The following is a 57,671-nucleotide window of genomic DNA, read 5'->3' as shown; positions in this document are numbered from 1 at the left end:
TTTTCATAATAAAAATGTTAAATAATAAGTCTAAAAATACAAATTTAATGCCATTTGGAAATCATTACATTCAATCTTTAAAACAGAAACATTCGATATTGGTAAATTTTTAAAAAATTAGTTAAAAACATAAAGTAAGTTCGGTTTTAAAAAAACAAAAGAAAACGTTTTCGTAATAATTGCTATATAATTTTAAAAATAATTGAATTGCGTTTTTAATAAAATAAGTGTCAAAAATTGTCAAATATCAATTAAAAACACATTTAATTACTGATATGAGAAAAATGGCTCTCCTGTTTTCAGGATACAATCCTTGCTTCTATCTTAGTAGATTAAATATGGTCTAAAAACCCCTAAACAATTTGATGATGCTGAAAAAACAAGGTCTATACTTACCAGAATTTGAACACGATAATTGTGGCGCAGGATTCATATGTAGTCTAACAGGGAAACGTTCAAATGATATCATTCATAAAGCACTTGAAATTTTAGTAAAATTAGAACATCGTGGTGCAGTAAGCGCAGATGGAGTTACAGGTGATGGCGCTGGGATTTTAATAGACATTCCGCATACATTCTTCAAAAAATTTTGTGATTTCAAATTGCCAAATGCAGGCGAATATGCGGTAAGTAATGTATTTCTTCCGCAAAAAATAAATCAACGCGAATACTGTATTGAAATTTTTGAAAACGAAATAAAAAAACAAGGGTTACAATTAATTGGTTGGCGAAATGTACCTGTAAATAGTGACGTTTTAGGTAAAATTGCCAAAGAAACAGAACCATTCGTAAAACAACTATTTATTGGGAAATCTGACAAAAAACAATCGAATCAGGAATTCAACCTGAAACTATTTGCAGCTCGAAAAATTACAGAACATACCATATATAATTCCAAATTATCAGAGCAAAAGTTCTTTTATGTACCAAGCTTATCAACGAAAATTATCATCTTCAAAGGTTTGCTAAAGCCAGAACATATCAATGAATACTATCTAGATTTATTTGATGCCGATTTAGATACACGCTTGGCATTAGTACACCAACGATTTTCTACCAATACATTTCCAACATGGGATTTAGCACAACCTTTCAGATATATCTGTCATAACGGAGAAATAAATACACTTCGTGGAAATGTCTCACGAATGTTTTCTCGGGAAGAAATCATGGAAAGTCCTCTATTTGGAAACGATATCAAAAAAATAATTCCAACAATTTTAAAAGGAAAATCAGATTCTGCAACCTTAGATATGGTCGTCGAATTATTACTCATGTCAGGTCGCTCATTACCAGAAGCAATGATGATGTTAGTGCCAGAAGCGTGGGAGAAAAACCCAAACATGTCAGCGGCTAAAAAAGCGTTTTATGAATACAATTCTTGTGTCATGGAACCGTGGGACGGACCTGCTTCAATTCCGTTTACAGATGGTAATTATATCGGAGCCGTATTAGACAGAAACGGATTGCGTCCATCGCGATATACGGTAACAAAACACGGAAACGTAATCATGTCTTCAGAAACAGGTGTCGTAGATATAAAACCTGAAAACGTAGCCTTTCACGGTCGGTTAGAACCTGGAAAAATGTTTTTAGTAAACATGAATGAAGGTCGCATTGTAAACGATGAAGAAATCAAGGAAACCATTGCTGCAAAACATCCATACAGAAAATGGTTGAACGAAAACTTGGTGCATTTACGTGATATTTCAGCCAAAAAAGGACCGATCAAATACAACGAAATTGAACTCAAAAAACGGGAAGTTGTTTTTGGGTATACACAAGAAGATCTAAACACTATTATTCGCCCAATGGCACAATTGGCAAAAGAACCTATTGGTTCTATGGGAAGCGATACGCCAATTGCCATTCTTTCGGAACGACCACAACTTATCTACAACTACTTCAAACAACTATTTGCGCAGGTTACAAATCCGCCATTAGATGGAGTTCGAGAAGAATTAATCACAGATATAAGTTTGACGCTTGGAAGCGATATCAATCTATTCGATATCAATGCCGAACACTGTAAAAAGCTAAAAATTCAAAATCCTGTCATCTCAAAACACGATTTAGACAAAATTAGAAACTACGACAGCAATCCTAATTTCAAAGTAGAATCTATTTCCATGTTATACGAAGTAAATCGCGGACTGAACGAACTAGAAATTGCTCTAGAAAACCTCATGCACAAAGCGTCAAAAGCAATAGACAATGGCGCAAATATCATCATTCTATCAGATAGATATGTAGATGAAAAACATGCGCCAATTCCAGCATTATTAGCATGTTCGTACCTAAATCATGCATTGCACAAACTCAAAAAACGTTCAAAAGTAAGTTTGATTATTGAATCTGCCGAACCACGTGAAGTACATCACTTTGCTTTGCTATTTGGTTTCGGCGCAAGTGCTGTAAATCCGTATATCGTAAATGAAATTGTAGAAAAGCAAGTGCTTGATGGCGATATTACAGAATTAGAATACTTGGCGGCAATCAAAAACTACAACAAAGCGGTTGGAAAAGGAATTCTAAAAGTGATGAACAAAATTGGAATCTCAACGCTAAATTCCTATCGAGGATCGCAACTATTTGAATGTATCGGAATCAATTCGACGACAGTCAAAAAATACTTCCCAAACACACCAACACGTATTCAAGGAATTGGCTTGCGCGAAATAGAACAAGAAATCGTAAAACGTCATAAAAAAGCATTTCAAGTCAATGAAGTCAATGCCGACATTGAAGTTGGTGGCGAATACCGATGGCGACGCGGGCAAGAAAAACATGTATTCAATCCGTTAACGGTAGCCAAATTGCAAGAATCGGTACGTACCAATAAAGCGTCTACTTTTAAGGAATATTCAAAATTGGTAAACGACCAATCGAAAAGCTTGATGACTATTCGTGGTTTATTCGAATTTGACCAATACGATCCAATTCCCATTGAAGAAGTTGAACCGTGGACAGCAATTGTAAAACGCTTCAAAACAGGTGCCATGTCGTACGGATCTATCAGCAAAGAAGCACATGAAAACTTAGCAATTGCTATGAACCGAATTGGTGGAAAATCAAATTCTGGCGAAGGTGGCGAAGATCAAGAACGTTTCTACAAAAGCTCACAAGGCGATTGGAAAAATTCTGCCATCAAGCAAGTAGCTTCAGGACGTTTTGGTGTCACGTCAAACTATCTCACAAGTGCCAATGAAATTCAAATCAAAATAGCTCAAGGTGCGAAACCAGGAGAAGGCGGACAATTGCCAGGCGCAAAAGTAAATCCGCAAATTGCAAAAACTCGAAATTCTACACCGTATGTCGGACTCATTTCGCCGCCGCCACATCACGATATCTATTCTATTGAAGACTTATCGCAATTAATTTATGATGTAAAATCTGCAAACCGAGAAGCACGTATCAATGTAAAATTGGTCTCAGAAGTCGGTGTCGGAACAGTCGCAGCTGGAGTTGCCAAAGCAAAAGCCGATGTCATACTTATCTCTGGCTTTGACGGCGGAACAGGAGCTTCCCCACTAACATCACTAAAACATGCAGGATTACCTTGGGAATTAGGAATTGCAGAAGCACAACAAACCTTAGTCATGAACGATTTGCGCAATCGAGTGATCTTGGAATGTGACGGACAACTAAAAACAGGGCGCGATGTTGCCATTGCATGTTTGTTGGGCGCGGAAGAATTTGGCTTTGCAACATCGCCATTAGTAGCTTCCGGTTGTATCATGATGCGCGTGTGTCACTTAAATACCTGTCCTGTCGGAATTGCCACGCAGAATCCAGAACTACGAAAAAAATTCAAAGGAAAACCAGAACATGTGGTCAATTACATGTATTTCGTGGCGCAAGAACTACGAGAAATCATGGCGAAACTCGGATTCAAAACGGTCAATGAAATGGTAGGACAAGTGCAAAAACTCAACAGAAACAAAGCCATTGAACATTACAAAACATCTGGAATCGATTTAACACCAATTCTACACAAAGTAGAAGTTGCCAATGATGTAAAACTATACAATACAGAAACACAAAATCATAACTTAGAAACACACCTAGATTTCAAAATCATCAAGCAAGCACATCAAGCATTATTCAGAAGACAAAAAACGGATTTGAAGCTGAATATCACAAATATTGACAGAGCTGTTGGTGCGATTATAAGCAATGAAATCTCAAAAATATATGGCGCAGAAGGCTTGCCAGAAGATACGATCAATATCGATTTCAAAGGTTCGGCTGGACAAAGTTTTGGCGCGTTTGTCACCAAAGGAATTCGGATGACAGTTCACGGAAATACAAACGATTATTTGGGCAAAGGATTATCAGGTGGAAAACTCATTATCAAAGTTCCTGAAGTAGCAACTATTATTCCAGAAGATAATATCATTACTGGAAACGTAACGTTGTACGGCGCAACCTCAGGAGAAGTATACATCAATGGGAAAGCAGGAGAACGTTTCTGCGTGCGAAACTCAGGAGCAAAAGCCGTTGTAGAAGGAATTGGAGATCACGGATGCGAATATATGACAGGTGGAATTGCCGTAATTCTTGGAAAAGTAGGACGCAATTTTGGCGCTGGAATGAGCGGCGGAATTGCCTATGTATTAGATATGGATGAAACATTTATACAAAACTGTAATTCGGAAACTTTAAATCTTGATCCTATTACTTTAAAAGAAGATGAAACACAACTAAAACAACTTATCAAAAATCATCATGTAACGACTTCAAGTCCGTTAGCAAAACGCATCCTTGAAAACTGGGAAAACTATCTACCAAAATTCATAAAAGTATTGCCAGAAGAATACAGAAAAGCATTAGTACGATTAGCACAAGAAGAACTTCAAACAGCTTAACTCATGGGAAAAACAACAGGATTTTTAGAATACAAACGTCAGGATGAAGCATATAAAGTTCCAGCAGAACGTATCAAAAACTATAAAGAATTTACAACACCATTAAAAGAAACTGAACTTAAAAACCAAGGTGCACGTTGTATGGATTGTGGCATTCCGTTTTGTCACAGTGGTTGTCCACTCGGAAATCTCATTCCAGACTTTAATGACAAAGTTTACAAGGGGAAATGGAAAGAAGCAGCAGAAATATTGCATGCAACCAATAACTTCCCAGAATTTACAGGTCGTTTATGTCCTGCGCCATGCGAAGAAGCCTGTGTGTTAGGTATTAACTCAGATCCAGTAAGTATTGAAAATATTGAAAAAAACATTGTAGAAACCGCTTTCACAGAAGGCTGGATTATTGCAAAACCACCAAAAGTACGCACTGAAAAAACGGTGGCAATTATCGGTTCAGGTCCAGCAGGTTTGGCAGCAGCACAGCAACTCAATCGTACAGGTCATTCAGTCACTGTTTTTGAACGTGATGAAAAAGTTGGCGGACTATTGCGCTACGGAATTCCAGATTTCAAAATGGAAAAACACATCATTGACAGACGTGTACAAGTTTTACAAGAAGAAGGAATTACGTTTAAAACAAACGCGCATGTTGGTGTAAACGTTCAAGCAACTCAACTCAAAGAAGACTTTGATGCCATTTTACTTTGCGGCGGCGCAACGATCAAAAAAACCATTCCCATTGATGGAATTGACGCAAAAGGCGTTTACCAAGCAATGGATTTCCTAAAACAAAACAATCAATATGTAGACGGTTTGCGAAACTTTGAAGATATCATTTCTGCAAAGGGCAAAAAAGTAATTGTCATTGGTGGTGGCGATACAGGTTCAGATTGTATCGGAACGAGCAATCGTCACGGTGCAATTTCGGTTACAAATTTTGAAATCTTAAACAAACCAACAATTGGTCGTCCTGCGCATCAACCGTGGCCATATTGGCCCATGAAACTCAAAGAAACATCATCACATCAAGAAGGTGTCGAACGTTTTTTTAGCATTTCCACTAAGAAATTTATCAGTGATGCTAACGGAAATCTCACAGGTCTAAAAACCGTTGAGGTCGAATGGATTTTCAAAGACGGCGAACGTCCACAACTCAACGAAATTCCAAACACTGAACAACATTGGGAGTGCGATTTAGTATTGCTCGCTTTAGGTTTTGCAGGCGCAGAAAAAACATTGGCAGAAGCTTTTGAACTCGACATGGATTTTAGAAGTAATATCAAAGCGACTACAAAAAACTATGCCACCAACCAGTCAGGAATATTCACGGCTGGCGACATGCGCAGAGGACAATCGCTCATCGTTTGGGCAATCTCAGAAGGTCGCCAAGCGGCACATCATGTAGACGCTTTTCTAATGGGGAAATCGAATTTGCCATTGAAAGATGATAGTGATTTGCCGAGAGTATGATTATTAAATAATATAGAAAAGACATATAAATCTTACTTTTTTCTTTGATTTCATAAGAGATTGTTTTAGTTTTCAATTTGACTAAATTCATGTGAAAAATGAATTTGGAAATTTTTATTATGAATACGTTGTGCAACATTAAAATAAACTATGGGATTTGATAAAACTGTAGCAGAGAACGCTCTAATATCTTGTGGTAGGCATTGTTGTCTATGTCATAAATTTTGTGGGACTAAAATGGAACTCCATCATATAAACCAGAAAAAGCATGGTGGAGATGATTCTTTCGATAATTGTTTACCATTGTGTTTTGATTGTCATTCAGATGTTATGACTTATAATCCTGATCATCCAAAAGGAAAAAAATATACTTTTTCGGAGTTAAAACGACATAGGGCAAATTGGTATGATAAAGTTAAATTTAGTGAAGGAACAAAGGTTACTAAATCTAATTATTTAAATCTAGATATGAAAACATTTGAAAGGTTAAATGAACTTTTAGATAGCAAAAGTCTGATGTGGTTTATAAAAAATAATGGTTTCATTTCTGGACCATTTCCTGATAAAATATATACTGATGTTTACAAATTTATACTTGAATGTGATTTGCCTGAATTTGAGTTTATTGATGCAGATTTGGAAGGAATCAAATCAGAACTTTATGATGATTTTAAATTATTAGATAATTTAATCTCAAAGTACACATTTACTGCAGGCCCAAATAGACAATCTATTCCTAGAGAATGGGAAATGAAATTTCCAGAAAAGCTAGAGAATGCTATTTTAGACTTTCAAAGAATAACACCTATCATTTCAAAGAATTATGAATCTCTAATAAAATTAGCAAGACGAAAATTATATTCTGACTAAAAAACGCTAACAAAACAACATTTAGTGGTATTTGTAATGATAAGCGATTATATATAATCTTCCTCAGGTTTGTAATTTTTTGCTAAACGAAGTATGCGTTAATTATTAATAAATTCGAAAATGGTAATAACAAATGAACAAACGAAAGATACTAGGCAATATCTACATTGACTCTTATCCGTGGTTGAGTTAATCAACTAAATTCCCTGCAAACACAGAAAAAACCAACAACATTTTTCAACAATACATTAGGAATCTAAAAAAACTTTTACAATATTTGGTATAACAAATGAACAAACAAATTATAAATATCATTTCTATTAATGTCATTGTGATTCGCTCACAACGATAAGGAATGTGTATAAAAATTTAACTATAAATTGTAAAGCTTTCCTATAAACGGAAAGCTTTTTTTATTTCAACAAACAACAAACAACAAACAACAAACAACAAACAACAAACAACAAACAACAAACAACAAACAACAAACAACGAAAAATAAACAAAAAAATGAACAAAACCATAATCAGCATTATCGTCATTATCATTATAAACTCCACCTGAGTTGATACGATTTGCTGTATAAAAATAGAAAGCCTGTATCAATTGCGATACAGGCTTTTTTAGTGAAACTCAATTTTGAGAAGCCCAAAAGGCGCACTCAAAGTTGCAAGTTGAACTAATCCCGTTGAAGAACGGGATCTCGTTTTGAGAATATTTAAGGTTGGAGAAAAAACTATAAGTTAAATTATTCCCACTGAAGAGCGGAATCCCATAAAAAACCAAAAATCAATCGAAAAGATGAAAAATAACGAACAAATAACAAAAAACACAGTAAAAAAAGCAAGTTGAACATTGTATTTGATAAAATGTAAATAGTTAAAAATCAGTTTAATAAACAAATAAATTAACAATTGGTTTTAGGGAGAATATCAAAACAGAACACACAAAAAAGGACAATAAAATTAAATTCGAATCATAATAACAATAAACATGTATTATACAAAAGACAGTATCATCTACCACAACGGTACATTTATGCATCCAGAAAAGGCCTCTGGAAACCTATACAGTCAGGCATTACACTACGGAAATGGTGTTTTTGAAGGAATCAGAGCGTACAAAACTAAATTTGGTGCAAAAATCTTCAAAGCAACCGAACATTACGAACGCCTAAAATATGGCGCTGAAGTTATGGGAATTCCGTTCAATCACACAATTGAAGAATTAGTTGACATTACCTATAAATTACTAGAAAAAAATAAGCTGCAAGACGCATACATTCGTCCAATACTGACAACCGGAGCAAACATGAGTCTTCTAACTTCGGACGAATCAACACTTACCATCCAATGTTGGGAATGGGGAAAATACATGGGCGACAAACTTCTCAAAGTAAAAACGTCTCGCTTTGAGCGTCCAAATCCAAAATCGTGTTTTGTAGAAGCAAAAATTACAGGACACTATACAAACTCAATTCTATCAACAAACGAAGCTAAAAATGCGGGATACGATGAAGCCTTACTCTTAGATATGAACGGAAACGTAGCCGAATGTTCAGGTGCCAATATATTCATGGAAAAAGATGGAAAACTCTACACGCCAAAACGCGGACACATCATGGCAGGAATTACACGTTCCACCATCATTGAAATTTGCAAAGAAGTAGGTTTATCAGTAGAAGAAAAACAATTCACACTAAACGAATTAAAACAAGCAGATAGCGCATTTTTCACAGGAACTGCCGCAGAAGTAGTTGGATTGGCGTCTTTAGACGAATATACATTTCCACTTTCGTGGGAATCGTCTCTGGGTTACCAACTTATGAAACTATACAAACAAGAAGTGCTTTGCGAACGCGCTAAAAAACTATCAAAAGCAGGATGAACAACTTGAACAAATACAGTAAAACAGTCACGCAAGATCCTACGCAACCAGCGGCGCAAGCTATGTTGCATGCAATTGGTTTGACGAAAGAAGACTTTTTCAAACCCATTATCGGAATTGCAAGTACAGGTTACGAAGGAAATCCGTGTAACATGCACTTAAACGATTTGGCAAAACTGGCAAAACAAGGAACTAAAAATGAAGATATTGTCGGACTCATCTTTAATACGATTGGTGTAAGTGACGGAATCTCCATGGGAACACCAGGAATGCGTTATTCGTTGCCTTCGCGAGACATCATTGCCGATTCCATGGAAACGGTTGTGCAAGCCATGAGTTACGACGGATTAATCACAGTTGTTGGTTGTGACAAAAATATGCCTGGTGCATTAATGGCAATGATTCGTCTAAATCGTCCAAGTATTTTAGTTTATGGCGGAACAATCGATTCTGGCTGTCACAATGGAAAAAAATTGGATGTTGTTTCTGCGTTTGAAGCTTGGGGAAGCAAAGTGGCTGGAACTATGGACGAAACAGAATATCAAAACATTGTTGAAAAAGCATGTCCTGGTGCTGGCGCTTGCGGCGGAATGTACACCGCAAATACTATGGCTTCTGCAATAGAAGCGTTAGGAATGACCTTGCCTTTCAATTCGTCAAATCCAGCGTTGAGCGATGCCAAAAAACAAGAATCTGTTGCAGCGGGAGAAGCGATGCGAGTACTCCTAGAAAAAGATATCAAACCATCGGATATCATCACGCGAAAATCACTTGAAAATGCAGTTCGATTGGTCACAATTCTTGGAGGATCAACCAATGCAGTATTGCATTTCTTAGCAATTGCGAGAGCTGCACAAATTGATTTCACACTCAAAGACTTTCAAGAAATAAGTGATACAACGCCTTTTCTAGCAGACTTAAAACCTAGTGGAAAATACTTAATGGAAGATGTTCATGCGGTTGGTGGAATTCCTGCCGTATTAAAATATCTCCTTAAAAAAGGATTACTACACGGCGATTGTATGACGGTTACAGGAAAAACGATTGCTGAAAACTTATTAGATGTTGATGATTTAACGGAAGGTCAAGATGTGATCAAACCCATTGAAAATCCAATCAAAATATCTGGTCATTTACGCATGTTGTACGGAAACTTAGCAAGTGATGGAAGTGTGGCAAAAATAACAGGAAAAGAAGGATTAAAATTCTCTGGAAAAGCCAAAGTTTTTGAAGGAGAATACGAAGCAAATGACGGAATCCGTGATGGAAAAGTAGAAAAAGGCGATGTCGTTGTCATTCGCTACGAAGGACCAAAAGGTGGACCAGGAATGCCAGAAATGCTAAAACCAACAGCGGCAATTATGGGCGCAGGTTTAGGAGAAGATGTCGCACTCATTACAGACGGACGCTTTTCAGGAGGAACACATGGTTTTGTGGTCGGACACATTACACCCGAAGCACAAGAAGGTGGAACACTCGCATTAGTAAAAGATGGAGACATAATTACAATTGACGCAGAAACGAACTCAATACAACTTGAAGTCTCTGATTCAGTACTTCAAGAACGAAGAAAACAATGGAAAGCACCAGAACTCAAATTTGAACGCGGTGTACTATACAAATATGCAAAAACAGTTTCATCGGCATCCAAAGGTTGCGTAACTGATGAATTCTAATTAGAATTCATCATTCCCACGAAAGTGGGAATCTCATAAAAAACGATTTGTCATTCCTGCGTAGGCAGGAATCTCATCAGAGGAATCTCAAAGAACCACGTTTGTAACATCAAGCGCAGTCGAGATATAAATAGGAAGCTCTAAAGTTTCAAAATGGATTCCGCATCAAGTGCGGAATGACAATAAAAAAACAAACACTATGGAAACAAACACCATACAAAGAACAAAACAAACACTTCAAAAAACAGAACGCATCTCAGGAAGCGAAGCTATCGTACGATGTCTATTAGCAGAAGGTGTAAAAACATTATACGGTTATCCTGGCGGCGCAATCATGCCTGTATATGACGAATTATACAAATATCAAGACAAAATTCATCATGTACTCACACGCCACGAACAAGGTGCAACACATGCGGCACAAGGATACGCAAGAATTTCAGGAGAAGTCGGTGTCGCAATGGCAACTTCAGGTCCTGGCGCAACAAACCTAATCACAGGAATTGCCGATGCACAAATCGATTCTACACCAATGGTGTGTATCACAGGGCAAGTCGCTTCACATTTGTTAGGAAGTGATGCATTTCAAGAAACGGATATTGTCGGAATTTCAACGCCAGTGACCAAATGGAACCATCAAATTACGAAAGCTTCTGAAATTCCAGAAGTCATGGCAAAAGCATTTTACATTGCCAAAAGTGGTCGTCCAGGGCCAGTTTTAATAGACATTACAAAAGATGCGCAATTTGAAGAATTTGACTTTTCATATGAAAAATGTACACATGTTCGGAGTTACAAAGCAATTCCTGATACGGATAAAAATGCTCTTAGCGCTGCTGCAGAATTAATAAATAACGCAAAAAAACCATTCGTAGTTTGGGGACAAGGCGTGATTTTGAGTGAAGCCGAACAAGAATTTAAAGCCTTTATAGAAAAAGCAGGAATTCCGTCTGCATGGACCATTTTAGGAGTTTCTGCAATTCCAACCGAACACCCGCTAAATGTCGGAATGGTAGGAATGCACGGAAACTATGCACCAAATGTACTCACAAACGAATGTGATGTATTAATCGCTATCGGAATGCGTTTTGACGATCGTGTAACGGGAAATCTTGCAACATATGCCAAACAAGCAAAAGTGATTCATTTTGAAATAGATCCTGCGGAAGTTGATAAAAATGTAAAAACAGATGTTGCTGTTCTTGGCGATGCAAAAGCAAGTTTAAAAGCAATTCTATCTTTAATTGATAAAAAATCACATACAGAATGGCATCAAAAATTCAAGGATTTATATGCTATTGAATATGAAAAAGTCATCAAAAACGATTTACATCCAACGAAAGAAGGATTGACAATGGGCGAAGTGATGAACGAAATCAACATCCAAAGCAAAGGCGAAGCAGCCATTGTTTCAGATGTTGGTCAACATCAAATGATTGCTTGTCGTTACGCCAATTTTAACCAAACAAAAAGCAACATTACTTCTGGCGGTTTAGGAACAATGGGATTTGGATTGCCAGCCGCAATTGGCGCAAAAATGGCAAAACCTGAACGCGAAGTAGTTTGTGTGTGTGGCGATGGTGGTTATCAAATGACGATTCAAGAATTAGGAACCATCTTTCAGCAAAAAGCAGCCGTAAAAATTGTGGTATTAAATAACGATTTCTTAGGAATGGTACGTCAGTGGCAACAATTATTTTTTGACAAACGTTACGCATCAACCGAAATGACAAACCCAGATTTTGTCGCCATTGCAAAAGGATATCATTTAAATGCACGACGTGTAACCAAACGAGAAGAATTAGCGGAAGCAGTTGCCGAAATGATGCAAAGCAAACAGGCGTATTTCCTAGAAGTTTGTGTAGAAAAAGAAGACAACGTATTTCCAATGATTCCAACAGGAGCATCGGTTTCAGACATACGATTGAGTTAGTAAAGATGAAAAGAACTTAGAAAATAGAATAAAGAACAAAGATGATTTTTTTAACTGAAATAAGTCTATTCTCTTTTTTCTATGCTCTGTAATCCTTTAAAAAATATGGAACAAGAAAGCAAACAATTTACGGTTTCGGTATACACTGAAAATAATATCGGATTGTTGAATAGAATTTCAGCAATATTCCAACGAAGACATATCAATATTGAAAGTATCAATTCGTCTGTTTCAGAAATTGAAAACGTTTCAAAATGGACAATTGTGGTCAATCTTTCGGAAGAACGAATGAAAAAAATCATCGGTCAGATTGAAAAACAAGTTGAAGTCATCAAAGCGTATTATCATACAGAAGAAGAAATCATTTATCAAGAATCAAGCATCTTTAAAATGAAATCTGATTTATTGTTTGATGAACGCCAAATTCAAAATATCATCAAAGACAGCAATGCGCGAATCGTCACGGTAAACAAACAATTTTTTGTCATAGAAAAATCAGGTCGCAAAGAAGAAATCGAACTATTATACAGAGAACTCAGCGTTTTCGGAATCATGCAATTTACACGTTCAGGACGCATTGCAGTTTCCAAAGAAGAAATGAAAATTTCAAATATGCTCAAAGCAATCAATCATTAATAAAAAGACTCAAGATCATAGAGTCAAGAATATAGATAAATCAAAGTCAAACATATAAAATAGTCATAGTGAGCGAAAATCTTGATTCTTTTAATCTTGGCTCCAGACTCTAAAAATAAAAATCATGTCAAACTATTTCAATACACTATCATTACGAGAACAACTCGCACAACTAGGAAAATGTAGATTTATGGACGCTTCCGAATTTGAAAACGGCGTCAATGCATTGAAAGACAAAAAAATAGTCATCGTTGGTTGTGGCGCACAAGGATTGAATCAAGGATTAAACATGCGCGATTCAGGCTTAGATATTTCATACGCATTACGTCAAGCAGCTATTGATGAAGAACGCAATTCATATCAAAATGCAACTTCACACGGTTTCAAAGTTGGAACCTATAAACAGTTGATTCCAACGGCAGATCTAGTCTTAAATCTTACACCAGACAAGCAACATACAAATGTGGTAAAAGCGGTGATGCCGTTACTAAAAAAAGGAGCAACCTTAAGTTATTCGCACGGTTTCAATATTGTAGAAGAAGGCACGCAAATTCGTGAAGATATCACGGTCATTATGGTTGCGCCAAAATGTCCAGGAACGGAAGTGCGTGAAGAATACAAACGTGGTTTTGGAGTGCCAACACTTATTGCGGTACATCCAGAAAATGATCCAGAAAACAAAGGTTGGGCACAAGCAAAAGCGTATGCAGTTGCAACAGGTGGACACAGAGCTGGTGTGTTAGCATCGTCGTTTATAGCTGAAGTAAAAAGTGATTTAATGGGCGAACAAACTATACTTTGTGGTGTGTTGCAAACAGGTTCAATTTTAGCTTTTGACAAAATGGTCGCTGATGGAATTGATGCTGATTATGCTGCAAAATTGATTCAACTAGGTTGGGAAACCATTACGGAAGCGTTGAAACATGGCGGAATTACCAATATGATGGATCGTTTATCAAATCCTGCAAAACTAAAAGCTTTTGAACTTTCAGAAGAATTAAAAACCATCATGAAACCATTATTTGAAAAACATATGGACGATATCATTTCGGGACATTTTTCAAAAACCATGATGGAAGATTGGGCAAATGATGATAAAAACTTACTCAAATGGCGTGCTGCAACAGGAGAAACTGCTTTTGAAAAAACGGCGTTGACAACGGATCATATTTCGGAACAAGAATACTTTGATCACGGAACCTTATTAGTCGCTTTTGTAAAATCGGGCGTAGAATTAGCATTTGAAACCATGGTAAGTGCCGGAATTATTGAAGATTCTGCTTATTACGAATCGTTGCACGAATTGCCATTAATTGCCAATACGATTGCGCGTAAAAAACTATTTGAAATGAATCGCGTAATTTCAGATACGGCAGAATACGGTTGTTACTTATTTGATCATGCGTGCAAACCGTTACTTGAAGATTTTATGAAAGACGTTTCTACGGAAGTAATTGGAAAACCATTTTCAAGTTCAAATGCAGTTGACAATTTAGATTTAATTACCGTAAATGATGCCATTCGAAATCACCCAATTGAAGCTGTTGGAAAACGACTCAGAGCAGCAATGACGGCGATGAAAACGATTAAAACAACTGTAAAAACGGAAAACCCTGTTGCGGTGTAGATTGTACGATTGTCATTTCGCACTTGATGCAGAATCTATTTTGGAACACTATAGATTCCTGCCTGCGCAGGAATGACAAAGCATACATCTAAATGACAATTAGAATAATGATGTCATATCGAGCGCAGTCGAGATATCTTTAAAATTTAAGATATACAATCGTCAGTTCGAGTGGTTTTTGGAGAAAAATTATATCAAGAACAATTAAAAATAATTATAAAACATACTTTGCAAACCACCACAAAAACATACGCTCCAACGTTGGCAGCCATTCAAAACGCTGCTAAAACACTCAAAGGTATTGCTTCGGTAACGCCTTTGAGTTACAACGATTACTATTCAAAACAATATGATTGTAATCTCTATTTAAAACGGGAAGATTTACAACAAGTGCGTTCGTATAAAATACGTGGTGCATATAATAAAATGGCTTCGTTGACTTCTGCACAAGTTGAAAACGAGATTGTATGTGCAAGTGCTGGAAATCATGCGCAAGGTGTAGCGTTGTCGTGTAAATTATTACAAATAAAAGGCACGATATTTATGCCAACACCAACGCCAAATCAGAAGATTGAACAAGTTAAAATGTTTGGCGAAAACTACGTTGAGGTGGTATTGATTGGCGATACATTTGACGATTCGTATCATGCGGCACTGGAACAATCAGAACGGTTGAACAAAACGTTTATTCACCCATTTAATGACGAAAAAGTGATTGAAGGACAAGCAACTATTGGTTTAGAAATACTAAATCAGCTTGAAACTCCAATTGATTATGTATTTGTTCCTGTTGGCGGTGGCGGATTATCTGCAGGATTGTCTTCAGTGTTCAAAATGTTATCTCCAAACACAAAAATAATTGGTGTAGAACCAAAAGGTGCACCTTCGATGTCTACATCAATTGAAAAAGATAGAAATACAACGTTAAAAAGTATTGAAAACTTTGTGGACGGCGCTGCTGTAAAACGTGTTGGCGATTTGAATTTTGCCATCTGTAAAGAAAATTTACACCAAATGAGTACGGTTGACGAAGGCAATGTGTGTCAAATAATTTTAGATTTATACAATCGGCAAGCAATTGTGGTTGAGCCTGCTGGAGCATTAAGTATAAGTGCATTATCGCAATATACTGATGAAATTAAAGGTAAAAATGTAGTATGTGTCATCAGTGGAAGCAACAATGATATTACCCGAACTGCCGAAATAAAAGAACGCGCATTATTATATGCCAATTTAAAACATTACTTCATTATCAAATTTCCACAACGTGCAGGTGCTTTGCGCGAATTTGTAGTGGAAATTTTAGGACCAACCGACGACATTACACATTTTGAATATACCAAAAAAACCAATCGTGAAAACGGTGCCGCAGTTGTAGGATTGCAATTGAAACATGCGGATGATTTAGATGCCTTGATCACAAAAATGAAATTGCGTAACTTTTATGGCGACTATTTAAATGACAAACCCGATTTATTTCAATTCTTAGTTTAAAAAAAACGTTATGAACATTCCCGAACAGTATCAAATTAAAGAAACCATTACTCAAAATACATATTTAGTAGACGGTAAATTAAAAGAATGGACAGGTGCAACATCCGAAGTATATTCTTTCATTTCTTCTACTGAAACCTATCAACCAACATTACTCGGAACCATTCCAACGTTAGGAGAAAATGAAGCGCTAGAAGCGTTAAATTCTGCCGTTAATGCCTATAACAAAGGACAAGGTTTGTGGCCAACGATGAAAGTTGTAGACCGAATTGCATGCATGGAAAAGTTTGTGGAACAAATGAAAACCAAACGCGATGCAATTGTAAAGCTTTTAATGTGGGAAATAGGGAAAAACTTAGCCGATTCTGAAAAAGAATTTGATAGAACTGTTGAATACATTTACGACACCATCGAAGATTACACACAAATGGATCGTGATAGTGCTAAGTTTGAAAAACATGGTGGCGTAAATGCGCATATTCGTCGTGGACCATTAGGCGTTGTATTATGTCTCGGACCTTATAATTATCCGCTAAACGAAACTTTTGCCTTGTTGATTCCTGCCATTATTATGGGAAATACTACCATTTTCAAGCCTGCAAAATTTGGAGTTTTATTACTTTCTCCATTATTGGAAGCGTTTCAAAATAGCTTTCCAAAAGGCGTTGTCAATATTATCTACGGACGTGGAAGAACCGTTGCGTCGCCCATTATGAAAGATGGTCGTGTAGATGTTTTGGCTTTAATAGGAAACAGTAAATCTGCCAATGCTTTGCAAAGTGTGCATCCAAAAAGTAACCGTTTGCGAATGGTATTAGGTTTGGAAGCGAAAAATCCGGCAATTGTACTGAAAGATGCCGATTTAGATTTAGCTATTAGCGAATGTATTGCAGGAACCACTTCGTTCAATGGGCAACGTTGTACGGCGTTGAAAGTATTATATGTGCATGAAGCAATTGTGGACGAATTTAACAAGCGTTTTTCTGAAAAAGTAGATGCGTTGCAATTTGGAAATCCTTGGGAAGCTGGCGCAAAATTAACACCATTGCCTGAACCTGATAAACCTGCATACATACAAGAATTGATTGATGATGCTACCGAAAAAGGTGCAAAAATCATTAATAAAAAAGGCGGAGAAACAACCGAAAACTATATTTTTCCAGCAGTTTTATATCCTGTTACAAAAGATATGCGTGTGTACGAAGAAGAGCAATTTGGACCTGTCATTCCAGTCATTTCTTTTTCAGATATTGAAGAACCTTTGGATGATATGGCAGCTTCCAACTACGGTCAGCAAGTAAGTTTGTTTGGAAAAGATGTAAATACCTTAGCGCCGTTGATTGATACATTGGTCAACTTGGTATGTCGTGTAAACTTAAACAGTTCGTGTCAGCGTGGACCAGATGTATATCCGTTTACGGGAAGAAAAGATTCTGCGGTAGCCACATTAAGTGTGCATGATGCGTTGCGTTCGTTTTCAATCAGAACCTTTGTGGCTTCAAAAGACAACGAGTATAACAATGCAATTTTAACGGAATTATTACAAACTAGAGCTTCCAATTTTGTAAGTACGGATTATATTCTGTAGACAGAGCGTAATTCAATATGAAATCAACCGTAAATGTCTAAAAATCTAATAATCCAACAATCCAATACTCCAATACTCCAAGCAAGTCCAAATTACTTTTTAAAAGGAGAATGTTCTTTAAAAGATTTTATCTTGATATTTTTAATGAAAGGTCGCATTGCAGCGTTCAAAAGTGGTTTTTTGTGACGAATGTAGCAGGTCAAATCTTGTGGTTTCGCGCCAAGCGTACTTTTAATTTCAGAAGCTGTTCTTCCCAAATTGATCCGTTTTGCACCATGCTCAATTCCGATTCGTACATAATCATTTAAAATGCGCGGATAAATACCGTATTGTTTATTCAGTGAATAATCTAACCCAATAAAATGTGCATCAAAGTTTTCCTGATTTACCATAGCTGACAAGAAACCTACTAATTTGTCGTCTAAGAAATATCCTTTTACAATAAATTGATCGCCGTAGCTTTCTTTTAAATGTGTGTATGTATTTAAATTTAATACTTGCGCATTGAAATTTGCGTTTGCAATCGTGTTTTCATACAAGGCTTGCAATTCACTTTTGTAATGCTCAACTTCTTGTGCTGTAAATCGTTTTACGACTAACTTTTCACTTTTACTATCCGCTTTGTTCGCTTTGACTCTATATTTCGATTTTAAAGCATTTTTATAATCATCAAAAGATTTCCATTCAGGTTGCAGCGTAATAATCATATTGGGCTCCACGTTCATGGGTATATACTTATAATCTTGTAATTGATCGGTAAGTTGTAAGGACGATTTTTTAAAGTCTTTCACAAAAACAGCTTGTAACTTTTTCGTTTCTTTCATCAACTTTTTCAAAGCTTTTGCCAATGCGTGAAACATCTCATTCAAATCTTCGCCTTCTTTGATAAACGTTCCGTATTCGCCACTCAAAAATACATTTCCACAAAACATAATTCGCGGCGTACTATTGCAAAACAAACTATTAATTCGTTTTTTAAACGTATCAGAAATCTTAATATTTTGTGTAATGGTTTCTATTGGAATCGTTACCAATTGTGTAATGGCAAAGGCAGTCGCTTCTTGTTTTTCGTTGACAATCACAATATATCTGCATACAATATCATCATTTGCAATTTCGTAAGCATGCAAAAATTCAGGTGTATAATAGGTGTTTTTTGTACAATGTAATTGTTGCCAATATTCTTTTGGAATATCGTTTACGGCATTAAAAAAAAGTGCTTTTGTAGTACTCATGTAGTCACTTTGGCTTTGTTCATTGAAACGAGATAGACTCCTGCAAAAATCAACGAAGCCGCTACAATTTTAATGAAATTTAGGGAATCGCTCCCCATAATTACAGCAAAAATTCCTGCAATTACAGGTTGAATGTACAAAAATGTACTCACTGTAGACGCTTTTAACTGTCGCAATGCTAACGGATTTAGTAAGTAGGTCGCAAAAGTAGCCCCTATAATTACAAATACTACTTCAAAAATAATATACGGTGAAAATAGAGTCCAATCGACAGCTTCTAATTCTGAAAATCCAAACGGCAATACCAAGAAACTTCCAAACAAAAATAACCACTTGATAAAGGTAAACGGATGATATTTTACACTTAATTTTTTAATGATAATGATGTAAATACTATACGAAACGGCATTGATGAATACGAGAAAATTTCCAAGCAAAATATTGTCTGAACCTCCAGCAGATTTTCCATACACGCTCAGCACAACAGCGCCCGAAAGTCCTAAGATAATTCCAACTACTTTTTTAGGAATAATTTTTTCTTTGAGAAAAATGGCAGACATAATCAAAACCAAAATTGGCACAACTACCATAATTACCGAAGCGTGAATTGGTGTTGTATATTTGAGTCCTTTAAAAAAGGTAAGCATGTTGAGCGCAATTCCGAAAATAGCTGCAAAAAAGAACGTGAGATAATCTTTTCGATCTATTTTTTCTTTAGGAGCAAAAATGCTAAATACCCAAAATAAAATGGCAGCTCCAACAACGCGTAATAAGATGAATCCGAAAGGTTTTATATAACCACCTTTCAAAACATCGGATGCAAACGTAAAGGTAACGCCATAAAAGACTTGCACCATAAAGGCAGCAACAAACGCAAAACTTTTTTTAGGCATCATTACGAAATGGCTTCTTTGGCGGCTGCAACTGTTTTAGCGGAGTTTCCAATGAAAATTTTATCATCAACAATCATCACAGGACGCTTCAAAAACGTATAATGTTCTAAAATATACTTTTTATAATCTTCTTCCGTTAAGTTCTGATTCTTTAAATCTTTTTCCTTGTACAAACGCGCACGTTTGCTAAACAATGCTTCATAACTTCCCGCAAGTGCGTGCATTTCTTCCAATTGTTTTTCAGTAATGGCTTCTTCCTTAATTCCTTGAAGAATAACATCTGAAGTAGGTTGAATTTCCTTTAAAATGCGCTGACACGTATTACACGTTTGTAAATGATATATTTTCTTCACAGATTTAAAATTTAAAAAGATAAAATGAATGTGTTGTAAAATTGCTACAAAGAAAATTCATTTCGACTAAAAAATACTACTTTTAAGAAAAATAAAACAATTACATTCGCCCTTTCTAGCAAACATCTCACTATGGACTATTTTCTAATTACCACAATACTTGTTTCACTAGCGGCAGGTTTTGGCTACATTAATGTACGCTTTCTAAAACTTCCCAATACAATTGGTTTAATGCTAATTACCATTGTATTTACACTTGCGGTATTTGGATTGAGTTATATTGATGATACGCTGTTAAATGCTGAAAAATACATCATTACACAAATAGATTTTAAAAGTGTTTTACTAGACGTAATGCTGAGTTTTCTGCTCTTTGCAGGCGCATTGCACACCAATTTTGAACAATTGAAAGTACAACGTTGGCCGGTATTAATCTTTGCAACATTAGGTGTGTTGGCATCTACATTTTTGGTCGGAATAGTCATGTATTATGTATTACTACTCACAGGATTAGAAGTAAACTTTATCTATTGTTTGCTTTTTGGAGCGTTGATTTCCCCGACAGATCCAATTGCAGTATTAGGAATCTTGAAAAAAGCAGGCGTTCCCAAAAAACTAGAAGTAAAAATTGTAGGCGAATCGCTATTTAATGATGGTGTCGGCGTGGTTATTTTCTTAACCATATTTCAAATTGCTTCATCAGGATCGGGAAATGTAAGTGTGGCAGATGTTGCAAAACTATTCGGTTTAGAAGTACTTGGCGGCATTGCTTTAGGAGGTTTTTTAGGTTGGATAACCTACCGATTATTAAAATCAATTGATGATTACGATATAGAAGTGATCATTACCTTGGCAACCGTAATGGCAGGAACGGCAATTGCACACAAACTGCATGTTTCAGCACCTTTAGCCATGGTTACTGCTGGATTAATTGTTGGAAACGACACAGTACGCGGATCGGCAATGTCAGAAGTCACAGAAACCTACGTAGACAAATTTTGGGAACTCATCGACATCTTACTCAACACTGTTTTATTTGTATTAATAGGAATGGAAATGCTAGTCATTGCATTTGAAGCAACCTATATTATTGCAGGATTAATTGCCATTCCGATTGTATTGGCATGCAGATACGTATCGTTGCTATTTCCAATCAAATTCTTTGAAAAACGACTCGATTTTGTCCCGAAAACCAATCTTATCATGACGTGGGGCGGATTGCGTGGCGGAATTTCCATCGCATTAGCGTTAGGACTCACTGCTGAAATGCATCGTGATTTATTTCTAGTAATTACCTATGTTGTAGTTGTGTTTTCAATTCTCGTACAAGGATTAACGGTTGGAACGTTGGTGAAGAAGGTAAAGGGAGATTGATAATAAACATTCAATATGTAAATTAAAAAATTGATGATGAAAAATTTAACGAAAGAATCCATATTGGCTATAATTGAAAAAAAAGATACTGTTTTACTAGCAACGCAAAAGAAGGTTTGTCTTCCAATTATCAATAGAATTTATCAAAAAATGAAATATGGAATTAAATTTGATGATATAAAGGTATGTGGCGCATTAGTTATTGATGGACATCATAGATATATATGTTCACTTCTAGTAAATATAGATATAGATCGTGCTAAATCTTCAAAAACAAGTGCAACAGTTGCTTTCAATTGGCAAGATGTAGAGTTTGTCGAAGAAGAATGGGATACGGAAGATAAAATTAAGCAGTTGAATGAGTTAGATGCTGACTTTAATAACATGTCCATTGAGGAAATAACGGAAATTATAAAATAATTAAGTAAATTTACAATATGTTACTGTATTTAGACATAGATGGCGTAATGGTTCCTGCGAACTCTTGGAGAAAACCTGAAATATTAGAAGATGGTTTTCCAGCGTTTAGTACTATGGCTATAAAATCTCTCAATAAAATTATTTCTAATACAAGTGCTACTATTGTTCTAACGACTTCGCATAAGCATACATATTCTTTAAATGAATGGTGTACTATTTTTAATCGAAGAGATATTTCTATTCAGGAGATAGGTAGACTTCCAAAAAACACAAATCATTTAAACAGAAAAGACGAATTGATACGCTGGTTTAATGCTTCTCGATCAAAAGATAAATTTATAATAATTGATGATGATAAATCGTTAAACGCATTGCCCAAAAATCTAAAAGAAAAGTTAATACAAACTAGTGGTTCTGTTGGCTTAACAGACTATTTAGCAGATGAAGCACTAGATAAGATCCAAAAACTAGAATTAACTACGAATTAACTACATATTCTGTTTCAAAATACTAAAAAGGTGACTTAGAGAATTTAACTAATGTCACTTTTTTTATGAACAATAGTTACAATGTAAGAACCAATCACACAAAACGACAAAACGCTCGGCAATACTTTCAAAAAATAGTGAATTAATGTAACTTGCCAACTTATTAAATGAAGGAACTTATGCAAGAAGCTAACGTGCTCAATTATATAAAAGCTGTACTAGAAAACATACCAAATAATTGGATAGGTCTAACGACGCATCGTTTAGATATTTACACAGAAAAACTAGCAAAAACTGAATTTTTAGAAGCTTTTGAAAACTTATATAAAGCCAACAATTCAGATGCTTCCGCTTTGAGCGAATTGCCAACTGCATACGACTATATCCGATTGGGACATCCTTTATCGTGCGTGTTAGAATGGGGAATTGCAAAAATGCACAACTTAAAACCTGAAAATGTAATTAGTTTTGCTTCCAAAGTGACACCGATTTTAGCAGTTTTACGAAAAAATCTGTTAGATGGCAAACAAACACAAATCGTATATACAGATACATTGCCAGCTTCTTTTGATGCGGAAACCATCAAAAAAGTATACGGATATACATTTGAACTAAAAAAAATAGAAAATATCACGGCAATCCCTGAATTTGATGGAAGCACAATTTTGGTTTCAGCACGAGAAAGTATTGCTAACTATCCGCTACATTCAAACATTGACTTTTTAATCAATACACACGGAAACCTGGGAAGTGTATTACTTGTCAATGGCACACACAATGAAAGTTATATTTCTGCTATTCAACATGTACGACGAAGAGAAACGGTTGCAATGACACCTATAAACTGTTTGACAGCTTTAAAATCGCTGGCAACAACAGCTTCTTTTATAATTGAAAAAAACAATGTGGAAGCCGACAAAGCACAAGTTGTCGATTTAATCAAAACAATTAATGGTGTGCAAACGAAAGCTTTAGTAGGTTCTAGTGGATTATCTATTCAATATGCCATTATGATGGGATTGGTGCATGACGCGCTTGAAAATCATCCAGGAAAAGATATCAAATTTATTGTTCCTCCAAATTGTTACGGTGGTACAAACGATCAGGCACGACGTGTTGCTGCTTGTATTGAAAATGTAGCCATTGTCGATTTACCGGTTGATGGCGATAATGATATGGTAAAAAGTGTACACAATGTGTTACAAAACGTAGCACAAGAAGATGCTATTCCATACATCATTGCGGAAATTCCAACAAATCCACGCGTAGAAGTTCCAGAATTAGAAAAACTAAAAGAAGCGTTGGAACAAGAACGAAAAACAGCAACGGGCGAAACAGCAATTGCTCCTGTATTTATCTTAGATCAAACCTTTTGTCCTAATGTACATTTCTTGGGAGAAGGCAAAACATTTGCGGGAATTCGTGCCATTTCGTATGCAAGCGGATCAAAATTTCCAAGTGGCGGATTGTGTACCGCAGGTTATTGTATAGGAAACGAAAAAGCAACTTCTTTAGTGGAAAAGATCGAAGTCCATTTGACACTTTGTGATAACGAAGCTACGATAGCACAGTATGAAATCTTAGCGCAGCAATTGCCTTCTATGAATCAGCGTATTCACGATGCATATGTAAACACACGCGAATTTGTAAATTACATTCAAGAAGTATTGCCAGAAGCGAAAATTAACTTTGTTTCTTCAGCATTGGCAAGTCAAGGATTTACGCCATCGGTTTTTTCATTAGACCTTCCAACGAAAGGCGATACTGAAGAAGAAAAAGAAGCGTACAAGCGAAAACTAAATCATAAACTCATCAAGTTAATGATTACGGAAATTCCTGAAGAAAGCAAATATTGTGTAAGTTACGGGCAACTAAAAGGTTGCTATTGGACAATTCCTGCAACGTCTACACAAGGAACGACAAAAGAAGGCGATAAAGATTACATTGCCCGCGTATCACTTTCTGCAAATATGGATTTAGAAAAACACAAAGCCGTTTTTAATGATTTTGTAAAAAGTATTTAAAAAACTAAAATTCTATCGCTAGCGCAAGCTTATAACTTACGCTAGAATTTATAAATGTTTTTAAATTATTCATTGGCACGCGTTACAAACGCGCGCTGGCAGTGGAAGTGATGATAAATTAACGAGTTAACGTCAAACTGAACTTGATTCAGTTTCACATAACAGTAAGAAAATATATGTGAGACCCTGAATAAAGTTCAGGGTGACGAAGTAATATACATTGCTAGCGGAATTTTGAGAAGGTATAAACCTATTTTCAAATGCCCAAACCGTCGCATCGCTAGCGCAAGTTTGCAACTTGTGCCGTCAAACAAGCTAAACTATTTCGAATTATCTTCTTATCGCTAACACGAGTTTGTAGTTTACGCTAGAAATTTATAAATGTTTTTAATTTATGCATTGGCACGCGTTACAAACGCGCGCTAGCTGTGACGAAGTAATATACATTGCTAGCGTAAGTTTGAGAAGGTATAAACCTATTTTCAAATGCCCAAACCGTCGCATCGCTAGCGCAAGTTTGCAACGAGTGCCGTCAAACAAGCTAAACTATTTCGAATTATCTTCTTATCGCTAATGCGAGTTTGTAATTTACGCTAGAAATTTATAAATGTTTTTAGTTTTTGTATTGGCACGCGTTACAAACGCGCGCTAGCTGTAAATTCAACAGGCTAAAAATTCTGTTCCGATTTCACATAAAAATCTTCATCAATTTCAACAGAACTAATCTCAGAATTTACCGTTTTTGTTTGCCACGAAGTCGTTGGTGTTAACCATGTTGCTTGTCCGTTAATCAATACGTTTACCTTCATGTCAAAATGATCTACACAATTTCGCCAACGGTATTTTAATACATTATTTTCAATAGTATACGATAAAATAGGAATCGTTGTCGCTCGCAAATACTGATCAAACACAGAAGACAAGTCTATCCCTGATTTCTCAGAAATATAATTCTCAATCTGTGCCGTCGTGACCGTTTGATGGTAAAAATCTTTGTTCAGTCCACGCAAAATAGTTCGCCATGTTCTATCGTTATCAATAATCTGACGAATAGTATGTAACATATTTGCACCTTTATAATACATATCGCCCGAACCTGCTTTATTTACATTATAAACTCCGATAATTGGTGTGTTATTTTGAATACTTCTACGGGTTCCAATAACATATTCCGCACTTGCTGCTGTGCCATAAAAATAATCCAAAAACAAATTCTCAGAATACGCCGTAAAACTCTCATGAATCCACATATCAGCAATATCAATATTGGTAATATTATTGGCAAACCATTCATGACCCGATTCGTGTACAATAATAAAATCGAACTTCATTCCCCAACCTGTTTTGCTCAAATCAGAACCTCTGTACCCGTTTTTATATCCATTACCATAGGTTACCGAACTTTGATGTTCCATACCCAAATAAGGTGCTTCCACCAACTTGTAACTATCTTCATAAAACGGATACGGACCAAACCAATATTCAAAAGCTTCCATCGTGCGTTTGGCATCTGCAAACTGTACTTTTGCTTTGGCTAAGTTATCGCGTAACACATAATAATCCATATCCAATATACCGTTTTCGCCTTTGTATTCTTCGCCAAAATGTACATAATCGCCAATATTAATATTTACGCCATAATTATTTATCGGGTTTTGCACATTCCAATGATAGGTTTTCGTGGTTGCGTTGCGTTCTTCAACCTTTACCAAACGACCATTTGACACATTCATCAAATTTTTCGGAACCGTTACGCTCATCTTCATACTATCTACTTCATCATACATATGATCTTTACACGGCCACCAAATACTTGCGCCCAATCCTTGACAGGACGAAGCTATAAACGGCAATCCGTTAGCATCTTCTTTCCACGTAATACCGCCATCCCAAGGTGGACGTTTCGCTACTTTGGGTTTTCCTTCGTAGAATACTTTTACACTATATAATTCTCCTATTTTTTGCGCTTCCGCGAGATGGATAAAGTGTGCATTTCCATCATGTGTAACTTCTAATTCGGTACCATTCTGAACTACTTTTGTTATTTGTAAAGGCGGTTGCAGATCTATTTGAAGCGTCTCGTTGTGCGACGAAAGTACTTTATATTGAATTGTATTGCTTCCTGAAATTGTTTGTTCACTTGGTTTTACTTCAATATCCAAATGATAATGTGTCAAATCCCACCAAGCGCGTTCGGGCGTTATAGAACCACGCAAAGTATCTTGCTTCGTAAAATTTTGTGCAACTACTTGCGTGCAAACTAAAAGTAGTAAACCCACAAGAAGTGTAATAGAATTGTTATTTTTATACATCATTTACACTAAAAAATTAAGTATTTATAAAGGTACATTTATAATTGGAAAATGAACAAGTGAAACGAAAATTTGTATCCTACTAGCATAAGAAAAACATATGAAATTCAACACCAAAACTATTCACGGAGGACAAAAGCCTGATGAAGCTTATGGAGCCGTGATGCCACCAATTTACCAAACATCAACCTACGCACAAAGTACGCCAGGCGGACACAAAGGTTTTGAATACTCACGGTCGCAAAATCCTACACGAACGGCTTTAGAAAATGGTTTGGCAAGTATTGAAAACGGAAACTACGGATTGGCATTCGGATCGGGTTTGGCGGCAATTGATGCGGTTTTAAAACTTTTAAAATTTGGCGATGAGGTAATTACGACCAACGATTTATACGGAGGAACATATCGGCTTTTTACCAAAATATTTGAAAACTATGGTGTAAAATTTCATTTTATAGGAATGGAAAATGCCTCGAATATTGAAGCGTATATCAATGAAAATACAAAGTTAATTTGGGTAGAAACGCCAACGAATCCCATGATGAATATTATTGATATTGAAGCAACTGCAATTATTGCTCAAAAGCATCTGTTGATGTTAGCAGTGGATAATACATTTGCAACACCGTACCTGCAAAGACCTTTAGATTTGGGTGCAGACATTGTAATGCATTCGGCCACTAAATACATTGGCGGACATAGTGACATCGTTTTAGGAGCTTTGGTGGTAAAAGACAAAGAAATTGCAGACAAACTCTACTTTATTCAAAAAGCAAGTGGCGCTATTTGCGGACCTATGGATAGTTTTTTAGCGTTAAGAGGAATGAAAACCTTGCATGTACGTATGCAACGTCATTGTGAAAACGGAAAAGCTGTGGCTGAATATTTGGCGAAGCATCCAAAAGTAGAAAAAGTGTATTGGCCAGGTTTTGAAGACCATCCAAATCATGATATTACGAAACAACAAATGGACGATTTTGGAGGAATGATTTCATTTGTAGCAAAGGGAAATAACTATGAAGAAGCCATTAAAATTGTAGAAAACTTAAAAGTATTTACGTTGGCAGAATCTTTAGGCGGTGTAGAATCGTTGGCAGGTCATCCAGCAAGTATGACGCATGGTAGTATTCCAAAAGCGGAACGCGAAAAAGTTGGTGTGGTCGATTCGCTAATTAGACTCAGTGTCGGAATTGAAGATATTGACGACTTATTGGAAGATTTGGCGCAGGCATTAGGTTAATATTGAGATGTGAGTATTGAGAATTAAGAAGACTTCTTGTTGCTTTTTATCAAGAAAAAAGACAACAATTTACATATGGAAGTCTATTTTATAGTAAAAAGTATCCAAGTTTAAATTTTTAATAATCAGTACTTTAATAATTAATTTACTTCGAAAAATCCAGAGATCACGAGTTTAAAATTCAAAGAAAAAACAGTTCGGAATCGCAAACTGAGGTAACAACACGTTACTCCTTAGCTCAAAATCTGAGTACATGAACACAATTTACTGTGCACAAGTGCTTAGATTCTCTGCTGCTGTGCAAAAAATGTACTACACAGCTGTAAAATTACCATAAAAAAAGCCATTCTTTTAGGAATGGCTCTTTCATGAAATATTTTTTATTTAGAAATTCAAGTAATAAATGTATCCTACATTAATAATGAATCCCCAGTCGTTTGCTCTATTTTCAGGATAAATATTTTCATCAGGATTCAATCCGTCAACCCAGTTTGAAAAGTAATATCTCCAACGTAAATCGAATAATAAATCGGATGTTTCTGTAAATTTATAACGTGTTCCTACACTTGCCACAATGGACCACGTTGAGCCCGATTCGTTTCTGTAAGCATCTTGATACTTAACAGGAAGTACGCCAGGATCTGTAAGTCGTCCCAAATCAGATTCTACGCTTGGCGTAAAGTAATTGTACTGAACTCCTAAAGCAGCATACGGTGCTAATAAATAGCCACCACTTTCAAACTCACGAATACTTCTTGGAAAAAACTCTAACTGTGTTCCTAAGTTTAATACTCGCGTGCTTCCACTCATAGCTCGTAATTGATCGGCAGTTAAAGAAACTTTATCATCGCCAACAAAACGCCCAAAATGTTCTAAATTAACAGTTGTATACGTTAATTCATTTCTAACTTTAAAATGATCGTTAAAATACGTATATCGCGTAAAACAATTACACTCGGCACGATACGAAAAGTTGAGGTAGTGTACAATTCCGAATTCCAATCCGACATTCCCTATATTAGTCTCAAAATCACTACGTTCACCATAATCTGACTGAAAAGCATTAGGCCCAACAATAAACCCTATTTCGTGAGAAAATCCGAATTGGGCGTTGGCTGTACTAACAAATGCTAGCAACAGAAGAAGGAAAGTAGGATAGATTTTTTTTAACATGTTCTAACCAAGATTTTTGAGGCTACTCAGCAAATATATAAAAACCCTTAAAACAAAAAAATAAAAAGTGTATTAAGTATTGTTTATTACTGCTGGTTGAGGTTTTGTATAGTAAAATAACGTGATATCAAGCGAAAACGTATTCGTATTATCAAATTGTAAAAAAAAGAGTGTTTTTTTTTAATTAAATGTATATTTGTACTATCAAATAATGATATAAATAAAAATTTGTTAATCAAACTTCGTTTATGGAAGCAAAAATAAAAGACTTTTTAGACTTGGTAAAGCAAACAAACGGTCATGAACCTGAGTTTTTACAAGCAGTTGAAGAGGTTGCCGAGGCTGTAATCCCTTATATTGAAGGTAAAGAAAAATACAACGGAACTAAAATTCTTGAAAGAATGGTAGAGCCTGAGCGTGTTGTAATGTTCAGAGTTCCTTGGGTAGACGACAAAGGTGAAACACATGTAAACCGTGGTTACAGAATTGAAATGAATTCTGCCATTGGTCCATACAAAGGAGGATTGCGTTTTCACCCAAGTGTAAACCTAAGTATTTTAAAATTCTTGGCGTTTGAGCAGGTATTTAAAAACAGTCTTACAACGTTGCCAATGGGTGGCGGAAAAGGAGGATCAGACTTTAACCCGAAAGGAAAATCAGATCTAGAAATCATGCGTTTTTGTCAAGCCTTTATGATGGAGTTGTTTAGACACATCGGCCCAGATACTGATGTTCCTGCGGGAGATATTGGCGTTGGCGGACGTGAAATTGGATACATGTTTGGAATGTACAAGAAACTGAGAAACGAATTCACAGGAGTATTGACAGGAAAAGGCATTTCTTGGGGAGGATCATTGATTCGTCCAGAAGCAACAGGATACGGAAATGTATACTTTGCACAAAGCATGTTAGGAACAAAAGATACTTCTTTTGAAGGAAAAACAGTGGTAATCTCTGGTTCTGGAAATGTAGCACAATACGCTGCTGAAAAAGCAATTCAGTTTGGAGCAAAAGTAGTAACCATGTCTGATTCGTCAGGATATATACATGATGAAGATGGAATTGATCAAGAAAAGCTTGAATTCATCATGGAATTAAAGAATGTAAAAAGAGGTCGTATTAAAGAATATGTTGATGAATATACGTCTGCTACATACCATGAAGGAGAAAGACCTTGGAGCGTAAAATGTGATGTGGCTTTGCCATGCGCAACGCAAAATGAATTGAACGGAGACGAAGCTAAAGCACTGATCGAAAACGGATGTATGTGTGTAAGCGAAGGAGCAAACATGCCTTCAACTCCTGAAGCTGTTGAAGAATTTCACAAAGCAAAAATATTATTTGCGCCAGGAAAAGCTTCAAATGCTGGTGGTGTAGCAACTTCGGGTTTAGAAATGACGCAAAACTCGTTGCGTTATAGCTGGACACGTGAAGAAGTAGATGAGAAATTAAAGCAAATTATGAGCGATATTCATAAAGCTTGTGAAGAATATGGAACAGATGAAGACGGTTACATTGACTACGTAAAAGGTGCAAATATTGCAGGTTTTGTAAAAGTAGCCGATGCCATGATTGCACAAGGAGTTGTGTAATCTGAATCATTTCATCCTACATAAAATAAAAAGCTTCCTGTTTGCAGGAAGCTTTTTTTATGACAATAATATATGATAAGCAATTCATTTACGTTATTATTAAATATATTTGAATAAAATATGCTCAATGCGTCAAACTTGCAGTTAACAATGTGTCGTAATCGACTGATTAACTGCTTGTTTCGTTCAAACTGAATTAAAAAATAAACAATAGATGAAAAGAAGTTTGTATTTGTTAGTACTGCTGTGTTATATATCAGTATATGGACAATCTTTTGAAAATTCTTGGCAAGGACATTATTCTTACAACAATGTAATTGACCTCTCATTTAGTTCCGAAAAAATATATGCCGCTTCTGAAAATGCCTTTTTCACGTATGACTTGCAAACCAATGAAATAGGAAAAGTATCAACTATCAATGGACTTTCAGGAGAAACAATAAGTACTGCTTACTTTAGTGAAGCTGCTCAAAAGTATATTCTTGGCTATGAAAACGGTCTCATAGAAGTATACTTTGAAGATACAAAACAAGTACAGAAAGTTGTGGATATTGTCAACAAACCAACAATTCCACCAAACAGAAAAAAACTAAATCATATTCTTGAATATAATGGTATTCTGTACATTTCTACAAACTTCGGAATTTCACTTTATAACATTGACGCTTTAGAATTTGGCGACACGTATTTTATTGGCCCAAACGGTAGTCAAATAGAAGTAAGACAAACCACAATACTTGGCGAGTATATCTATGCTGCAACAGATTCAGGAATTTTTAGAGCAACGGTCAGTAATGATAACCTAATTGATTTTGACCAATGGGAATCAATCGTAGGTAGTAGTTGGATGGGAATTACTGCTTTTGGCGATGATTTATACACAGTGAGCTTAGGAAGAAGACTTTACAAATACAATGGAACTACTTTTGTTTTAGAGTCGCAAATACCACAATACGAAACTGCTTTAGAAGACCTAAAAGTAAATGGAGCGTACATGTTGGTAGTAAACGATACAAAAGTGCATCTGTACGACAATCAACTTACGGAAGTATTAGTTGTAGATACCTTAGACGAGTTTCCTAATATTGAATTCAATACTGCATTGCTGCTCAACAACGATTTATATTTAGGAACAGAAGCTGAAGGAATGCTAGAAACAACGTTTCCAATGCCTGTAACGGCAAATCAAATACTACCAGATGGTCCTTTGCTAAACAATACGTTTGCACTAAAAGCAATACCAAATGAATTATGGGTTGTTTACGGAGACTACGATACTGGGTACAATCCGTATCCGTTAGATAATAGAGGTGTGAGCCACTTGCAAGATATGGCTTGGGTAAACATTCCGTACACACAAGAATTTGATGCTAAAAGTTTAGTGCATGTTACCGTAAATCCTTCCAATACAAATCAAGTATTTGTAAGTTCGTTCTTTTCAGGAATTCTTCAAATAGAAGACAATGAACCTGTAAACATCCTAAATACAACAAATAGTGGGTTAGAATCACTCGATATTGGCGTTCCGACATATATCGACATCCGAATTGGAGAAACAAAATACGATATCAATGGCGATTTATGGGTGTTGACATCTAAAGTAGAAAATGGTGTAAAAGTGCTTCGAAGTGGCGGACAATGGGAATCTTTCTCTGTATCTGAAATCATTGGCGATTTTCTAAATGGCGAAAACGGATTATCAAAACTAGAAATTACCGATGGTGGCATAAAATTCATCGCTACACAATCACACGGAGTCTTAGCTTTTGATGAAACTCGCAGTCAAGGTTCTCGTTTCATTTCAATGGTAGAAGAAGAACAAGGAAACTTGCCATCTACAGATGTCAGAGCCTTAGCGCTAGACAAAACAGGAAATCTCTGGATTGGAACAACAAACGGAATACGTGTATATTTTGGTGCGGACAACATCTTTAATGATAGCAATCCGCAAACCAACGACATCATTATTGTTGAAGAAGATGGTGTGCCAAAAGAATTACTATTTCAACAGCAATTAACCGATATTGAAGTTGATGGTTCTAATAACAAATGGATTGGAACTTCGTCTTCAGGTGTATTTTACATGTCACCTGATGCTACAGAAACGCTAGCACACTTTACCAAAGACAATTCACCACTGCCAAGCAATACCATTACTGACATTGAAATAGACTCAGAATCAGGACGTGTATACATGGGAACTTCAAAAGGAATTGTATCTTTCCAAGGAACTGCTACAGCGCCAAAAGAAACTTTAGAAAACGTATATGCGTTTCCAAATCCTGTGCGACCTGGATTCAATGGAAACCTATCTATAGCAGGATTAACAAACAATGCAGTTGTAAAAATTACCGACATTGAAGGAAATTTGGTCTATGAAGCTACCGCAGAAGGCGGAACATTATTATGGGATTTAAAAGCTTTTGGACGACACAAAGTTGCTTCTGGTGTATATCTCATTTTAATTGCTAGTGAAGATGGTTCGGAAACGAAAGTGACCAAAGTGATGGTTGTTCGCTAAAAAATATGTTAGTTACCACAAAAGCAATTGTAATATCAACGCTAAAATATGGCGATGCAGGCGTTATTGTCAAATGTTTTACAGCTTCTGACGGAATCAAAAGTTACTTATTGCGCGGAATTCTCAAATCAAAAAAAGGAAAACTAAAAATAGCGTATTTTCAACCGCTGATGCAGTTAGAAATTGTAGCAAATCATAAAAACAAAGGGAGTTTAGAATACATAAAAGATGTAAAATCAGTCTATCCGTACGCTTCCATTCACACCAATATTTTCAAGAGTTCCATTGTTTTATTTCTATCAGAAGTATTGAATTATTCCATTCAAGAAGAAGAAAAAAATGACGGTTTATTCAAGTTTGTAGAAAATGCACTACAGTGGCTGGATATTCATGATGAAATCGCAAACTTTCACTTGTTATTTTTAGTGCAACTGACCAAATATTTTGGTTTCTATCCTGAAACAGAAAATATGCATAAAAATTATTTCGATTTACACGAAGGGCAATTTTTTGATGAAATCACGCTAAATGAATGCATCACAGGAGAAAATTTAACACATTTCAAACAGCTTTTAGGCACAAAATTTGATGCACAACACACCATAAAGTTGTCTTCTCACAGAAGAAATGAAATTCTTGCAATATTCATTCAATATTTTAAATTACATTTGCAAGGATTTAGGCAACCGAAATCAATGGATGTGTTACATGAAGTATTTAAATAAAATAAAAGGTATTTCGTTTTTAGTTTCTTTTATTTTTTCTACAGCTCTTTTTGGTCAAGAAATTCAAGTAAAAGACATTACTAACGATAGAAACATCTCTAGTGTTGATGTATATAACGCTGATCAATCGAAAGGCGGAATTACCAATTCTAGAGGAAAGATTGACATATCTTCTTTTGGAGCAGATGAAAAAATTACGTTTCAACATATTTCCTATCAATCATTAACACTTACCAAAACAGAAATACTTCAAAACAAAAACAAAGTATATCTCATCAAAGAAACCGAAGAACTATCCAAAATAGTTATTTCTGTATCAAAATGGGAACAAGACAAAGAAGAAGTTCCTAAAAAAATTGTAAGTATCAATACCAAAGATATTGCATACACAGCTCCACAAACAGCAGCTGACTTACTAGAAAAAAGCGGAAAAATATTTGTGCAAAAAAGTCAACTTGGTGGTGGAAGTCCAATGATTAGAGGATTTTCTACAAACCGATTGCTTCTTTCTGTTGATGGTGTCCGAATGAACAATGCCATATTTAGAGGCGGAAACATTCAAAATGTCATCGCTATTGATCCTTTCAACATCAGTAACACGGAAGTAATTCTAGGGCCAGGTTCGGTAATTTACGGAAGTGACGCCATTGGTGGAGTCATGAACTTTTATACAAAATCGCCACAACTATCGTGGAACGAAAAAACCATCATTTCTGGAAATGCCGCAGTACGATACGCTTCTGCAAATACAGAAAAAACAACGCATGCAGATTTTAATGTCGGCATAAAAAAATGGGGATTTCACACCAGTGTCACATATTCTGATTTTGACGATTTGCGCATGGGAAGCAATGGAAAAGATCGATACTTACGACCAGAATTGGTTACACAAGTCAACGGAGAAGACACCGTAATTCCAAATGAAGATCCTTTAATTCAGCGATTTACAGGATACAGTCAGCTCAATATTTCTCAAAAAGTAAAACTAATTCCTGATGATATTTGGGAATTCGATCTAGGATTGCATTATTCCAAAACTTCCAATTATCCGCGTTACGATAGACTCATTCAATACAGAAACGAAACATTACGCTACGGAGATTGGTTTTACGGACCGCAAAAATGGTTCATGGGAAATTTACAAACTCAGAAAAAAGGAAACAATACGTTTTATGACAATGTAAAATTTACCAATGCATTTCAGCGTTTTGAAGAAAGCAGAAACAGTCGTTTATTTCAAGATGATATCTTAAATGTAACGGAAGAAAAAGTAGATGCAATTTCTTCAAACTTAGACTTTGAAAAACGATTCAATCCAAGAATGAAAATATTCTACGGTCTGGAATATGTATACAACAAAGTACACTCTGACGGACATGATAGAAACATTGAAACAAATACAATTACAGATGCGCCATCGCGTTATCCTGATGGAGCAACTTGGCAATCAATGGCGGCGTACATGAGTGCCGAATATCGATTGCATCCAAAATTTACCATTCAGTCAGGATTGCGGTACAACCACATACTCATAGAAACAGATTTTGACACAACATTTTTCCCGTTTCCATTCTCGGAAGCCAAGACAAATACAGGAGCTTTCACAGGGAGTATAGGATTTAGTTGGGTTCCAAATAATTGGCAAATTACAGCAAACTTAGGAACCGCTTTTAGAGCGCCAAACATTGATGACATTGGCAAAGTGTTTGACTCTGAACCTGGTTCTGTAGTAGTTCCAAATCCGAACTTAATGCCCGAATATGCTTATAGTGCCGAAATAGGAATTCAAAAACGAGTAAGCGACAAATTAGACTTTAGTTTTGCAGCTTTCTATACCTTATTGGACGATGCTCTAATTCGTGAAGATTTCAATCTCAATGGCGAAACAGAAATTGTGTACAATGGCGAATTGAGCAATGTACAAGCCATACAAAATGCTTCAAAAGTATTTACGTATGGATTTGAATTTGGAATCAAAGCAAAAATGGCCAAAAACATCAAGCTCACGGCAGACTTAACAATTCCAAGAGGAGAAGAACAACAAGCTGATGGAACAAAAGTTCCGTTGCGACACGTTTCACCAATATTTGGAAACTTTCACTTCATATACAAAAATGAAAAACTAAAATTTGACGTATTTACAAACTACAACGGTTCCATCACATTTGAAAACTTAGCGCCTTCAGAACGAAGCAAAGCATACCTATATGCATTGGACGAAAATGGAGATCCATATGCACCTTCATGGCTTACACTTAATGCCAGATCGAGTATAGAAATTACTAAAACAATAAACATAACGGCTTCTTTGGAAAACATAACAGATCAACGATACAGATCGTACTCTTCAGGAATTTCAGCTCCAGGTAGAAATATAATAGTAGGACTTAATTACTCCTTTTAAAAAGAAAGAATAAAGAAAAAGATTATTAAATAGATGCTTAAGTGTAATTTATGTACTCATTCGTCGACTATTTAAGCGATTTTATCTAAATTAATTAATAGTAAAGACATCAATATTAGTTAGTTTACGGTAAAAAAAGTATTTTTATTGCGCCTTAATTCTTAATCTCATGAAAAAAACTTACACACTCATAGCATTTTTGCTATGCTTTACTTTTGTAAAAGCACAATATTGCGCCTCTCAAGGTAATAGTGTTGTTGACGAATACATAAGTGAAGTTGTTCTAAATGGTACATCATTAAATTTTGACACTTCCTCACCAGGAATCGGATATACTAACTTAACAGGGCTAACGCCTGGTAACATAACAGCCGGAGTTTCCACTTCAGTTGCGGTTACAAAATTTTGGGTTGGTACTATTTACGATGAAGGAGTGAGTGTATGGATTGATTACAATCAAAATGATGCATTTGAAGCTAGTGAACGTGTCTTTGCAAGCGGAGCTAGTGTAGTGCCAACAGTTTCTGGAAACTTTGTAGCTCCACTATCAGCATTACCTGGAAATACACGGATGCGTGTACGCATGGAATATTCCAACACACCTGGAACTTTAACAGGCGGACCTTGTGGAACTTTTGATTTTGGAGAAGTAGAAGATTATACCGTAAATATTATTATCCCTTTGACACCACCAGACATTTTTGTGAGTGGAAATGGAGTAGAAATAACTGACGGTACACTCACAACATCTACAACAGATGATACAGACTTTGGTAGTGGAACCATAAGTTCCGATATGATAACCAGAACATTCACGATTGAAAATACAGGAACATCATCAACAGATTTATTACTTTCAAACCCAGCAGTAAGTTTTGGTGTTGGAAGCAATCCTGCTTTTACAATTACGTCACAACCATCTGATCTAACGTTATCCACAGGCGAAACCACAACATTTCAAGTCACGTTTTCACCTACATTAGTAGGAATAGCTGTAGCAGAAATCATAATATCAAACAACGATCCTGATATTTCAGAACAGTCTTTCTCCTTCGCTATCTCAGGAAATGGAGCGCTACCTTTTATAAGTCCTGGAAACGTTTCATCAAATTTACAACTGTGGTTAAAAGCCGATGCAGGAACTTCACTCACAGGAACTGATGTAGACAGTTGGACAGATCAATCTGCAAACTCATTTACTGCTGTTTCACAAGGTTCTTCGGATGCACAACTTATTACCGATGGATTAAATTTTAATCCTGTACTACAATTTACAGGATCTCAATTTCTCAATTTAGGAGATCAGCCCGAATTAGATTTGCAACCACTTACAGATGAAATGACCATTATAACGATGGTAATTACCAATGGAACATCTACAGGAACCGTATTATGTAAAGGAAATAACAATATTAGAAACTACCAAGTTTGGTTCGGAGGTACTGATAGAGTATTACATCATACTTTAGGTAGAACTGGCGGTGGAGGAACTCAGCAAGCAGTGCGCTGGGGAACAATATATGCGCTAAATGAACCTAAATTAACTGCTGGAGTTGTTGCTGATACAGGAGATCCACTGACAAGATTAACACCATATGTAAATGGAGTGTTAGATCCTGACGATCGTAATGATGGAGTGCAATCTGGAGATGCAACAGGTGTCGATGTCCTAATTGGAGCTCGAAGAAATGGTGGTGGAAATAACGGTTCAGGTTACAGATACAGTGGCGAAATCGCAGAAGTTATCATATATGATAGAGACTTATCTACTGCAGAACTTGAAAAAGTAGAATCGTATTTAGCAATTAAATATGGAATTACACTAGGTTCTAACGATGCTTTCTGGGATACACCAAGTAATACAGCTACTCCTTTTGGATATGCAGGAACAAGTAAAGACTATATCGATTCAAGTGGAAACATAATTTGGGACGGTAGCGTAAATGCAGGATATGGCTTCAACGTATTTGGAATAGCACGAGATGACAATTCTGCGCTAATGCAAACCAAATCTAAAAGTGTCAATGTTAGTCCTGCAGACGTATTAACAATGGAAGTAGAAAGTGGAAGTTTTCCGTCTAACCAAAGTTACCTAATTGTTGGTAACAATGGACTTGCAGAAACAATTCAAACCTCGACATTACCAGAAAGAACATTTGGAATGTTAAACAAAATTTGGTTAGCTCGTGAAAGTAGTGCTGACGTAGGTGCAGTAACATTAGAGTTTGATATGAGTGCTAGTGGAATTGCAAATCTTGATGATTTAGAATTATACATAGCTGACAATACTGGCTTTACAAACTATGAAAACTATACAGGAACCAATGTTGGAGGTGTATTAACATTTACAGGCATAAATCTTTCTGATGGCGAATACTTCACATTAGCAGAGCCACAACAATTAACAGGTTCAAATGCTTTATTCTTTGATGGAGTAGATGACTTCGTGGAAGATAAAACTCCTACAACTGATGGATTAACAGACTATTCCGTGATGGCTTGGGTAAAAAATCCAGGTCAGTTATCAGTAGCTGTAAAAAGAATTTTAGGAGTAACAGATCAATATGAATTTTTCCTTGACAATGCAGTGCGTTTAGCAATTACAGAAGGACAAAATGGTGGTTTCTCACAACCAGGTTCAGCATCGAATACTAATTGGGTACACTTTGCAATCATATCCAATACGGCTACTGGTTTTGCAACTCTTTATATCGACGGTAAAGTTTTAGGAGCTAGTACCATTGATCCACTAACGCCTAATCCTAATCCTTTCCGAATGGGAACTGTTGTAGGAACCAACTACTTTAGAGGTTCTATTGATGAGGTAAAAATATTTGATGTAGCACTTACCCAAGATCAAATGCGAGAAATGATTTATCAAGAAGTAGAACAAAATGGACTCAATGTAAGAGGAACTGTAATTCCAAAAGACATTGAAGACTTTACAACAAATGCCAATGTTCCTTGGTCATCCTTAATATGTTACTACAACATGTCTGATATCAAAGGAAATCGTATAGAAGATCAAACAGGGAATGGAAACTCTGCGTACATGAAAAATATAGCGTCTTTAGAAGCGCAAACAGCTCCAATGCCATACATTTCTACAGCAGATGGAAACTGGGAAGACGATGCTACATGGGTACATGGAACAGTTTGGGATACGCCATCATCAGATTTGAAAAATTGGTCCATCGTAAGAGTACAAAATGATGTTGTAGCAAATGCAAGTTACACAACACTTGGCTTATTTGTCAATTCAGGAAACAAACTAACAGTATCAGGAACAAACCCTGTAATTACGAATCCTTCACCATTTGCTTTTACGGCAGGTACAGGATTTGGATTAACGAATACTTGGTATGCTGAATTAGATGGTATACTGGATCTAAACGGAGAAAGTCAATTTATCCAACAAACCAGTAGTGAATTAGCAACTTCAAGTGCAGGATTCATTGAAAAAGATCAACAAGGAACAGCGAGTAGATATACATACAACTATTGGTCGTCTCCTGTAAGTAACATAAACACATCGGTTAATAACCAAGACTTTACACTTGGTGGTGTATTTTTAGACGGAACAACACCAGCTTCGCCAGCTACCATCACTTGGACACCTAATGAAAACGGAGCCGTTGGCCCTCCAATTACAATTAGTACACGATGGATTTATAAATTTGTAAATGGTGCCGACGAAGATTACAATGCTTGGCAATTTGTAAGAAATACGGGAGCAATATCACCAGGAGAAGGGTTTACAATGAAAGGAACCTCTCCAATTGCCGATGAACGAGAAGAACAAAACTACGTATTTAGAGGAAAGCCAAACAACGGAGACATTTCAGTAGGTCCACTTGGCGATACAAACTTATACCTAGTAGGAAATCCTTATCCAAGTTCATTAGATGCGGATCTCTTTATACAAGATAACCCAGACATGGAAGGAACAATATACTTCTGGGAACATTGGGGAGGCGGAACGCATACACTATTAGATTATCAAGGTGGTTATGCAACATATTCATCTACAGGACCAGGATCAGGTGTTGGTGTGCCTGCAATGTCACATCCATCAGTAAGCTCCACAGGTTCTGGGGCAAAAACGCCAAAAAGATACATTCCTGTAGGACAAGGTTTCTTTGTGCAAGGAGATAATATTGCTGGAAACGGATTAACTACCACTGTAGAATTCAACAACGCGCAACGATTATTTTTACCTGAATACATATTCACTTTTGAATTTGCAACATTTGTACGAGGAACAAACGATAACGATCCAACAAATCCAGGGATATTTGTAAATCCTGAAAATGAACCTGAAAATGAACCTGAAACAACTGATACAGATGCGAGTCCAGAAAACGATCCGACACTAGATGACATTTACGAACAATACAATATTCCAAAAGACACTAGAGAAAAAATTCGTTTAGGATATACAAATCCTCAAGGCTTTCACAGACAAATAGTAGTTGTATCTGATAGAAGAGCTTCAGATGCTGTTGTAAGAGGTGAAGAAGGAAAATCTATCTATGTCGCTAATGATGATATGTATTGGTACTTACAAAGTGAAGAATATGTAATTCAAACGCTTCATAAATTCCACGATAGTAGAGAAATTGCACTTGGTTTTATCTCTGAAAATGGTGGTGTTGGTACCATCAATATTGATCAATTAGAAAATATTGATAGTAACCTAGAAATCTACATAAAAGACCTTATCACGGGAACAACGCACGATTTACGTGCAAGTGACTTTAGTATAACGCTGCCTGCTGGAGAAACAAACGATCGTTATGCATTGGTTTTCCAACCAGAAAACACACTAAGCATCAATGAAGAAATTCTTCAAAATGGAATTACAGTATATACAGATACGGAAACAGAAGAAATTGTTATTACAAACAATACGGATATTCCGCTAACAGGGATTGACATGCATTCCATTCTAGGACAAAAAATAATGTCTACAAAAGAAGGAATGAATCAAAACATTATTCGAATTCCTATCAAAGACAAAGCAAGTGGTATATATATCATAGGAATCTATTCTGAAAAAGGAAAAATTAGTAAAAAACTAGTCATCCAATAACACAGAAAACATATATATAAAAAGACCACTTGATTTTCAAGTGGTCTTTTTTTGTTTAACACATTACAATTCAATGAAATTCATTAATTTCGCAAATTCAATATACAGCATAAAAAATGGCTAATAAATTTACAGAATATAAAGGACTAGACTTACCAGTAGTTGCAGACGAAATACTAAACTATTGGGAAGAAAACAACATCTTTGAAAAAAGCATAAGTTCAAGAGAAGGCGCTGAATCATTCGTATTTTTCGAAGGACCACCGTCAGCAAACGGATTACCAGGAATTCATCACGTATTAGCCAGAGCGATAAAAGATATTTTTTGCCGCTACAAAACACAAAAAGGATTCCAAGTAAAACGTAAAGCAGGTTGGGATACACACGGACTTCCAATAGAATTGGGCGTTGAAAAAGAACTGCAAATTACCAAAGAAGACATTGGTAAAAAAATTACCATAGAAGAATACAACGAAGCGTGTAAAAAAGCAGTCATGCGTTACACAGATATCTGGAACAACATGACGCGCCGTACAGGATATTGGGTAAATATGGACGATCCGTATATCACGTACAAATCAAAATACATGGAAAGCGTTTGGTGGTTGCTAAAACAAATCTATGACAAAGATTTAATGTACAAAGGATATACTATTCAACCTTATTCGCCAAAAGCAGGAACAGGTTTAAGTTCGCACGAATTAAACCAACCTGGAACCTATCAAGATGTTACGGATACAACGATTGTTGCTCAATTCAAAACCATCAAAGAAACACTGCCTGAAGCATTACAAAACGTAGAAGGTGACTTGCATTTCTTAGCATGGACAACAACTCCGTGGACATTACCATCAAACACGGCACTAACAGTTGGGCCAAAAATCGATTATGTAGTTGTAAAAACATACAATCAATACACGTTTGAGCCAATAAACGTGGTGTTAGCAAAAAATTTGGTTGGAAAACAATTTGCAGGTAAAAAATTCACGCAAGTAGCAACACAAGAAGAAGTAGCCGCTTACAAGGAAGGAGACAAAAAAATACCATACCTAATTACGAGTGAGCACAAAGGAAACGACTTAGTAGGCATCAAATATGAACAACTATTAGACTATGCGTTGCCATACGAAAATGCAGAACATGCCTTCAGAGTCATCTCTGGAGATTTCGTAACTACAGAAGACGGAACAGGAATTGTACACACGGCGCCAACATTTGGAGCAGATGATGCCTTAGTTGCCAAACAAGCAACACCAGAAATTCCACCATTATTAGTTTTAGATGACAATGGAAATCCTGTGCCTTTAGTCGATTTGCAAGGTAAATTTAGACCAGAATTAGGCGAGTTTGGAGGTAAATATGTAAAAAATGAATACTACACAGACGGAGAAGCACCTAAAAAATCAGTTGATGTCGAGTTGGCAATCAAACTAAAAACAGAAAACAAAGCATTCAAAGTAGAAAAATATGTCCATAGTTACCCAAATTGCTGGCGTACGGACAAACCAATCTTATACTATCCACTAGATTCTTGGTTTATCAAAATCACGGATGTAAAAGACAAAATGTACGACTTAAATCAAACCATAAACTGGAAACCAAAATCTACTGGGGAAGGACGTTTTGGAAACTGGATTGCTGGTGCAAACGACTGGAACCTATCACGTTCACGTTTCTGGGGAATTCCATTGCCAATATGGCGTACAGAAGACGGTAAAGAAGAACTCATCATTGGTTCGTTAGCCGAATTAAAATCTGAAATCCAAAAAGCCATTGAAGCTGGTGTAGAAACGAAAGATGTCTATGCTGATTTTGAAGTCGGAAACATGTCAGAAGAAAACTATGACAAAGTAGACTTACACAAACATATCGTTGATGGAATCACATTAGTTTCACCTTCTGGGAAGCCAATGAAGCGCGAAAGTGATCTCATTGATGTTTGGTTCGATTCTGGTTCCATGCCATATGCACAATGGCACTATCCGTTTGAAAACAAAGAACTCATCGACAATAACGAAAGCTATCCAGCAAACTTTATTGCCGAAGGTGTCGATCAAACACGTGGTTGGTTCTACACACTTCACGCGATAGGAAGCATGGTATTCGATTCGGTTGCTTACAAAAATGTAGTATCAAACGGTTTGGTATTAGACAAAGACGGACAAAAAATGTCCAAACGTCTCGGAAATGCCGTTGATCCATTTAAAACCTTAGACACATACGGAGCCGATGCAACACGTTGGTACATGATTTCAAATGCAAATCCTTGGGACAATCTAAAATTTGACTTAGAAGGAATTGCAGAAGTGCGTCGTAAATTCTTTGGAACACTATACAACACCTATTCGTTCTTCTGTTTATATGCAAACATTGACAATTTTAGCTACAGCGAAGCAGAAATTCCGTTAGCAGAACGTCCAGAAATCGATCGTTGGATACTTTCAGAATTGCACACACTCATCAAAAATGTTGATCAATTCTACGCGGAATATGAACCAACTCGTGCCGCAAGAGCCATCTCAGAATTTGTTCAAGAAAACCTAAGCAACTGGTTTGTGAGATTGAGCAGAAGAAGATTCTGGAAAGGCGATTACCAACACGATAAAATATCTGCGTACCAAACATTATACACATGTATGTTAAATGTTGCCAAGTTAGGAGCGCCAATTGCACCTTTCTATATGGACAGACTTTACAAAGATTTAACGGAAGCGACAACTACAGAAAACTTTGAAAGTGTACATTTGGCTAAGTTTCCAACGTATGATGAAGCATTCATTGACAAGTCATTAGAACGTAAAATGGAAAACGCGCAAACAATATCTTCCTTAGTATTATCGTTAAGAGCTAAAGAAAAGATCAAAGTGCGTCAACCATTGCAACGAATCATGATTCCTGTATTAGATGCGCAAACCAAAGAGGAAATTTTGGCTGTAGCCGAATTAATAAAATCTGAAGTCAACGTAAAAGAAGTAGAATTATTAGACGACGCTTCAGGCATATTAGTAAAGCAAATAAAGCCTAATTTTAAAGTCTTAGGACCAAAATTTGGGAAAGATATGAAAGCTGCTGCGGCAGTAATAATGCAGTTTGGACAAGAAGAAATTGCCGAAATTGAAAAAACAGGAAAAATACCTGTAGAAATTAACGGAAAAAATAGTACATTAGACATAACAGAAGTAGAAATAACTTCTCAAGATATTGAAGGTTGGTTAGTAGCCAATTCGGGAGGAATAACTGTAGCGCTAGATGTAACAATTACGGATGAATTACGTAAAGAAGGAATTGCAAGAGAACTTGTCAATAGAATTCAAAATGTACGTAAAGATTCAGGATTTGAAGTCACAGACAAAATACATGTATCACTACAAAAAGATGAACATTTAGTTGATGCAATACAAACAAATAAAGAATACATAAAGCTTGAAACACTAACAGAAGAGCTCGTATTTGTAGACCAACTAGAAAATGGAATAGAAATTGCTTTCGATGAGGTAAATACCAGATTATTTATTAAAAAAATGTAACACATCATGGAAGACACTAAAATAAGATACTCAGACAAGCAGCTTGAAGAATTCAAAGTAATCATTCAGAACAAAATTGATCAAGCAAAAAAAGACTTAGAATTGTTAAAAAGTGCGTATATGAACGACCACAACAATGGTACGGACGATACGTCGCCAACATTCAAAGCATTTGAAGAAGGTTCTACAACCATGTCCAAAGAAAAAAACATGCAGTTGGCCATTCGTCAAGAAAAATTTATCCGCGACTTAAAAAATGCAATCATTCGTATTGAAAACAAAACATACGGAATTTGTAGAGTTACGGGGAAATTAATCAATCCTGAGCGTCTTAAATTAGTTCCACATGCTACCTTAAGCATTGAAGCAAAAAACATGCAAAAATAAAAACTATATACTGTACAAAAAGCGCTCTATTTGAGCGCTTTTTGTGTTTAGTGAAACTTAATATTGAGTAGTCTGTAAGAAGCACTCAAAAAGCTTGTGGTATTCAAAAAAAATGAAAAAAACGCTATACATACTCTGTTTTCTCTTCTGTGTAAATACCATGTGCGTTGCCCAAAAAATAACACAACAAACCTTTTCCATCTACGAAATTGATGAAATCAGAATTGATGCCGATAAAATATTTCAACTCAACATCATCAGTACAAATGATAAAGTCATTACCATTGAAACCAAAATGGAAGGTGAATACTATCGCGATTTAAACATCATTACGTCAACCAAAAACAAGCAAATTCAGGTTTCGTGTGAATTGGCAGAAGATTTCGAAATTCCAAATGACAAACTAAGCGCGCACAAAGTCTTTTCTGTAGTCATGAATATCTACATTCCTAATCAACTAAAAGTGCAGCTAGAAGGCGACGGAACGCAAGTTCACATTCAAGGAAATTACAAACGGTTTTTGGCAATACTCATCTCAGGAAACTTTACGTTAAGCAACTTTCGTAGTGAAGCGAAAATTCAAACCAAAAAAGGAAACATTCAATACATTGACGCAAAAATGCCAACTTTAGAAACGCATACAGATCATCATGTCATATTTTACAAAAGCGGAAAAAAAATAGAATTAAAAGCAAACAATGGAAAGATTACATATTCTGCTGAAAAAGCGTAAAATATTCTTATTTTAGCCAACAATTAGGGTTTTCAAATTCAATCGGAAATTACACGACACATGTCATTAAAAAAAGCTATTGGAATCATTATTTTGGTCTTACTCATTGACCAAATCAGTAAAATATACATCAAAACAAACTTCACTTTAGGCGAATCAGTAAACGTATTTGGCTGGTTCAAAATTCTCTTTGTAGAAAACAGAGGAATGGCTTGGGGCGTTGAATTGCCTGGAAATTACGGAAAACTCTTCCTAACTCTTTTCCGATTATTTGCCATCACAGCTATCGGATATTGGTTGCACACAGAAGTAAAGAAAAAAGCATCACGCGTACTCATTGTAGCCATAGCATTAATCTTTGCAGGTGCGTTTGGAAACATTATCGATTCGGTATTCTATGGAATTCTATTCAGTGAAAGTACACTTGATAGCGGATTGGCTACATTTATGCCTGAAGCTGGCGGTTATGCTTCCGTATTTCACGGACACGTTGTAGACATGCTCTATTTCCCTATGGTTGATACGACATTGCCAGAATGGATGCCGTGGGTTGGTGGCGACCGTTTTACCTTCTTTGATCCAGTATTCAATATTGCAGATTCAGCAATTACCATTGGTGTTTTGTTGTTGATTATCTTTAATAAGAGAGCGTTTCCGAAGCAACCGAAAAACGTAAAAGAAATTGTGGTTGAAGAAGAAATAGCTTCAGAATAAAAATTCTTGTCATTTCGAGTGATTTTTCTTGTTTGACGAAAGTCAAAAACATGAAAAATAGTATCGAGAAACAAGTTAAAACTCAAAAACTTCTTCTGGAGTAACACAAAAATCCAAACCAATATCTGTTGCATCTGCTGTAAATAAAGTTGCTTCAGGAGGAAAAAAGGACAAACCAACTTTGATCACATCGGGTTTGCAATCGGCTAAAAACCGATCGTAAAAACCTTTTCCATAGCCAATTCTATTTCCATTGGTATCATATGCCAACAAAGGCACAAAAACCACATCAATCTTATTGGAAGGAACTTCAATACCATCAATAGGTTCAGGAATGTTGTATGCGTTTTTCTTAATTACAGTGTTATCTGTAAGGAGAAAATGTGTCAACGAACTATCTTCAAAATTACTTTTAGACAAAATGATATCTTTATCTTTTCCAGCCAAAATATTCAAAATAAACTCGGTATCAACCTCTTTCTGTTCGGCAATCGTCAAAAACAAATGATAATAACGATGTTCCCAAATGGGAAGTTGCAACACATTATTGGCAATTGCCAAACTAAAATTGTCCAACTGTTCAGGAGTTAGTGCATTTCGCTTATTTTTATAATGCTTTCGCAAGGCAGATTTTGACATGAATACAATATTTAACACAAAAATAGAAAATGTAGAAATGCTATTACTTTGTTTTTGGAATAATTGCGAGTAACTTTGTTTGGAATAGGCGTATTATGAAAGAATTAGAAAAGGCATTAAAACTCAAGAAAGAATTAGATTCATTGCGACCAATTGATCCTGAAAAGGAAGCAATCATCATACAGAAATTTCGTTTAGATTGGAATTACCATTCAAATCATTTAGAAGGAAACTCGTTGACGTACGGAGAAACAAAAGCATTATTGTTGTTTAACATTACGGCGCAAGGAAAACCACTCAAAGATCATATTGAAGTCACAGGACATAATGAAGCTATCAATTGGGTTTTGGATTTAGTTAAAGGCGATCGTCCATTGAGCGAAAGTTTTATTCGACAAATTCATCAATTACTACTAAAAGAGCCGTACGAAGTTGATGCAAAAACTGCTGATGGAAAACCAACAAAAAAGAAAGTGCATGTTGGCGAATACAAAAAAACACCAAACCATGTAGAAACGGTTACAGGAGAAATATTGCGTTTTGCAGCACCTGAAGAAACACCTGCAAAAATGACTGATTTACTCAATTGGTATAGAAATAGGACAAAAGAAGAAACGATAAATCCAATATTAGTTGCGGCAGAATTTCACTATAGGTTTATACGAATTCATCCGTTTGATGATGGAAACGGACGAACCGCACGAATCATCATGAACTTTATATTGATGAAATACGGCTTCCCACCAACCATTATCAAAACCGAAGACAAAGAAAACTATTTTGCCGCATTACAATTAGCAGATGCAGGAAATATTGAAGCATTCATCAATTATATTGCACAAAATTTAGTGTATTCGTTAGAATTGATGATTTCTGGTGCGAAAGGAGAAAGTGTTGAGGAAGATGATGATGTGGGGAAGGAATTGGCTTTGTTGGAGCAGCGATTAGCGTTTATTAATAGTAATGATACTATAAATATAAACTCTCAAATAGTAAATAATATTTTAAAAAAATCTGGACATAGACTTTTAGAGGAAATTAAATTAAAACAAAAGAAACTTTTCAAAAACTTTTACGCTGATGTAAACGTAGTAGGAGCTACACGTACATTTCCATCAATGAATAATCAATCAAAACCTATAGTGAGCGAATTCATAATTTCATTAATAACAAGCGAAATTAATATAGCTTCAGTTAAAGAAAGTTTTGGTTTTGATGTGAAATTTATTTTTAAACCAGAAAATTACTCTATACTTTTTAATGAAAAAACTGAAAAGGAATTGATTTCAAGAGTCCTATTAGAGAAGAACTACAGGACGGAACTAAGTGAAAGTGAAATCAATCAAATAGTTAATAAAACCATTAAAGTGCATAAAAACTACATTGAAAAAATCATTTCAAAAAAAGAAAACTCCAAAAACTCCAATAAAAATAAAAGTTATTGAGTCAAAGTGATACGTAATAATTCGATTATTTTACACTTGTGAATTCAATTTCCAACTTCAAAACATAAAAGTATTTTCGAATAACAAACAACAAACAACAAACAACCAAAAGCGAAACACTACATCTCAATACTAACATCTCAGTACTCAATACTACCCAATGACCGAAGCACTAGAACTACAACTCAAAACATTACCAACCAATCCTGGCGTGTATCAATACTATGATAAGGAAGGGAAATTGTTGTATGTAGGGAAAGCTAAAAATCTAAAAAAAAGGGTTGCATCCTACTTTACCAAAAATCATGAATATGGTAAGACAAGGGTTTTAGTCAAAAAAATTGCGTCCATAAAACACATCGTAGTTGCTTCGGAAACAGATGCGTTATTACTAGAAAATAATCTCATAAAAAAATACCAACCGCGGTACAATGTATTACTAAAAGACGACAAATCGTATCCGTGGATTTGTATCAAAAATGAACGTTTTCCGCGTGTATTTCCCACACGGAGAATGATCAAAGACGGTTCAGAATACTTTGGTCCATATACGAGTATGAAAACGGTTCGGACACTATTAGACTTAATCAAAGGACTATACCCGTTACGTACATGTAACTACGATTTATCACAAGAAAAAATAAATTCAGGCAAATACAAAGTCTGTTTAGAATATCACTTAGGAAACTGCAAAGGCGCGTGTGAAGGCTATCAAACAGTACATAGTTATGATGAAGATATCAAAGCGATTCGCGAAATTATAAAAGGAAACTTCAAAGATTCTTTACAGCAATTCAAAGCACAAATGAAAACGCTAGCAGAAGCTATGGAATTTGAAGCGGCACAAAAAGTCAAAGAAAAAATAGAGATCTTAGAAAACTATCAAGTAAAATCAACAATTGTAAATCCTAAAATCAGTAATGTTGACGTATTCTCTATCATTTCAGACGAAAGTTTCGGTTATATCAACTATTTGCAACTTTCGTTAGGTTCTATTGTTCGTTCGCATACGATGGAAATAAAAAAGAAACTTGACGAAACAGACAAAGAATTACTCGAACTTGCTATTACAGAAATTCATCAACGTTTTCAAACCAATTGCAAAGAACTATATGTGCCTTTCAAAGTAGAAGTTGGCGAAAAATATAAAATTACCATTCCAAAACTAGGAGACAAAAAACGGATCCTCGATCTGTCATTGCGAAATGCAAAATACTTTCGACAAGAACGGTTCAAGCAAATAAAACTTACCGACCCTGACAAGCATGTAAATCGCATAATGATGCAAATGAAAAAAGATTTACGTCTATCCGAAGAGCCAAGACATATTGAATGTTTTGACAACTCTAACATTCAAGGAACAAATCCTGTGGCGGCGTGTGTGGTGTTTAAAAACGGAAAGCCAAGCAAAAAAGAATACCGACATTACAACATAAAAACGGTGGTTGGACCAGATGATTTTGCTTCAATGGAAGAAGTTGTCTATCGCCGATACAAACGTTTGCTGGCAGAAGAACAACCATTGCCACAATTAATTGTCATTGACGGTGGAAAAGGACAACTATCTTCTGCATTAAAAAGTTTAGATGCCTTAAATTTACGTGGAAAAATTGCGATCATCGGAATTGCGAAACGCTTGGAAGAAATTTATTATCCAGGTGATTCAATTCCATTATATTTAGACAAAAAAAGTGAATCGCTCAAAATCATTCAGCACTTGCGAAACGAAGCACATCGATTCGGAATTACGTTTCATAGAAATAAAAGAAGTAATAAAGCGTTAAACTCAGAGCTAGAAACCATTGCTGGAATTGGCGAAAAAACCATTGTAGAATTGCTAAAAAAATTCAAATCTGTCAAACGTATTGCCGCTGCTTCACGTGAAGAAATTGCCACAGTTGTTGGCGATAGCAGAGCAAAAAAAATATACGATAACTTTCATAAAAAATAAGTCGCCTACCAATGAAAAAGTGGATTTACATCGCCATACTATTACTAAGTACTTCTCTCGTTTTTGCACAAAATACGACAGAAACTAACAAAAAGAAGCAAGACTTTACCGTAGGTTTGGTCCTAAGTGGTGGTGGTGCAAAAGGATTGGCACATATTGGCACCCTAAAAATTATAGACAGTCTAGGGATCAGAGTCGATTATATTGGCGGAACAAGTATGGGCGCAATAATTGGTTCACTATACGCTTCAGGATATTCAGGAAACCAGATAGATTCCATCTTTCGAGTTACCGATTTTGAAAAATTAATACAGGACGAATTGCCGCGTTCGGTAAAAACATTTTATGAAAAAGAAGATGCCGAACGGTACGCAATTACATTACCTTTTGATAACTTCAAAGTTGCGTTCCCTTCTGCAATTTCTAAAGGACAAAACGTATATAACAAGCTTGCAAAATTGCTCATGCACGTTGATCATATTGATGATTTTAGCAAATTGCCCATTCCGTTTTTATGCATTGCCTCAGATATTGAAAAAGGCGAGCAAATCATTTTAGACAAAGGATATTTGCCAGAAGCAATTACGGCAAGTGGTGCATTTCCTTCCCTATTTGAACCAATTCCTATAGAAGATCGGTTATTAATTGATGGTGGCGTAACCAATAACTATCCCATTGATGAAATAAGAGCAAAAAATGTAGATATCATCATTGGTGTAGATGTGCAAGATGGTTTGGCTACTCGCGAGCGATTGCGTTCTGCGATGAGTATTCTTTCTCAAATCAACAACTTTCAAACGATCAATGATATGAAAGTAAAAAGTAAAAAAACGGATATCTACATTCGTCCAGATATTTTAGGATTTTCAGTGATGTCGTTCGATAAAGGCAGCGAGTTAATCATACGAGGTGAGGAAGCAGCAAGAAATCAACTAAACGTATTGCAAAAAATAGCGGCTCAACAACGTGAAAAAAGAATCTTAAAACCTGTAAAAGTAAAAGATTCATTAAACATAAACTACATTCACTTACGTGGAAACAAAAAATATACACGTTCATATGTACGTGGTAAATTGCGATTTAAAACACCTAAGAAAGTATCATTTCAAAAATTTCAGGAAGGAATTAGCAATTTGGCAGCAACTGGAAACTTTACGGGAATTCGTTACAAAGCATTAAAAAATGAAGATGGAACGGAAGATATTGTGCTCAATTTGCGAGAAAGACCTAGTAAAATGTTTCTACGTTTAGCAGCGCATTATGACGACGTATACAAAACAGCAGGATTAATAAATGTGACAAAGAAAAATGTATTATTTAATAACGATGTAGCTTCGTTTGATTTTATCATTGGAGATAACATTCGGTACAACTTTGAATATTACATAGACAAAGGATATTATTGGAGTATTGGAATCAAATCACGTTTCAATACGTTTGAAAGAGGCGTAAGTTTTGATTTAATCAGTGACGATCAGTCAAATCCCGACTTAAATCGAATAGACATTGAAGTTTCAGACTTTACCAATCAATTGTACTTGCAAACTGTTGTTCGTGAAGAGTTTGTATTTGGAATTGGTGCCGAACACAAGCGCTTAAAAATCGCTTCAGAAACCATCAGTGACGAAAATGAAGAAGAAACTATTTTTGAACGAAGCGATATTCTGAGCACATTTGGATTTTTAAAACTTGATACGTACAACAACAAATACTTCCCATCAAAAGGAGTATTCTTTTCAGGAGACTTTCATTGGTATCTCTATTCATCAGATTACCGAAAAAACTTTGATCTCTTTTCAATAGCAAAAGCTAAAATAGGATATGCAACACCAATTATGGACAATCTTTCCTTAAACATTTCGACAGAAGGCGGATTCAAACTGGGTGATACAAATGTCAATTCATTAGATTTTGTGCTTGGTGGATTTGGAAATAACTTCATCAACAACTATACGCCTTTTTTAGGGTACGATTTTTTAAGTTTTACAGGCGATAGTTTTGTCAAAGCAAGTTTTATTTTAGATTATAACTTTTATGAAAAACACCATATAAACCTTACGGCAAATTACGCCAATGCAGGGCAAAATATCTTTGACAATGGCGAATGGTTCTCAACACCAGATTTTAATGGATATGCTGTTGGTTATGGATTGGAAACTTTTTTCGGTCCGTTGCAAGTAAAATACGCTTGGTCACCAGATATTGAAAAAGATACACTACACTTCAGTATTGGATTTTGGTTTTAGTTCGATAAAAATACCTTTTCAATCGTAGGATTTTTTGGTTGTAAACGCTGTTATATCTCACGAAATCATCAAAATAAAAGTCAAACATGACTTCAATCATTAAAAATCTCCAAATAATTCCGATATTTGTGTATAGCTGTTACAAAATCAGCTACTAAAATTATACAAGTGAAACCTTTTTGGAACGACTTACTAGCGCACTTACACTATCTTATCAAACGAAATCCTGAATAAGAAGGTGCATTTTTTTAATCGTTTAATTTTTTAATCATTTAAATTAATCAACATGCCTTTTTATCATAAATTAGGAAACATTCCACCCAAAAGACACACGATTTTTAGAAAGCCAAATGGCGATTTGTATTACGAACAGCTTTTTGGAACGATCGGTTTCGACGGAATGTCCACAAACAGTTATCACGAACATCGACCAACACAAGTCAAAGAAATACGCAAACAATACAGTGTTGCACCAAAAATCGCAAAAACCAATAACATTCAATCATATCGCTTGCGCGGATTTCAAGTAGCACCAGAACAAGATTATTTAGACAGTAGAAAAATAGTCTTAACCAACAGCGATTGCAATATTATTTTAGCAGCACCAAAAGAATCAACACGAGAATATTTCTACAAAAACACAGATGCAGACGAATTAATCTTTATTCACAAAGGAACAGGAAAACTCCGAACGATGCTTGGAAATCTCGATTTCAAATATGGAGATTACTTATTAGTGCCACGCGGAATCATATACAAACTAGATTTTGATACAGACGACAATCGATTATTCATTGTAGAATCGTATCGCCCAATATACACACCAAAACGCTATAGAAACTGGTTTGGTCAACTCTTAGAACATTCGCCATTTTGCGAACGCGATCTTAGACGACCTGAAGAATTAGAAACTCATGACGAAAAAGGAGATTTTTTAATCAAAGTAAAAAAGCAAGGCGATATCTTTGAAATGGTCTACGCAACGCATCCTTTTGATGTAGTTGGATACGATGGTTACAACTATCCATACGCGTTTTCAATTCACGATTTTGAACCTATAACAGGACGAATTCATCAACCGCCACCAGTACATCAAACTTTTGAAACAGACGCATTTGTCGTTTGCTCATTTGTACCACGACTGTACGATTACCATCCACAAAGCATTCCAGCACCGTACAATCATAGTAACATTGACAGTGATGAAGTGTTGTACTATGTTGATGGCGATTTCATGAGTAGAAACGACATAGAAGCAGGACACATTTCGTTGCATCCAGCAGGAATTCCACACGGACCACATCCTGGTGCTGTAGAACGAAGCATCGGAAAAACAGAAACCGAAGAATTGGCAGTTATGGTAGATACATTCAAACCATTACAAGTAACGGAAGAAGCCATGAAAATTGCGGATGAAGACTATTATAAATCTTGGTTAGAAAACGGCGATCACTAATGAAACGACTCACAACTAATATTGCAACGCATATCAGAGCTATGTGGTAACTCAATTCATAAAGAATACAATGAATTAAAAAAGAAATAATGAACTACGTCGTAGGGAGTTAATGAGATATTTAGAGGAAACATTAAAAAACATTTCGACCAAGCGTTGAAATATTAAATCTCGATTATCGAGTAAAAAATAAAAAGATGGCAGCAGAAATAAAAAACTTAAAAGATTTACAAAATACAGAATACGGACTCAAAAAATTATTTGATGACGCAGAAGATTTTCTTCCACTCTTAGGAACAGATTATGTAGAATTATATGTTGGAAATGCCAAACAATCGGCACACTTCTACAAAACAGCTTTCGGATTTCAATCGGAAGCCTATGCAGGTTTAGAAACAGGATTAACCGACAGAGTTTCGTATGTATTAAAGCAAGATAAAATCCGATTGGTCTTAACAACTCCATTAGGAAAAGGTGGCGAAATCAACGAACATATTGATCTTCATGGCGATGGCGTAAAAGTTGTGGCACTTTGGGTTGAAGATGCTACAAAAGCCTTTGAAGAAACGACAAAAAGAGGTGCAAAACCGTACATGGAACCTACCAAAGAAGAAGATGAACATGGATATGTAGTGCGTTCGGGAATTTATACCTACGGAGAAACGGTTCACATCTTTGTAGAACGTAAAAACTACAACGGTATCTTTTTACCAGGATATCAAAAATGGGAATCTCACTACAATCCAACGCCAGTTGGACTAAAATTTATTGACCATATGGTTGGAAATGTAGGTTGGGGAGAAATGAAAGAATGGTGTGAATTCTATGCAAAAGTAATGGGCTTTGCACAAATTATCTCGTTTACGGATGATGACATTTCTACAGATTTTACCGCGCTGATGAGTAAAGTAATGAGTAACGGAAACGGTCGTATAAAATTTCCAATAAATGAACCAGCTGAAGGGAAAAAGAAATCGCAAATAGAAGAATATCTAGACTTTTACAACGGACCTGGTGTGCAACACATTGCAGTTGCTACAGACAATATTATTGAGACGGTTTCGCAAATGCGCGAACGTGGCGTAGAATTTTTATATGTTCCAGAAACGTACTATGATGACTTATTAGAACGTGTTGGCGATATTGATGAAGATGTAGACGAACTCAGAAAACACGGAATCTTAATTGATAGAGATGAAGAAGGATATTTGTTGCAAATTTTTACCAAAACCATTGTAGACCGACCAACAATGTTTTTTGAAGTCATTCAACGTAAAGGAGCACAATCATTCGGAGTAGGAAACTTCAAAGCACTATTTGAAGCGATTGAAAGAGAGCAAGCCGCACGCGGAACGTTATAAAATGAAACACAAATGATGTGTCATTGCGAATGAAGTAAAGCAATCTTTCAATTATTTACTATAATGTCATTTCGAGCGCAGTCGAGAACTTAGAAACTCTAGTTTTTAAAGCTATTTCGACTGCGCTCAATAGGACACAGTTCAACACTAAAAATACCTTTCTTTCCCTAAAAATAACAACATGACTAGAGAAGAATTACTAGCCGCTATAGACAAAAAATATTTGGATATGGGACAAGATCCTGATGTGCATCTTTCAGGATTATTGCATGCAGAACCCATGAAATACTGGGATTTTATTCAAGTAGACGCGCTTTTAGGATTGCAAACGCAACGTACGCAACTGCCTGATGAAATGGTTTTTTTAATATATCATCAAGTCAATGAATTGATATTTAAAATGATTCTGTGGGAAATGCAACAAATAGCACACACAGAGAACATTCAACCTGAAAAATTTATCATGCATTTAATGCGAATCAGTCGTTATTTTGACTTACTATCTAATTCTTTCGACATTATGGGCGATGGAATGGAAGTAACGCAATACATGAAATTCCGCGATACGTTAACGCCTGCAAGTGGTTTTCAATCTGCGCAATACCGAAAAATTGAAATCGCTTCTACGGAATTAATCAATCTAATCGATTACAGATTTAGAACTACTATTGATCGTGAAACTCCATACTTACATGCGTATAACAATATGTATTGGCAAGTGGCAGGAAACGATCATAAAACAGGGAAACGCAGTAAATTAATGGTCAATTTTGATGAGAAATACAAAAAAGAACTCATTGCATGGATGAAAGAATACAATACCATCAACTTGTGGACAAAATTTAAGCAATTGCCAAGAAACTATCAAAATGATACAGCGTTGATCAATGCAATGCGTCATTATGACCATACAGTAAACATAAGTTGGGTAATGCATCATTACAATGCGGCGGCAAAATATATAAACTCTCAAGAAGGAAATGCAGAAGCTACTGGTGGAAGTGACTGGCAGAAGTACATGCATCCAAAATACCAACGAAGAATCTTTTTTCCAGAACTTTGGAGTGAAGAAGAGTTGGAAAACTGGGGAATTACCAATTTAGATGGCTATAAAACAATGCATTAGCCAATAGTTGGAAGCCAATGAAGTGATATAATGTTGCATACTTTTCAATAAAACATCAAGTTTATTGAAGAGTTGTTAAGAAACACCAACAAACTACACTTGTGATCATAAAAATACTGTTAAAGTAAAATACTATGCTTGCATAATATAATTCTCGTTCTATATTTGCAGTGCAAAAGCGAGTGGTTTCC

37 protein-coding genes (1 of these 37 running past the window's edge) are annotated in these 57,671 nt (G+C 35.9%); 30 read left to right on the top strand and 7 right to left on the bottom strand.

The window, feature by feature from the left end; genetic code table 11:
- A protein-coding gene (locus AA089_RS00190; protein WP_156168841.1) for a hypothetical protein crosses the window boundary here: on the bottom strand, nt 1–7 show its 5' portion. Its footprint begins 701 nt before the window's first position; 7 of the gene's 708 nt are visible here — the first part of the coding sequence; its start codon is at nt 5–7; its stop codon lies beyond the left edge, outside the window.
- Between the two features lie 358 nt (nt 8–365).
- Here AA089_RS00190 and gltB point away from each other — a divergent pair, with 358 nt between their 5' ends.
- The 10 genes from gltB to AA089_RS00135 all read left to right on the top strand — a co-directional run bounded on the left by gltB (nt 366) and on the right by AA089_RS00135 (nt 18,049).
- On the top strand, nt 366–4,868 hold the full coding sequence (gltB, locus tag AA089_RS00185) for a glutamate synthase large subunit (protein ID WP_046754886.1): 4,503 nt from the start codon (nt 366–368) through the stop codon (nt 4,866–4,868).
- A gap of 3 nt (nt 4,869–4,871) precedes the next feature.
- Entirely contained in the window at nt 4,872–6,338 is a 1,467-nt protein-coding gene (locus AA089_RS00180; protein WP_046754885.1) for a glutamate synthase subunit beta, read from the top strand.
- Nucleotides 6,339–6,488: 150 nt separating this feature from the next.
- On the top strand, nt 6,489–7,208 hold the full coding sequence (locus tag AA089_RS00175; RefSeq protein WP_046754884.1) for an HNH endonuclease: 720 nt from the start codon (nt 6,489–6,491) through the stop codon (nt 7,206–7,208).
- 993 nt (nt 7,209–8,201) lie between these two features.
- Complete coding sequence (locus AA089_RS00165) at nt 8,202–9,095, top strand: branched-chain amino acid transaminase (RefSeq protein WP_046754882.1); 894 nt, start codon at nt 8,202–8,204, stop codon at nt 9,093–9,095.
- On the top strand, nt 9,092–10,771 hold the full coding sequence (gene ilvD / locus AA089_RS00160) for a dihydroxy-acid dehydratase (RefSeq protein ID WP_046754881.1): 1,680 nt from the start codon (nt 9,092–9,094) through the stop codon (nt 10,769–10,771). The genes AA089_RS00165 and ilvD overlap by 4 nt, the downstream gene beginning before the upstream one ends.
- Nucleotides 10,772–10,970: 199 nt before the next feature.
- Entirely contained in the window at nt 10,971–12,704 is a 1,734-nt protein-coding gene (ilvB, locus tag AA089_RS00155) for a biosynthetic-type acetolactate synthase large subunit (protein ID WP_046754880.1), read from the top strand.
- Nucleotides 12,705–12,809: 105 nt separating this feature from the next.
- Nucleotides 12,810–13,340 (top strand): acetolactate synthase small subunit, encoded by a 531-nt coding sequence (gene ilvN / locus AA089_RS00150; RefSeq protein ID WP_046754879.1) that lies wholly within the window; start codon nt 12,810–12,812, stop codon nt 13,338–13,340.
- Nucleotides 13,341–13,464: 124 nt separating this feature from the next.
- Nucleotides 13,465–14,967 (top strand): ketol-acid reductoisomerase, encoded by a 1,503-nt coding sequence (gene ilvC, locus AA089_RS00145; RefSeq protein ID WP_046754878.1) that lies wholly within the window; start codon nt 13,465–13,467, stop codon nt 14,965–14,967.
- Between the two features lie 228 nt (nt 14,968–15,195).
- A complete protein-coding gene (ilvA, locus tag AA089_RS00140) occupies nt 15,196–16,461 on the top strand; it encodes a threonine ammonia-lyase IlvA (RefSeq protein WP_046755007.1) in 1,266 nt (421 codons plus the stop codon).
- A 10-nt stretch (nt 16,462–16,471) separates the two neighbouring features.
- Nucleotides 16,472–18,049 (top strand): NADP-dependent glyceraldehyde-3-phosphate dehydrogenase, encoded by a 1,578-nt coding sequence (locus AA089_RS00135; RefSeq protein WP_046754877.1) that lies wholly within the window; start codon nt 16,472–16,474, stop codon nt 18,047–18,049.
- Nucleotides 18,050–18,141: 92 nt separating this feature from the next.
- Here AA089_RS00135 and AA089_RS00130 read toward each other — a convergent pair whose 3' ends face one another.
- Genes AA089_RS00130 through AA089_RS00120 form a run of 3 tightly spaced genes read right to left on the bottom strand, consistent with a single transcriptional unit; the run spans nt 18,142 to nt 20,530 of the window.
- Nucleotides 18,142–19,284, bottom strand: a complete 1,143-nt coding sequence (locus AA089_RS00130) for a peptidogalycan biosysnthesis protein (protein WP_046754876.1) — start codon at nt 19,282–19,284, stop codon at nt 18,142–18,144.
- On the bottom strand, nt 19,281–20,180 hold the full coding sequence (locus tag AA089_RS00125; protein ID WP_394334122.1) for a DMT family transporter: 900 nt from the start codon (nt 20,178–20,180) through the stop codon (nt 19,281–19,283). Before AA089_RS00125 ends, AA089_RS00130 begins: the two co-directional genes overlap by 4 nt.
- Nucleotides 20,180–20,530, bottom strand: coding sequence for an arsenate reductase family protein (locus tag AA089_RS00120; protein WP_046754875.1), 351 nt, complete (start codon nt 20,528–20,530; stop codon nt 20,180–20,182). The genes AA089_RS00125 and AA089_RS00120 overlap by 1 nt, the downstream gene beginning before the upstream one ends.
- Before the next feature lie 132 nt (nt 20,531–20,662).
- Here AA089_RS00120 and AA089_RS00115 point away from each other — a divergent pair, with 132 nt between their 5' ends.
- The 4 genes from AA089_RS00115 to AA089_RS00100 all read left to right on the top strand — a co-directional run bounded on the left by AA089_RS00115 (nt 20,663) and on the right by AA089_RS00100 (nt 24,836).
- On the top strand, nt 20,663–21,904 hold the full coding sequence (locus AA089_RS00115; RefSeq protein ID WP_046754874.1) for a cation:proton antiporter: 1,242 nt from the start codon (nt 20,663–20,665) through the stop codon (nt 21,902–21,904).
- Nucleotides 21,905–21,937: 33 nt separating this feature from the next.
- The gene (locus tag AA089_RS00110; RefSeq protein ID WP_162200395.1) at nt 21,938–22,324 is read left to right on the top strand and encodes a hypothetical protein; all 387 of its coding nucleotides are present in this window, start codon (nt 21,938–21,940) and stop codon (nt 22,322–22,324) included.
- 17 nt (nt 22,325–22,341) lie between these two features.
- Nucleotides 22,342–22,812 (top strand): HAD domain-containing protein, encoded by a 471-nt coding sequence (locus AA089_RS00105; RefSeq protein WP_046754872.1) that lies wholly within the window; start codon nt 22,342–22,344, stop codon nt 22,810–22,812.
- Between the two features lie 179 nt (nt 22,813–22,991).
- On the top strand, nt 22,992–24,836 hold the full coding sequence (locus tag AA089_RS00100) for a PLP-dependent aminotransferase family protein (RefSeq protein ID WP_046755005.1): 1,845 nt from the start codon (nt 22,992–22,994) through the stop codon (nt 24,834–24,836).
- Nucleotides 24,837–25,504: 668 nt separating this feature from the next.
- Here the strand turns inward: AA089_RS00100 and AA089_RS00095 are convergent.
- The gene (locus AA089_RS00095) at nt 25,505–27,151 is read right to left on the bottom strand and encodes a M1 family metallopeptidase (protein ID WP_046754871.1); all 1,647 of its coding nucleotides are present in this window, start codon (nt 27,149–27,151) and stop codon (nt 25,505–25,507) included.
- Between the two features lie 97 nt (nt 27,152–27,248).
- Between AA089_RS00095 and AA089_RS00090 the strand changes: the two genes are divergently transcribed.
- Nucleotides 27,249–28,388, top strand: coding sequence for a cystathionine gamma-synthase (locus AA089_RS00090; protein ID WP_046754870.1), 1,140 nt, complete (start codon nt 27,249–27,251; stop codon nt 28,386–28,388).
- Nucleotides 28,389–28,772: 384 nt separating this feature from the next.
- Here the strand turns inward: AA089_RS00090 and AA089_RS00085 are convergent, their stop codons facing one another.
- On the bottom strand, nt 28,773–29,561 hold the full coding sequence (locus AA089_RS00085; protein ID WP_046754869.1) for a THC0290_0291 family protein: 789 nt from the start codon (nt 29,559–29,561) through the stop codon (nt 28,773–28,775).
- Nucleotides 29,562–29,809: 248 nt separating this feature from the next.
- Here AA089_RS00085 and gdhA point away from each other — a divergent pair, with 248 nt between their 5' ends.
- From gdhA to AA089_RS00040, 9 genes are all read left to right on the top strand, one after another.
- A complete protein-coding gene (gene gdhA / locus AA089_RS00080; RefSeq protein WP_046754868.1) occupies nt 29,810–31,153 on the top strand; it encodes an NADP-specific glutamate dehydrogenase in 1,344 nt (447 codons plus the stop codon).
- Nucleotides 31,154–31,367: 214 nt separating this feature from the next.
- On the top strand, nt 31,368–33,674 hold the full coding sequence (porZ, locus tag AA089_RS00075; RefSeq protein WP_046754867.1) for a type IX secretion system anionic LPS delivery protein PorZ: 2,307 nt from the start codon (nt 31,368–31,370) through the stop codon (nt 33,672–33,674).
- 5 nt (nt 33,675–33,679) lie between these two features.
- Nucleotides 33,680–34,399 carry a DNA repair protein RecO gene (recO, locus tag AA089_RS00070; RefSeq protein WP_046754866.1) on the top strand — a complete coding sequence of 240 codons (720 nt, stop codon included), beginning with the start codon at nt 33,680–33,682 and terminating at the stop codon, nt 34,397–34,399.
- Nucleotides 34,383–36,803, top strand: a complete 2,421-nt coding sequence (locus AA089_RS00065) for a TonB-dependent receptor plug domain-containing protein (RefSeq protein ID WP_046754865.1) — start codon at nt 34,383–34,385, stop codon at nt 36,801–36,803. The genes recO and AA089_RS00065 overlap by 17 nt, the downstream gene beginning before the upstream one ends.
- A gap of 169 nt (nt 36,804–36,972) precedes the next feature.
- On the top strand, nt 36,973–41,895 hold the full coding sequence (locus tag AA089_RS00060; protein ID WP_046754864.1) for a LamG-like jellyroll fold domain-containing protein: 4,923 nt from the start codon (nt 36,973–36,975) through the stop codon (nt 41,893–41,895).
- A gap of 116 nt (nt 41,896–42,011) precedes the next feature.
- Nucleotides 42,012–45,422 carry an isoleucine--tRNA ligase gene (gene ileS / locus AA089_RS00055; protein ID WP_046754863.1) on the top strand — a complete coding sequence of 1,137 codons (3,411 nt, stop codon included), beginning with the start codon at nt 42,012–42,014 and terminating at the stop codon, nt 45,420–45,422.
- A 6-nt stretch (nt 45,423–45,428) separates the two neighbouring features.
- Nucleotides 45,429–45,809 carry a TraR/DksA family transcriptional regulator gene (locus AA089_RS00050; protein ID WP_173427038.1) on the top strand — a complete coding sequence of 127 codons (381 nt, stop codon included), beginning with the start codon at nt 45,429–45,431 and terminating at the stop codon, nt 45,807–45,809.
- A 112-nt stretch (nt 45,810–45,921) separates the two neighbouring features.
- Nucleotides 45,922–46,542, top strand: a complete 621-nt coding sequence (locus AA089_RS23385) for a hypothetical protein (protein WP_053002138.1) — start codon at nt 45,922–45,924, stop codon at nt 46,540–46,542.
- A gap of 60 nt (nt 46,543–46,602) precedes the next feature.
- A complete protein-coding gene (locus AA089_RS00040; RefSeq protein ID WP_046754861.1) occupies nt 46,603–47,256 on the top strand; it encodes a lipoprotein signal peptidase in 654 nt (217 codons plus the stop codon).
- Between the two features lie 75 nt (nt 47,257–47,331).
- On the opposite strand, the gene AA089_RS00035 is transcribed toward AA089_RS00040, so the two are convergent.
- A complete protein-coding gene (locus tag AA089_RS00035) occupies nt 47,332–47,895 on the bottom strand; it encodes a 5-formyltetrahydrofolate cyclo-ligase (RefSeq protein WP_046754860.1) in 564 nt (187 codons plus the stop codon).
- Nucleotides 47,896–47,990: 95 nt separating this feature from the next.
- Here AA089_RS00035 and AA089_RS00030 point away from each other — a divergent pair, with 95 nt between their 5' ends.
- The 6 genes from AA089_RS00030 (at nt 47,991) to AA089_RS00005 (ending at nt 57,480) form a co-directional block, all read left to right on the top strand.
- Nucleotides 47,991–49,340 carry a Fic family protein gene (locus AA089_RS00030; protein WP_046754859.1) on the top strand — a complete coding sequence of 450 codons (1,350 nt, stop codon included), beginning with the start codon at nt 47,991–47,993 and terminating at the stop codon, nt 49,338–49,340.
- A 160-nt stretch (nt 49,341–49,500) separates the two neighbouring features.
- Nucleotides 49,501–51,291 carry an excinuclease ABC subunit UvrC gene (gene uvrC, locus AA089_RS00025; protein WP_046754858.1) on the top strand — a complete coding sequence of 597 codons (1,791 nt, stop codon included), beginning with the start codon at nt 49,501–49,503 and terminating at the stop codon, nt 51,289–51,291.
- An 11-nt stretch (nt 51,292–51,302) separates the two neighbouring features.
- On the top strand, nt 51,303–53,537 hold the full coding sequence (locus tag AA089_RS00020) for a patatin-like phospholipase family protein (protein ID WP_046754857.1): 2,235 nt from the start codon (nt 51,303–51,305) through the stop codon (nt 53,535–53,537).
- 286 nt (nt 53,538–53,823) lie between these two features.
- Nucleotides 53,824–54,993, top strand: a complete 1,170-nt coding sequence (locus tag AA089_RS00015) for a homogentisate 1,2-dioxygenase (RefSeq protein WP_046754856.1) — start codon at nt 53,824–53,826, stop codon at nt 54,991–54,993.
- 197 nt (nt 54,994–55,190) lie between these two features.
- Nucleotides 55,191–56,354: a 4-hydroxyphenylpyruvate dioxygenase gene (gene hppD, locus AA089_RS00010; protein ID WP_046754855.1), complete on the top strand. Its 1,164-nt coding sequence runs from the start codon at nt 55,191–55,193 to the stop codon at nt 56,352–56,354.
- A gap of 181 nt (nt 56,355–56,535) precedes the next feature.
- Entirely contained in the window at nt 56,536–57,480 is a 945-nt protein-coding gene (locus AA089_RS00005; RefSeq protein ID WP_046754854.1) for a tryptophan 2,3-dioxygenase family protein, read from the top strand.
- Nucleotides 57,481–57,671: the final 191 nt, after the last annotated feature.

It is taken from the genome of Kordia jejudonensis, from assembly GCF_001005315.1.
Lineage (GTDB): Bacteria > Bacteroidota > Bacteroidia > Flavobacteriales > Flavobacteriaceae > Kordia > Kordia jejudonensis.
This window is presented reverse-complemented; position numbering and strand designations above follow the sequence as displayed.

What these genes read in the sequence shown, in the direction of transcription:
- gltB (WP_046754886.1), top strand. Translation starts at nt 366, where the DNA reads ATGATGCTGAAAAAACAAGGTCTATACTTACCAGAATTTGAACACGAT.
- AA089_RS00180 (WP_046754885.1), top strand. Translation starts at nt 4,872, where the DNA reads ATGGGAAAAACAACAGGATTTTTAGAATACAAACGTCAGGATGAAGCA.
- AA089_RS00175 (WP_046754884.1), top strand. Translation starts at nt 6,489, where the DNA reads ATGGGATTTGATAAAACTGTAGCAGAGAACGCTCTAATATCTTGTGGT.
- AA089_RS00165 (WP_046754882.1), top strand. Translation starts at nt 8,202, where the DNA reads ATGTATTATACAAAAGACAGTATCATCTACCACAACGGTACATTTATG.
- ilvD (WP_046754881.1), top strand. Translation starts at nt 9,092, where the DNA reads ATGAACAACTTGAACAAATACAGTAAAACAGTCACGCAAGATCCTACG.
- ilvB (WP_046754880.1), top strand. Translation starts at nt 10,971, where the DNA reads ATGGAAACAAACACCATACAAAGAACAAAACAAACACTTCAAAAAACA.
- ilvN (WP_046754879.1), top strand. Translation starts at nt 12,810, where the DNA reads ATGGAACAAGAAAGCAAACAATTTACGGTTTCGGTATACACTGAAAAT.
- ilvC (WP_046754878.1), top strand. Translation starts at nt 13,465, where the DNA reads ATGTCAAACTATTTCAATACACTATCATTACGAGAACAACTCGCACAA.
- AA089_RS00135 (WP_046754877.1), top strand. Translation starts at nt 16,472, where the DNA reads ATGAACATTCCCGAACAGTATCAAATTAAAGAAACCATTACTCAAAAT.
- AA089_RS00130 (WP_046754876.1), bottom strand. Translation starts at nt 19,284, where the DNA reads ATGAGTACTACAAAAGCACTTTTTTTTAATGCCGTAAACGATATTCCA.
- AA089_RS00125 (WP_394334122.1), bottom strand. Translation starts at nt 20,180, where the DNA reads ATGATGCCTAAAAAAAGTTTTGCGTTTGTTGCTGCCTTTATGGTGCAA.
- AA089_RS00115 (WP_046754874.1), top strand. Translation starts at nt 20,663, where the DNA reads ATGGACTATTTTCTAATTACCACAATACTTGTTTCACTAGCGGCAGGT.
- AA089_RS00110 (WP_162200395.1), top strand. Translation starts at nt 21,938, where the DNA reads ATGATGAAAAATTTAACGAAAGAATCCATATTGGCTATAATTGAAAAA.
- AA089_RS00105 (WP_046754872.1), top strand. Translation starts at nt 22,342, where the DNA reads ATGTTACTGTATTTAGACATAGATGGCGTAATGGTTCCTGCGAACTCT.
- AA089_RS00100 (WP_046755005.1), top strand. Translation starts at nt 22,992, where the DNA reads ATGCAAGAAGCTAACGTGCTCAATTATATAAAAGCTGTACTAGAAAAC.
- AA089_RS00095 (WP_046754871.1), bottom strand. Translation starts at nt 27,151, where the DNA reads ATGATGTATAAAAATAACAATTCTATTACACTTCTTGTGGGTTTACTA.
- AA089_RS00090 (WP_046754870.1), top strand. Translation starts at nt 27,249, where the DNA reads ATGAAATTCAACACCAAAACTATTCACGGAGGACAAAAGCCTGATGAA.
- AA089_RS00085 (WP_046754869.1), bottom strand. Translation starts at nt 29,561, where the DNA reads ATGTTAAAAAAAATCTATCCTACTTTCCTTCTTCTGTTGCTAGCATTT.
- gdhA (WP_046754868.1), top strand. Translation starts at nt 29,810, where the DNA reads ATGGAAGCAAAAATAAAAGACTTTTTAGACTTGGTAAAGCAAACAAAC.
- porZ (WP_046754867.1), top strand. Translation starts at nt 31,368, where the DNA reads ATGAAAAGAAGTTTGTATTTGTTAGTACTGCTGTGTTATATATCAGTA.
- recO (WP_046754866.1), top strand. Translation starts at nt 33,680, where the DNA reads ATGTTAGTTACCACAAAAGCAATTGTAATATCAACGCTAAAATATGGC.
- AA089_RS00065 (WP_046754865.1), top strand. Translation starts at nt 34,383, where the DNA reads ATGAAGTATTTAAATAAAATAAAAGGTATTTCGTTTTTAGTTTCTTTT.
- AA089_RS00060 (WP_046754864.1), top strand. Translation starts at nt 36,973, where the DNA reads ATGAAAAAAACTTACACACTCATAGCATTTTTGCTATGCTTTACTTTT.
- ileS (WP_046754863.1), top strand. Translation starts at nt 42,012, where the DNA reads ATGGCTAATAAATTTACAGAATATAAAGGACTAGACTTACCAGTAGTT.
- AA089_RS00050 (WP_173427038.1), top strand. Translation starts at nt 45,429, where the DNA reads ATGGAAGACACTAAAATAAGATACTCAGACAAGCAGCTTGAAGAATTC.
- AA089_RS23385 (WP_053002138.1), top strand. Translation starts at nt 45,922, where the DNA reads ATGAAAAAAACGCTATACATACTCTGTTTTCTCTTCTGTGTAAATACC.
- AA089_RS00040 (WP_046754861.1), top strand. Translation starts at nt 46,603, where the DNA reads ATGTCATTAAAAAAAGCTATTGGAATCATTATTTTGGTCTTACTCATT.
- AA089_RS00035 (WP_046754860.1), bottom strand. Translation starts at nt 47,895, where the DNA reads ATGTCAAAATCTGCCTTGCGAAAGCATTATAAAAATAAGCGAAATGCA.
- AA089_RS00030 (WP_046754859.1), top strand. Translation starts at nt 47,991, where the DNA reads ATGAAAGAATTAGAAAAGGCATTAAAACTCAAGAAAGAATTAGATTCA.
- uvrC (WP_046754858.1), top strand. Translation starts at nt 49,501, where the DNA reads ATGACCGAAGCACTAGAACTACAACTCAAAACATTACCAACCAATCCT.
- AA089_RS00020 (WP_046754857.1), top strand. Translation starts at nt 51,303, where the DNA reads ATGAAAAAGTGGATTTACATCGCCATACTATTACTAAGTACTTCTCTC.
- AA089_RS00015 (WP_046754856.1), top strand. Translation starts at nt 53,824, where the DNA reads ATGCCTTTTTATCATAAATTAGGAAACATTCCACCCAAAAGACACACG.
- hppD (WP_046754855.1), top strand. Translation starts at nt 55,191, where the DNA reads ATGGCAGCAGAAATAAAAAACTTAAAAGATTTACAAAATACAGAATAC.
- AA089_RS00005 (WP_046754854.1), top strand. Translation starts at nt 56,536, where the DNA reads ATGACTAGAGAAGAATTACTAGCCGCTATAGACAAAAAATATTTGGAT.